The organism is Micromonospora sp. DH13, from assembly GCF_020873825.1.
In the GTDB taxonomy this organism is placed as follows: domain Bacteria; phylum Actinomycetota; class Actinomycetes; order Mycobacteriales; family Micromonosporaceae; genus Micromonospora; species Micromonospora haikouensis.
This window is the reverse complement of record NZ_JAHWGR010000043.1, coordinates 1-57,671: the sequence shown is the minus strand read 5'-3', so window position 1 is coordinate 57,671 and position 57,671 is coordinate 1. Positions and strand designations below refer to the sequence as shown.

Sequence of the window (57,671 nt, the reverse complement as noted above, 5' to 3'; positions counted from 1 at the left end):
GCCGAAGATCAGCCAGCCGGCCATGCCGTACACGTAGAGCGTCACGCCGGCGAGCGCGAGGAAGCCGGCGACGCCCGGCAGGCTGCGCCACAACGCCGCCACGATCGTGCGCAGGCCCGGCGAGAAGCGCACCAGCCGCAGCATCCGGGCGACCCGGACGACGCGCAGCAACGCGGAGTCACCGTGCAGGCCGGGCACGAAGATCGCAGCGGTCACCAGGAAGTCGAAGACGTTCCAGCCGTGGCGGAAGAAGTCCTGCGGCCGACGGCCGTAGGCCAGCACCCGCACGCCGATCTCGGCGACGAAGGCGAGCCGGAAGGCCCACTCCAGGCCGCGCAGCACCGGCCGCGCCGACCCCAGGTGCGGGTACGTCTCGACGCCGAGCACCGCCCCGTTGGCCAGGATGAGCACGACGATGGCGATCTCGAAGGGCCGGGACCGGGTGACCCGTGCGCACCGCCCGGCCAACCCCGCCGCGCCCCGTCCCGCCGCCGGACGCCCGCCGGACGCGCCGCCCCCACCGGACGACGACCCGCCGCCGGACGCGCCGCCCCCTCTGGACGACGACCCCCCGCCGGCCACCGGCGGAGGCGCATCGAGCATCCCCCCACCCTACCGGGCCGACCCCGACGCGATCTTGGCCGGTCGTGGTCGCCCGGTGACACGACGTGTCCACGTTCGACGACAGGCGTTGTGGTGGCGGCGCGCACCGAGGGCTTTACCGCGCAAAGCGGACACGTCCTTGCCATACCCATTCACCGATCCCTATTCTCGGTGTCGGAAAGCGCTTTCCAGGCGACGCGGGTCCGGTCGGTCGGCGGCGATCATCGCCGCGGTCCGGTGCGATCTCCTGCGCATGTTGCCACCTCCACCGGTCCGTCGCGGGCGGGTCCCGTACCGGACGCCGACGCACCGGAACGAGGGTGGACGCCATGACGAAGACGCAGCACGCCGCCCGTCGACATGTCGACGGCGACGGGCTCCCGTAGACCACGTCCCAGGGCGGGGGCCTCCTCGTCGCCTCCGGCAGTCGCCGGGCGTACCACCTCCAGGAACACATCGAAGGCGAGGCAAGGATGAGACGACCAGTCCCACTGCGACTCCACGCGGCGGTGGCCGCGACGGTCATCGGGGCCGCGATCTGCGTGGCACTGCCGACGCCCCAGGCGTCGGCGGCGACCGGCGGCGTGACCGGCTACGCGACCCAGAACGGCGGGACCACCGGCGGCGCGGGCGGGCAGACGGTGCGCGCCACCACCGGGACCGCGATCCACACGGCGCTGTGCACCCGGGCCAGCAGCAGCACCCCGATCATCATCCAGGTCGAGGGGACCATCAACCACGGCAACACCGCCAAGGTGTCGGGCAACAGCTGCAACACCAACGCCGGCCTGATCGAGCTCAAGCAGATCAGCAACGTCACGATCGTCGGCGTCGGCAGCGGGGCGGTCTTCGACCAGCTCGGCATCCACATCCGCGACTCCAGCAACATCATCATCCAGAACGTGACCGTCCGGAACGTCAAGAAGTCGGGCTCGCCCACCTCCAACGGTGGCGACGCCATCGGCATGGAGAGCACCGTCCGCAACGTCTGGGTCGACCACGTCACCCTGGAGGCCTCCGGCGGTGAGGCGGAGGGCTTCGACGGCCTGTTCGACATGAAGGACAACGTGCAGTACGTGACGCTGTCCTACAGCATCCTGCGCAACTCGGGCCGGGGCGGCCTGGTCGGCTCCAGCGAGAGCGACCTGGGGAACAACTACATCACGTTCCACCACAACCTGTACGAGAACCTCGACTCACGCGCGCCGCTGCTGCGCGGCGCCACGGCACACATGTACAACAACTCCTACGTGAACCTGCGCGAGTCCGGCATCAACTCGCGGGCCGGCGCCAAGGCCAAGGTGGAGAACAACTACTTCAAGGACTCCAAGGACGTCCTGGGCACCTTCTACACCAACGAACGCGGCACCTGGCAGGTCGCCGGCAACATCTTCGACAACGTGACCTGGTCCAGCCCCGGCAACGAGAACTACCCGGCGGGGCCGAACCCGACCTCCACCACCACCGTCAGCATCCCCTACTCCTACCGCCTCGACGGGGCCAGCTGCGTGCCCAACCTGGTGCGCCAGACGGCCGGCGCCAACAAGGGCCTGCAGGTGTCCGACGGCAGCTGCACGCCGCAGACCCCGGCACCGACCACGCCCGCGCCGACCAACCCGACCCCCGGGCCGACCACCCCGACGCCGGGCCCGACCAACCCGGGCGGCACGAACCTCAGCCTCGGGGCCGGCGCCGACGGCTCCAGCAAGGCCGACGGCAGCAGCTACGGCAACGTGCTGGACGGCAACCTGAGCACCTTCTGGTCGCCCTCCGGCTCCACCGGCCGGATCTCGGTCAAGTGGGACGCCGCCGTCCGGGTCGGCTCGGTGAACATCCGCGAGGCCTCCGGCGCCACCGGCGTCATCCGCTCCTGGCGACTGGTCAACAACGACACCGGCGCCGTGCTCGCCTCGGGGAGCAACGGGGTGGGCGTCGCGTCCTTCAGCCCGACCTCGCTCAAGAAGATCAACCTGGAGATCACCGGCGCGAACGGCACGCCGCGGGTCGCCGAGTTCGAGACGTACGCCGGCTAGCGCTGCGCCGCTGATCGGCGGGGATCGGGGCCGGGGGCCGTCGGCACGTGCGACGGCCCCCGGTTCTCGCCCGCGAGGGGAACGACCCGCGCGGCGCGGATGCGCTGGGTGAGGGCGACGCAGAGCAGGACCAGCAGCGCGGCGGCGACGGCGGCGGGCGTGACGCCCTCGCCGAGCAGGAGGGCCGACCAGCCCAGGGTGAGCAGGGGCTGGGCGAGCTGGAGCTGGCCGACCCGGGCGACGCCGCCCCGGGCCAGGCCCGCGTACCAGGCGAAGAAGCCGAGGAACATCGACACGGCGGTGAGGTAGGCGAACCCGAGCCACGCGACGGGCCCCGCGTGCGGCGGGGTACGCACGGCGGCGACGGCGGTGATGGCGACCGTGGCGGGCGCCGACAGCACGAGCGCCCAGCAGATGGTGTTCGCCCCGCCGAGCTCCCGCGCCAGCGCGCCGCCCTCCGCGTAGCCGAGCGCGCAGAGGACGACGGCCGCGAGCAGGAACAGGTCCGCGATCGCCGGGGCGGCGGACGCGCCCGAGCCGACCGTCGTGAAGATCAGCACCGCGACGACGCCCGCACCGCTGGCGACCCAGAACAACGTCGGGGGGCGTTCCCGGGCGCGCAGCACGGCGAAGACCGCCGTGAGGCCCGGCAGGACCGCGATCACCACCGCGCCGTGGGCGGCCGTGCTGGCGGTCAGCGCCAGCGAGGTGAACAGGGGGAAGCCCACCACGACCCCGGCGGCGACGACCAGCAGCCTTCGGCACTGCCCGGCGGACGGCCAGGGCACCCGCCGGGCCCACAGGTAGAGCGCGGCCAGGCCGGCGGCGCCGACGGCGCGCCCGAAGGCCACCACCCACGGGTCGAGGTCGCCGACGGCGACGCGGGTGGCGGGCAGGGACATGCTGAAGGCCAGCACGCCCACCGCGCCCAGCGCGCTACCCGTTATCGCACCACGGCGGGAAGTGTTACTCTCATCTCTCATGAATGACGATAACGCTGTCGATCGCGTGATCCAAGATCTGCGTCGGGTGATCGCCGCCGGCGCGGGCACCCGGCTGCCGTCCGTGCGGGAGCTGACCGCCCGGCACCGCGCGTCACCGGCGACCGTCGCGCGGGCGACCCGCCGACTGGTGGCCGAGGGGCTGGTGGAGGCCGTCCCCGGCCGCGGCGTCTTCGTCGTCGACCCGCCCGGCGGCCCGCCGGTCGCACCGGACCTGTCCTGGCAGGCCGTCGCGCTCGGGGCCCGGCCGGCGGGCGAGGAGGCGATGCAGGCGTTGCTCGCCGTCCCGCCGCCCGGGGCGGTCCCGCTGTCGGGCGGATATCTCGACCCCGCGCTGCAACCCATCGCGGCGCTGGGCGCGGCCCTCAACCGGGCCGCGCGCCGCCCCGAGGCGTGGCACCGGGGGCCCGTGGCCGGCAGCGCGGAGCTGCGGGCCTGGTTCGCGCGGGAGTGCGGCGGGGTGTGGCACGCCGACGACATGACCGTCTGCCCGGGCGGGCAGGCCGCGCTCTCCACCGCGATCCGGGCGCTCACCGCCCCGGGTGAGGCCGTGCTGGTGGAGTCCCCGACCTATCTCGGCGTGCTCGCGGCGGCCCGGGCGGCCGGGCGGCAGGTGGTGCCCGTCCCGGCCGACGCCGACGGCGTACGGCCGGACCTGCTGGCCACGGCCCTGCGGCGCACCGGCGCGCGGCTGTTCTACTGCCAGCCGCTGTACGCCAACCCGCACGGCGGCGTCCTGCGCTCCGACCGGCGCGCCGCCGTGCTGGCCGCCGTGCGGGACGCGGGCGCGTTCCTGCTCGAGGACGACTACGCCCGGGACCTGGGCATCGACGGCGATCCGCCGCCGCCGCTGGCGACGGACGACGTCGACGGCCACGTCGTGTACCTGCGCTCGCTGACCAAGTCGGTCGCGCCGGGGCTGCGGGTGGCCGCGCTCGGCGCCCGTGGACCGGCCGGGGCGCGGCTGCGCTCCGCCCGCCTCCTCGACGACTTCTTCGTCGCCGGCCCCCTGCAACACGCCGCCCTGGAGTTCGTCACCTCGCCGGCCTGGGCCCGGCACCGCCGCGCCGTGCGGTCCGCCCTGCGGGAGCGCCGCGACGCGCTGCTGTCGGCGCTGCGCCGGCACGCGCCCGACCTGCGGCCCGATGCCGTGCCGCGCGGCGGCCTGCACCTGTGGGTCCGGCTGCCCGACCACGTCGGCGAGGCCGACCTGGTCGCCGCCGCGGCCGCCGAACAGGTCGTCGTCTTCCCCGGGCAGCCCTGGCACGCCGCCGAGCCGCCGGCCGCGTTCCTGCGCCTGACCTACGCCGCCGCCGGCGCGGCGCAGCTCGACGAGGGCGTACGCCGGCTGGCCCGGGCCCTGGCGGGCCTCGGTCGCCACCGGTAGCACGCGCGCCGAAGGCCACCTCCCGTCCCGGAGGGCGGTGGCCGTCGGCGGCGGATCACCCGCCGGCCTCGGCCTGACGGATCTGGCACCGCAGCGCCGCGAAACGCGCCTATTTACTCGCCAGCCCACTTCTCCGATGCCGCGGCGGAGGCTTCCTCACCTTGGCCGGCAAACCATGATCAGGAAGCTTCGTGAGAATACGATGAGAACGCCGTGCGCCCAATCTCTTTCGACCCTCTCCACGCGACCGTCAACAACCCTTACAACTCCCTGTAGCCACGAATGCTCGACCGGTATCCAATAGGTCCGCCGCCGGCGACAGTGGCTTTCCCATTGATGGAAATCCATGCTCTGCGGGTCAGGTGACGTAGGGTGTCGATAGCGTGGTCGGGTCGAGGAACGCGCCGTCCGACATCCTTTCGCGTCCCCGCCCGGTCCAGAGTCGGTTGACCGCGTCGTGCCAGGCGTTCACGCGCTCGACATCATCGTCGAACCGCCTGGACGGGCGGACTGACACCTCACCGCCGACCCTTCAACTGCCGCCCAATGGCTACCGTCCGCAGTCGAATGGCAGCGTCCGCACATATAACGCACAACAACTTCTCGGCGCCAAGCCAGTTGGGAACCTGCGGCCAGCGACGACCCCAGCAGATACGACGAGCCGAACCACGCCGCCCGGGCGGCAGCGGCCGGCTACATATTGTCGCCACCCACTGGGCAGACTCGCCCGCCGACCCCCGCAACCCACCGCGGAACAGTCACGGCTCCACGATTGCCCACGCCCGCCTACGGACCCTCTAGAGGTCACCAGAAGGCCGCAAAAAACCCGAATTTGCTTCGCCTGGACGAACAAAAGCCCCGAGCTACCCCGGCGCCCCACCTCAACCGGCCCGCCGACGCCACCAACACACAGGCTGATCGACGCCGTCCGCCCCACCAGAGGATGTCACGTTGCGTAGCACGATCCGACAGGGAGGACCCTCCACCACCGAGCTCCACGCCACCGGTCCGCGCCACCTCCGGCCATTTTGACGATCATTGACGTCTATGTCGCACTTGCCTCTCGACCAGCCGCACCTGACCCATTAGCGCGACCTATCGCGGATCGCCTTTCCGAGTCGCAACCACCGACGAACAGGCATATCGACCCCTTTGGACTTATCTGCGCGCCATCGCCACGATACCGACCCGGATGACAATAGCGGCGAACCCAACGCCGGAGCCGAAAGCCCTCGAACAGCTTCCACTGTCCACTCACGACAGTCGTTGACCGGCAGAATGATCGCCACTATCATTCTATTGCTTTGGCGATCACTTGTGATGATCAGTTACGACGGGTATAGAGAGGGGTGTCGTGACACGGGGAACAGTGCGCGTTCTGGTCGTCGAAGGGCGGGCGGTCCAAGCCGAGGCGCGGCGACAGGATCTGCGCCGGCAGGGATATGTGGTCAGCAGTGTCGACTCCGGCGCCAAAGCCATGCAGGCGCATCGAATATCGGATTTCGTCCTGCTGGACCTCGACCTGCCGGATATCGACGGGATCGAGGTCTGCCGGTCGATCAGGGCCACCGGCAGCAAACCCATCATCACGGTGTCGTCGGGTGACACCGAGACCGACCGGATTCTGGCCCTCAACGCCGGCGCCGACGACTGCCTGGACGCCGACTGCGGCCCGCGGGAGATGCTGGCCCGGATCGAGGCAGTCCTGCGTCGCTCGCTGCCGTGTCGCCAGTGCGACCGCGTCATCAGCCTGGGCTCGCTCAGTCTCGACGGACAGAGCCACGAGGCCCGGTTGCGGGGCCAGCCGGTGAAGCTCACCGGCAGAGAGTTCGAACTGCTGCACAAGCTGGCCTCCCATCCGGACGAGGTGTTGTCCCGCAAGCAACTGATGGCGAGTGTCTGGGGAACGAGTTGGGCCGATGCCAGCCGCACGATCGACACCCATGTCCGGAGCCTGCGCGCCAAGCTCGGGGCCCGGTCCTGGATCATCACGGTGCGGGGCGTCGGCTACCGCATCGGTCGTGGCTGAGCACGGCTGTTCGCCCAGCTGACCGGGCACGGTCCTGCCGCGCGGGGACTCCAGCGCGTCCACAGCCCGTGCCCGGCCATGGCTGCCGATCGCCTCAGTGCAGGTTCGGGCGTTGAGCCGGGAAGGCATGCCGCCGGGCCACGACGACGACCAGCAACACCGGAATCATCAGAGCCAGCACGCCGAAGGGGAACGAGGTCGGCCCCAGGACGGCAAGCAGGATGCCACCGACAGCGCCGCCACCGGCCATGAACGAGTTCCAGGTGGTCACCAGCAGTGCCTGACCCCGATCACCGCCGGCATCCGTGACGGCGGTCTGCAACAGGGTGGTCACGCCACCCCAGCCCAGGCCCCACAGGATCATCGACGCGAAGACCACGAGGTCGCTGCGGGCGGCGACCGCCAACAGCACCGCGGCGATGACGAACAGCGCCGCGGAGCCGATGGTGAGCGTGCGCAGCTTGCGGTCGACCAGGGCGCCGGTGACCAGGATGCTCACCACGGACGCGATGCCGAACACCAGCAGGACGACGTCACGCCGCCCGCCCATGTCGTACTCGTCGAGGAAGGTGGAGATGTAGGTGTAGAGGACGTTGTGGGCCAGCACGTAGGCGGCGACGGTGAACAGCACCGCCACCACGCCGGGCAGCCTCAGCGCCTGCAGGATCGGTTCCCGCTGCCCGGCCTTCTGACCGGGCGCGGCGGGGACCGAGAGCCCGATCCAGAACAACAGCAGGCCGGAGATCGCGGCCACCAGCCCGAAGGTGAGGCGCCAGCCGAAGAGCCCGCCGAGGAACGTGCCTACTGGAATGCCCAGCGCCAGGGCCAGCGGCACGCCGGCCATGGTGACGGAGATGGCCCTGCCCTGCAGGTGCGCCGGCGCCAGCCGGCGCGCGTATCCCACCAGCTCGGCCCAGACCGCCGCTGCGGCGATGCCGGCCAGCAGGCGGAACGCCATGATCAGGGTGTAGCTGGAGGACGTTGCGGTGACGACGTTGGCGATCGCGAAGGTGGCGACGGCCACCAGCAGCAGCTGCTTGCGTCCCCACGCCGAGGTCGCCGCGATCAGCGGGATCGCCGAGACCCCGGTCGCGATGGCGTAGATGGTCAGCATCTGACCGGCCGCCGACTCGCTGACGGACAGGTCGCGGGCCATCTCCGGCAGCACGCCCGCAGGCAGCGCCTCGGTGAGGATGCCCATGAAGGCTGCGGTGCTCAGGGCCAGAAGAGGCGACCAGGGCAGTTTGTTCCCGGCCGCTGGGGCGGCTATAGGTTTCGAGGTGACAGTCCGGGAAGTCGTCATGCCGATATGCTCAAACCTTCTCATAGATGTGATGGTCAAGGGCGATTGAAGTGAGGTGCGCCATATGCGGATCGGGTCTCTGGCAGACCGCACCGGGACCTCCCGGCGGCTGCTGCGGTACTACGAGGAGCAGGGCCTGATTGGCTCCACCCGCTGCGCCAACGGCTACCGGGACTATGCGGAGTCCTGCGTGGACAAGGTGATCCAGATCCGGGGGCTGCTGGACGCCGGGCTGCCGGTCCGGGTGATCCGGGAGGTCCTGCCGTGCACGGACACTCCCCGGACCATCCGGATCTCGGCGGCCACCAGCGACACCATCGCGCTGTTGGAGAGAGAGCGGGACCGGATGACCGAGCGCATCCGTTGCCTGGAGCGCAACCGGGACGCCATCTCCAACTATCTCGAAGCGATCCGTCTCGAGACGGTCCAGGTGACTCAGCAGGCCGGCTGCTCCCAGCCGGCGAAGCCGGCCGAGGCCGTCGTGTCGGGCACGGGAGCGTAACGGACCTCGTTCGACAGCACCACGCCGTGGCTGGTCAGGTCGAAGGTGATCCGGTCGCCGTCGGCGATGCGGAAGCCCGCGTGGTAGCTGGCCTTGTCCGAGCCCAGCAGCAGGTAGTTCACCAGCCCCGGACGGCGGAGTCCGGGGAAGGCGAACAGGTGGTCCACCATGTCCGTGACGCGCTGGAAGATGGCATCCGCACCGCAGGTGAAGTCACCCTTCCAGGCCGCGACGCCGTCGCGTTCGATGATGATCTGCCCGGCGACCGCCTGCGGCGGTGCGCCGAGGAACAGCCACGGTGTCATCGAGGTGTCGCACAGCTTGGCGTACGGCGTCCAACCCCAGGGATTCTGCAGGTGCAGCCCGATGTCGTTGAGGTCGTTGGCGAAGGTGTAACCGGCATAGTGCGGAGTGCCGTCCTGGCCGTTGACGAAGACGAGGGCGACCTCGGGTTCCTCCAGCAGCGCCACCGCCGAGGCCGGCACCGTCAGCGGACGGCCGTTGGTCTCCAGCCACGATCCGTTGCCCTTGATCAGCCAGTTCGGTGCCCGGAACTCCTCGTCCGGCGCCGGCGGTTCGGGGAACTTGGACCGGTGGGTTCCCATGAACCCGGTGATCAGCGAGTCGCCGGAGGTGCCCGGCAGCAGCGGCGGCAGGTAGTGCAGCTCCGGATCGTCGGCGGGGACGGTGATCGTGGCGGCGCTGGAGGTCACCGACCGCAGCAGCGCCTGCGGGCCACCGTCGGCCAGGACGGCCTCACGCAACTGCGCGTCGGATACCGGGTGCAGCGGGATCGGCACGCCGGGCGCCGGCAGGCCGACTCCCGCGTAGCGCTGCCCCCGGTACTCACACTCGAACAGAATGGACATGCAGAGCCTCCTTGAGCTCAACGGGCGGAACGGATCGGTGCGGTCAGATCGGTGAGGACCTCCGTGGCGCGATCGACGGCCGCTTTGATCCAGGGCAGTGCGAGGGGATCCCGGGCGGCCAGCGCGGCCGAGCGTTCGGCATCGGATTCGCCATACAGCCGGCTGGTCGCCGCCCGGATCCGCAACGACCGGCCGCCCTCGCCGAAGGCGGTCCCGGGTAACAGCGCCACGCCGTACCGCGTGCTGAGCAACCTGGCCAGGTCGTCAGCACCGTTGACGCCGTGGACGCGCGACAGCCCGTGCCGCAACGGCTCGAAGTCGGGGTAGAGATAGCAGGTGGCCTGCACCGGGGCCAGTTCGGCACCGGCTGCGACGAACACTTCGGCCACCTTGCGGGCCACCCGTTCGTGCAGCCGGCGCGAGGCGGCCACCCGGTCGAGCACCTCCGGCGGCTCGGCCAACGCGTAGGCGGCTGCGGCCTGCACCGGCGCCGCCGCGCTCGACCAGATCTGGCTGGCGATGCTCACCAGCCGGGCACGCAGGGCGCTGCCCGCGGCGCCGGCCGGCAGCCGGGCAACGCCCAGCCGCCAGCCGCCCACCGCCAGGTTCTTGGTGAGCCCGGTGGTCACCACCGTGCGCTCCGGCGCGAACCACGCCGGGGAGACCGCCCGGTGGCCCGCGGTGAACACGAGATCGCCGTAGATCTCGTCGGAGATCACCACCAGGTCGAGCTCCCTGGCCACCTGTGCCAGCTCGCGGACGGTTTCCGGACCGGCGATCGTCCCCGTCGGATTGTCCGGCAGGGTAACGATCACGGCCCGGGGGTTGCGGCCGTGGGCCCGGGCCTCGAGCACCTGTGCGCGTAGTCCTGCCGGATCGGGCACGCCGCCCTGCCCGGGCCGGATCGGCACCGGGATGGGCCGCAACCCCGCCAGCCGCGCGTGCGCGGCGTAGCTCACCCAGCTCGGCACGGGCACGACCACGTCCCCGCCGACTGCCATGAGCAGCGCGAACAGCAGCGGCTTGCTGCCCGGCCCGCAGACCACGTCCGCCGCGTCGGTGGCCAGACCCCGCCGGCCCCAGTACCCCGCGGCCGCCTCCCGCAGCTGCGCGGTGCCGGCCACCGGACCGTACGCGTTGCGGTGCGCCGCCCGGGCCAGTTGTTCGCCCAGCTCCGGCAGCACCGGCAGGCCGATCTCCCCGGTCGCCAGGAACAGCACGCGCTCACCGGCCAGCCGACGGCGGGCGAACTCCTCGTCGGCGGCCAGGGTCGCCGACATGGCCACCGGCACGGGCGCGGTCATGACGTTCCCGCGTACAGTTTTCGCAGCTCGGCCTTGCGCACCTTCCCGGTCAGCGTCTTGGGCAGGGCGTCCACCACTTCCAGCCGTTCCGGCTGAAACCGGGGATCCTGGCCCGCCGCGCGCAGGTGCGCCTGGATGTCCCGCAGCGCCGGCCGGGCACCGCCGCGCGGCACGACGACCGCGAGAATCGGATCGTCCGACTGGCCGGTCGGACCGACAAGAGCCGCCTCGGTGACCCTGGGATGCAACGAGATGACCGCCTCGAGCTCGGCCATCGGCACCACGTCCCCGTCGCGCAGGATCACGTCCGCGGCCCGCCCGAGGATCCGGATGCCGCCGCGCCCGTCCTCCCGGGCCACGTCTCCGGTGTCGAACCAGCCGTCCGAGGTCAGCTGCGAGTCGAACGCGTCCTGCTGCCCCAGGTAACCGAGCGCCCGGGAGGCGCCGCGTACGCGCAGCCGGCCCACCGCAGCCCGCTCGGCCGGGTCGTGGCACTGGTCGATGCGGATCTGCATGGCGTCGATCGGCCGGCCGTGGCTGTGTGCCGCCCAGTTCTCGTCGTAGTCGAGGCGGCTGATCGTGATCGGACCGAACTCCGACATGCCCCACACCGAGTAGGTGCGCGAGCCGAACGTGTCCCGCATCTCGTCCACCAACTCCTGCAGCACCGGTGCCGCGCCGGTGACCGTGTGCTGCAGGCTCGAGACGTCGTGGGGATCGGTCCGCTGGGCCCGCGCCACCCCGGTCAGGGTGGGCGGGGGGCCGTACAGCAGGGTGGCCCGGTACCGCTCCACCAGGTCCAGCAGGCCGTCGCGGTCCGGGCCGTCCTGGAACACCGCGGTCGCGCCCAGCATCACCGAGGCGAGCACCCCCTGGCCGAGGCCCGAGTAGTGCACCAGCGGCGTGGTGACCACAGCCACCAGGTCGTCGCGCAGGTGGAAGGCGTCCACATACCCGCGGACACCCGAGTGGACCGTGTTTTGGCTGTGCACCACGCCCTTGGAGAAGCCGGTCGTCCCGCTGGTGAACAGCACGACGAAGGGCTCGTCCGGCCGCAGCTGGCGGCCCGGCAGTTCGGCGGCCCGGCGCTCCTCCCAGTGCGTCCGCACGAAGTGGTCGTGGAAGTCGAGGCAGCCCTGCGGAGCTGGGCCGCCGACCACCACGAGGTGTTCCAGCGGCAGCCCGTCCCGCATGGAGTGGATCGCCGCGGCCAGGGGTCGGCCCGCCCACTCCGGGACGGTCACGCAGACCCTGGCTCCGGTCAGCGACAGCCGGTGGTGCAGTTCCTCCCCCTGGCACTCCGGGGCGATGGGACAGATCACCGCGCCGACCGCCATGCAGGCGTACATCAGCGGCACGATCTCCCACCGGTTGGGCAGTTGCACGGCGATCGTCTCGCCGCGTCGTACGCCCAGCTCCAGCAGCGCGCCAGCGAACCGGTCGGTCAGCCTGGCGAGTTCCGCGTAGTCCAGGGTGTCGGTGCGGGCGTCACCGAGGCGGCGTCCGGCGACCGCGAGCTTGCGGGGCCGTTCCCGGGCCTGCCGGCGCAGATCGTCGAGGAAGGTGCCGTCCCGCCACCACCCGCGCCGCCGGTACTCCGCGCGGTCGACGGTCGGGCCGGTCACCGCCGGCGCTCCGCGCTACGGACGGCGAGCAGCTCGGGCAGCGGATCGCCGGCACCGGCCGCGGCGATCTCCAGCAGCGCGCGGGTGTTGAGCTGGACCCGGTCGCCGACCCAGTCGAAGACCCAGGCCTTGCGCGCCTCGGCGGGCAGGTCGAAGGGCACGACCCGGGTGACGGCCAGGGCAGCCGAGGCCGCCCCGCCGATGTTGGCGATCACGCCCGGCACCAGGGTGGCGCCCGCCGCCCGCGCCTTCTCCTTGGCCTCGGCGGTGGAGCTCAGGTTGCCGCCCTCGACCACCAGCGCCGCCCGCAGTCGATGCACGTTGTCGGCGTTGAGCGCGTGCTTCTGCGCGGCCAGGATCAGCAGGTCGGCGTCGACGTCCAGCCAGGCGTCCGGGCCGTTGGACACCGTGATCCCGGCCGGCAACCGACTCCGGTCGATGCGCCCGAACTCGTCGGTGATGGCGATCAGGGCGTCCACCGGCAACTGGTCCGCGCTGACCGTGCCGTCGATGTCGGCGACCCCGACGACGAGGTGTCCGCGGGCTTCGAGGAACTGGGCCACCGCACGGCCCACCGCACCGAAGCCCTGTACGACGACCCGGGCCGCCTGCACGCGTCCGCTGGCCTGCAGTGCGGTCACCGCGGCCACCCCGACGCCGTGCCCGGTGCAGTCGATCAGCGGTTCGTAGTACGTACGCCAGTCGATCGGCATGTCCGGGGCACCGAGCCGGAACCTCGGGTCGTAGCCGGCCTCGTCGAAGAAGACGGCCCGGTCGGCCGGGGTCACGCCCATGTCGATGCCCAGGTGGATGCCGCCGTGCAGCAGCGGCTTGACCGTGCGGCCGAAGGTGCGGAAGGTCGTGTCGCGGTCGCTGCCGTCGGCGACGATGCCGGCCTTCGCGCCACCGATCGGCAGACCGGCGAGGGTGAACTTCTGGGTCATGTCGCGGGCCAGCCCCGCGACCTCGGCCTCGGTGACGCCCGGCGTCATCCGCGTGCCGCCCATCGCCAGGCCGTCGTAGAGGGAGTCGACGACCACCCAGCCCTTGATCCTGCCGCCGCAGCCGTTGAGGTGAACGGTGAAGGCGGGGTCGGTCGGGTTCTCACGATCGCTCATCGGCGTTGTCCTTTCGCAGTCGTGCCGATTCGGGGCGGTTCACTGGTAGAGCTGGACGAAGCCACGCAGGATCTCCCGTCCGTCGTCGCGGAACTCCAGGTGCGCCTGGGACCCGAAGATCCGGCCGTCGTCGGAGCGCAGGAACTCCACCGGCGCGTGCTCGGAGCGGCCGATCGACCGGAAACGCGGCGGAGCCTGCTGCAGGTAGAGGGTGTGCCGGTGGAAGACCGTGACGGTCGGCTTCACGAACGTGAAGAGGGGCTCGTCCTTGTCGACCTCGGCCTGGTGGCCGCCGACGCGCTGCGGTCCCTCGGCCAGCTCGCCGCCCTGCGAGACGGCGATGATCTGCATCCCGCCGCAGATCCCGAAGACCGGGACATCGGCGGTCATCACCAGCTCGATCAGCGGACGGTAGTAGTTCGTGTCGTAGGCGCGGACCTTGGTCCCGCTCAGCACGATCGCCTGGTGGCGGCCGTCCAGCTTCGCCGGCACCGAGGCGGCGGTGACCACGTCGGTCGCTGATCCGAGTTCCTCGAACCGGCGGCGGAGTTGGTGCAGTGACAGTGTGCCGTTGTTGACGACAAGTACACGGGGTTGCGCCACGTCGCTTGCTCCTCAGCCTCGGGTGATGGTGGTGCCGGTACGGCCGGACAGCAGCTCGGAGACCGGGCCGCTGCCGAGAACGACCTCGCGTACGCCCTGTTCCAGGGCCTCGCAGGCGGCGCGGAGCTTCTTGCGCATGCCGCCCGTGGCGCCTCGGTCCCGGAAGGCCGCAGCCGCCTCGGCGTCGATCCGGGTCACCGGCCGGCCCTCGATGAGCAGGTGCGCCACATCGGTGACCAGCACCAGGCCGGTGGCCGCGAGCGCGCCGGCGATGGCCGCGGCGGCACGGTCGGCATCGGTGTTGACCTCGCGGTCCGCGCCGTCGCGGGCGAGCGGAGTCACCAGGTGGGCGTAGCCGGGCCGGAGGGTGCCCAGCCGGGCCGGGTCCACCTTGGTGATCGGCCCGACCAGGTTCTCCAACTCCACCAGTTGTTTGCCCTGCCACCACCAGGTCTCGCCCGGTCCCGCCTGCACCAGGCCGTCGCTGCCCAGCAGCCGCTCGACCGGGATGCCGCGCGCCGCCAGCCGGGCGGTCACGTCGTCCGCCAGCTCCGCGCTGACGGTCTTGATGTCGTCGATCACCTCGGGTGTGGTCCACCGGCTCCGGTTGCCGTAGCGGTCCCGTAGGAACGCCGAGGGATCCCGGTAGCGCTCGCTGAACCTCGACAGCGGCTTGGACCATCCGTGCACCAGCACCAGGGGGTGCTGCGCCGCGTGCCCGGCCAGGTCGTCCCACCACGCTCCGGCCAGGTCGTCCAGACAGCTGCCGCCCAGCTTGACCACGATGGGCACCGGCACGTCGCGGCTCATGCGGGCATCACCGGCTGCATCGTCAGGCCGGTCTCCTCCGGCAGCGAGAACCTCAGGTTCGCGGCCTGGACGGCCTGCCCGGCGGCGCCCTTGACCAGGTTGTCGAGGGCGGCGAGGACGACGATCCGGCTGTTCTCCTCGTCGTACAGGACGGTCACGTCGCAGTAGTTGGAGCCCAGCACGGCCTGCGGGTCCGGCACCGGGATCAGGGTCTCGTCGTGCCGGCGGACCCGGACGAAGTGCTTGCCCCGGTAGAAGCGGACGTAGGCCCGGTGCAGATCGCGCTGGCTGGTCTTCTCGTCGGTGAACACGTAGCTGCTGGTCATCAGGCCGCGTACGTGCGAGACGCCGTACGCCGACATCGACAGCGAGCCGACCGCTCCGGGCTTGCTGCGCTCGAAGAAGTCCCGGACCTCGCCGGCGTGCCGGTGCCCGGTCGGCGAGTAGGGCGCGATGGCCCCGTTGCGCAGCGGGTGCAGGTCCGTGGTGCGAAGCGACAGGCCTCCGCCGCTGGAGCCACTCTTGCCGTCCACTACCACGGTCTTCAGGTCGAGTCCCAGCCCCATCGTCAGCGGCGCCAGCGCCAGGGTCATGGACGTGGCGTAGCAGCCCGGGAGCGAGATCAGGGCGGCGTCGGCCAGTTGGTCGGCGACCAGCTCCGGCACCCCGTACACGAACCGGTCGGCCAGCTCGGTCCGCCGGCGGACCTTCGGGTACCAGCGCGCGTGCAGGTCCGGGGTGCGGATCCGGAACGCGCCACTGAGGTCGATCACGGCCGGCACCCGGTCGGCCATCAGCTCGGCCAGCTCCGCCGAGACCGGCGCGGGCGTGGCCAGGAACAGGACGTCGACCTGCTCGGCGACCTCCGCGGTCACCGGTTGCACGGTCAGCCCCAGGTCGCGGCGCAGCCCCGGGTGCAGCTCCGCCGGGCGTCGCCCGATGTTCGAGGAGCCACCCAGGAAGGTGAGCTCCAGTTCGGGGTGCTGGACGATCAGCCTGATCAGTTCGCCGCCGGCCAGTCCGGAGGCACCCACCACGCCGGCCCGGATCACGACAGCACCTCCCGCAGGTGGCGGCCGATCGCGGCCGCGACGTCCACGCCGGTGGCCTCGGCCACGGCCCGGAAGCCGGGAGCGTGGTTCACCTCGTTGACGATGAATCCGTCGGGGGTGTGGAACAGGTCGATCCCGTAGATCCCGGGGCCGAGCACGTCCAGCACACCATCGACGACCTTGGTCACCTCCTGGACGTCTGCGGCGGGACGGGTGGTGTTGCCCAGCGCCGCGTTGTTGCGCCAGTCGTCCCCACCGCTGGTGAACTCGGCCGCGCCCACCAGTTCGTCGCCGACCACCAGGCAGCGCGTCGAGGCGCCGCCGGCCAGGAACGGCTCCACCAGGCACGCCTGCTCGAAGGCGTGTCCGAGATCCTCGACGTAGTCGTAGACCGAGTGCGCGGCGTCGGCGTCGCGGATCAGCGCGACCCGCTTGCCCATCCCGCCGTAGACCGGCTTGAGCACCACGGGCACCGTGAAGTCCGCGAGCGCCCTGGCGAAGTCGGCACGGGACAGCACCAGCCGGAACTCCGGAACCGGGACCCCGGCGGCGCGCAGCGCCGTCCGGAGCACCGCCTTGTTCTCACACAGGTTGATCGCCCGGGCCGTGTTGATCGTCCTGCAGCCGGACTCCTCGGCCAGGGTGGCGATCAGGCCGCCGCGGGTGTAGCTGCGGCTGCGCAGCAGCAGCGCGTCGTATCCGGCCAGCGCGGGTGCGCCCGGATGCCCCAGGCACAACGATTCGTCGTTGATCCATTCCATCGTCAGACCCAGGCCCGGCGCGGCTTCGACGAGTCGCCGTTCCTCCCAGGCGATGCGGTCCGCGATGATCGCGACGGTGGTGGCCATCTCACTGGCCCCAGTCGCGTAGCTGCACCTCGACCATCGACAGCTGCAGGCGGTCGGCCACGATGGCCTCGACACGCAGCGTCAACATGCACTCCGGGCAGGAGAAGGTCTCGCCCTGCACGACGGACGGCACGGTCAGCTCGGTCTCACACTCGGGGCAGGTGCCGGAAAGAGTGGCGGTGGACATCGGATCGCTCCCTTGATAGGTGACGTCGAAGTGTTGTTCCGACGTATTCACAGTGACTGGAAATCGACGGCGGCTTTACGGACTCCGTCCCGGTCGAGCAACGGACTGCCATTCTCTTCCTGCCGATGGATCAGCCAGGAGGTGAACGCGTCGACGTCCACGGTGATGCCGGAGTCCAGCAGCGCCCATCTGGTCAGTGCCGGCGTGAGCCGGGTCCGCACCAAGAGGCCACGGGCATTTCCGACGAGTTCGGCGGGCAGCGTTTCGTATGCCTCGGGATTGGTGAGCTGGCCGGGCAGCTCATAGGCGAAGGCCTGCGGCGAGGTCGGCCCGGACTGGAATGCCTTCCCCAATCTGGCGCCGCGCAGCGCCACCCGGGAGAGCTCGGTCAGGTGGGTCAGGTCGAAGCGGGTGTCGCCGTGCACCACCCGCAGGGCCATCAGAAGCTCGGCCAGCGGAGCGTTGCCGCCGCGCTCGCCGATGCCGCCGACCGTCGCGGAGATCCACCGGGCGCCGGCCCGGACCGCGGCGAGCGAGTTGGCCACCGCCATGCCCAGCATGTTGTGGGAATGGATCTCGATCTCCGAACCGTCGATCGCGGTCAGGTCGCCGATCACCGACTCCATCTGCCACGGCGACAGGTAGGCAACGGTCTCGGCGAGCCGGAACCGGTCGGCACCGGCGGCGAATCCCGAGGTCACGTAGGGAACCAGCCGCTTCTTCGGGGTGCGGGCGCCGTCCTCGCCGCTGAAGGTGACGTGGAAGCCGCGCTCCTTGGCCTGGCTGATCGCGGACCGCGCCAGCGCCTCGACGAACCGCGGGCTGGGCGAGCCGAGCTTGAGCTGAGCGTGCTCCTCGGAGGTGGGGATCGAGTACATGATGTGCCGGACGCCGAGCCGCTGCGCCTCGTCCAGTGCGGCCGTGACCTGCTGGCGGTCGCGGACCACCACCAGCGTCATGCTGCGGTCCGGGCCGATCGCCTCGTGCGTGGCCAGGATCAGGTCCGCGTCCTTGCTGTTCGGTCCGGAGACCATGCCGACCTCGACCAGTTCGATCCCGGTCCGCACCAGCAGCTCGGCGATGGTCGCCGCGTCCTGCGGGCCGAATTCGACGCCGGCCATGTGCGCGGAATCCCGCAACGTGGCATCGGACAGCCGGGGCGCGGGTCCCGGACTCTCGCCGGGATTCATCGCTCTTTCCATTGCAATTGGCTCCCTCGGTATCGGGCGGTCTTTCAGCGCCGGGATCAACCTTGGGGTGGGCACCGGGGATGCGGCAAGAGATCTCGTGTGAAGAACCGTAAAGCATTGTCGAGACCGGTGGATGCCCGTATCGAATCTTGCCGACCAGATGGCCTTGTGTCACGTATCCGAATTGCGGCCGGATCCGCGGGATACCGTTGCCGGATTCCGCACCGATCGGTGCGGAAGGCACGGAAAGGGGAGCAGTCGTGTTTCCGAAAGCCTCCGGGGAAGGCGACGACGGGGTCTCGGCGCTGACCGAGCGGGTCCGTTATCTCGCCGGTCACCTCGCCCGCCCCACCGCCACCGAGCGTGACCGTCGTCGCAGCTGGGACGACAACCTCTTCAAGGCCCTGACCGCGGTCTTCGGCGACGGGTTGACCGGCGTGCAGACCGCCGCCGCCCTCGCCGCGCTGGGCGAAGGCTCCCGAGATCCAGGTCTCGCCCTGGCCGTCACCACGCACGCCGTTCTGACCACCGTGCCGCTGCGGGCGTTCGGGACCAGCGCCCAGCACGAGCGTTACCTGCCCCGCATCGCCGCGGGCGAGTGGCTCGGTGCGTTGTCGCTGCGGCAGACCCGGGCCGGGGCCTTCGCGTCCACCGTGGCTGCCCGGCCCGCCCGTGACGGCGCGAGCGGCTGGGTGCTGTCCGGCAGCCTCGAACAGGTCGTCCTCGGCGCCCAGGCGCACCACTTCCTGGTCGTCGCCGAGCACCGCGACGGGTCACGCACCGCCTTCCTGCTCGACCGCGACACCCCCGGCCTGCGGGTCGAGCAGGCCGGCCCCGCGGCCATGTCCAGCTGCTGCTGGGGGAAGCTGGTCCTCGACGAGTGCCGCGCACCGGCGGATGCGGTCGTCGGCGCCGTCGGTGCGGCCGCCGCCCAGACCGAGCCGCTGCTCGCCGGTCTCGACTGGGTCTTCACCAGCGCCACCTGGCTCGGCATCATGCGGGCGCTGACCGACGAGTCGCTGGCCGCCGCCCGCGACCACGACCTGTTCGGCGCCCCGCTCGCGCACTCGCAGTCGGTCCGGTTCCTGCTGGCCGACATCGCCATCCAGAACGAACTCGCGGCCGGCCTGCTGCACCGTGCCGCCGAGCGGTTCGACGGCACCGCCACCCCCTCCCCGCAGGAGGCCGCCACCGTCCGGCTGTTCACCTCCTCGGCGGTCCGCACGGTGGCCGCCGGTGCCGCCCAGTTGTCCGGGGCCGGGTCAGCCGCCGACGGGTTCGTCGAGCGTGCGCACCGCGATGCCCTGTTCTTCGCCTCGACCGCCGGCGGCACGGAAGTGCTGCGTCCGGTGATCGCGGCTTCCCTGCTCGGGCTCGGCTGATCGTGAGGACCATCACCGACATGTACTTCGACGTCGACACCTTCGCTGCCATCGCCGCGCGCGCCACCCAGACCGATGCCAGCGGCACCATCCCGGCCGAGAGCTGGCAGGAACTCGTCGAGACCGGCTATCTGGGCCTGTTCCACCCCCGGCACCTGGGCGGCAGCGGCGCCGATGCCGCCACTCAGGTGCGGGCCATGGAGGCCCTCGCCCGCGCCTGCTCCGGGACCTACTGGGCCGCCACCGTCTCCTCGCTGCTGTGTGGCAATCTGCTCGCCACCTACGGCGACGAACGGCACCACGAGCTGATCCGGTCATTGGCCACCGGGAAGCGGCTTGCGGCCTTCGCCATCGTCGAGACGGCCGCCGGCAGCGACGCCGCAACGTACCGCACCCTGGTCCGGCGGGCCGGCAGCGACTACACCATCAACGGCGAGAAGTCCCGGATCACCAACGCTCCACGCGCCGACCTGGCCGTCACCCTGGCCCGCCGGGACCGGCCGGCCGGCGACGACGGCCCGGAGTGGTGCCTGGCCTTCGTCGATCTCGACCAGCCCGGGGTGCACCGCTACGACATCCCCCACATGGGCCTGCGCGGCATGCCGTGGGGCGGCATCGTCTACACCGACGCCCACGTCGACGAGGCGAACGTCGTCCCGGTCCCCTTCACCGAACTGGCCGAGGGCATGACCTGGGGCTGGCTGCTGGTCTCGGTCGCGGCCGTGGCGACGGCCGAAGCCGCGCTGAGCGCCTCGGTACGGCACGCGCGGCAACGGGTCTCCTTCGGCCGGCCGCTTGCGCACATGGAAGGGGTCCACGCGCAGGTCGCCGACGCTCACGCCAGGATCGACGCGGCCCGCCTGCTCGCCCGGCGCGGCGCCGCCCAGCGGGTCGCCGGGTACTCCGCCCGCCAGCTGATCGGGATGCTCAAGGTCTATGCCACCGAGATGGCGGTCGAGGTCACCCAGTGCGCCGTCCAGATCCACGGCGCCGCCGGCGTCACCGAGGGCCACGAGGTGGAGCGCCACTACCGCGACGCCCAGATGAACGTCGTCGGGGCCTTCGCGACCAACCGCCTGCGCGAGCAGATCGCCGAGGGGCTCGGTCTCGGACCGGCCGTCTACCGCCCCTTCGACTGGCTGACCCCCACGGGGCTCGCCGGCTGAGAGGCACCCGACCGCACGGGCCGTCGGCCGGCACCGGCCGACGGCCCGTACCTCGGCGGCGTCACCGTGAGCGACGCACCTCGTTGGTGTTCCGTGAGGATCGGCGAGCTGTCCCGGCGGACGGGCGCGAGCGTGCGCGCGCTGCGTCACTACGAGAACGAAGGTCTGCTGCGTCCCGGTCGCTGCAGCAACGGCTACCGGGTGTACGAGGACGACGCGGTGGACCTGGTCCGGCAGATCCGGACGATGATCGACAGCGGCCTGCCCATCCGGATCATCCGCGACGTGTTGCCCTACCTCGACGGGCCCACCCAACTGATGCCGCAGGTGCCGTGCGCCCACCTCATGGAGCAGGTCGCTGCACAGTTGGCCCACCTGGAGCAGAGCATCCACAGCCTGACCCGCAACCGGGACGCCATCGGCGCCTACTTGACAGCGGCACGCACGGCCGCCGCGGCCCAGCAGTTGACTCTGACGTAGGCGTCAGGGTCATAGCGTCCCCGCATGAGCATTCCCACGACCATGCGCGCCCTGCGCCAGGCGACCCTCGACGGCCCACACGACCTGCGCCTGACCGACGACGCGCCGGTGCCGGTCCCGGGCCCCGGCGAGGTGCTGATCCGGGTGGGTGCTGCCGGCGTCAACTTCGCCGACGTCATGCAGACCCACGGGACCTACCAGGGCGGGCCGCCGGCGCCCTACGTGGCCGGCTTCGAGGCCGCCGGTGCGATCGTCGCGCTCGGCACCGGCGTGACCGGCCTGGCGGTGGGCGATCGGGTGATCGGCACCGGGCCGGGTGCCTTCGCCGAATACATGGTGATGCCCGCGCACGTGGTGGCACCCGTACCGGCGGGCTGGGCCGACGAGGAGGCGCTCGGCCTGGTGCTGAACTGGGCGACCGCGCTGGCCGCGCTCAAGCCGCTGGGCCGCCTCGCCGCCGGGGAGACCGTGCTGGTGCATGCCGCCGCCGGCGGGGTCGGACAGGCCGCGGTGACGATGGCCAAGCACTTCGGGGCGTCGGTGGTCGCCACCGCCTCACCCGGCAAGCACGACACGGTACGGGCGCTGGGCGCCGACCACGTCCTCGACAACCGCACCACCGAGTTGCGACGGTTGACCGGCGGTGCCGACCTGGTCCTCGAGTCGGTCGGCGGTGCATGCTTCCACGCCAGCCTGGCCGCGGCCCGGCGGGTCACCGGGCGGGTGGTCGTCTACGGTCACGCCGGCGGCGAGGCGACCCTGACCAATCGGGACCTGGTGTTCGAACACCAGGTACAGGTGATCGGCCTGCACATCGGGGTGCTCGGTGCGACCGCGCCGCAGTTGTTCGCCGAGCTGATGGCGGACCTGGCCACACTCATCGCCGCCGGGGTGTACCGGCCCGGCCGGCCCACGGTGTGGGACCTTGCCGACGGACCGGGCGTGCTGGCGCAGATGCAGGCCGGCAGCACGGTCGGCAAGCTGGCGCTGCGCCCGTGACGACCGCCGAAGGCCACCTCCCGTCCCGGGGGAGGTGGCCTTCGGCCGTGCGCGATGGAACCCGGTTGCCTACTTGACGACCTTCGCGGTCTCCTTCGACGTGGCCGTGCCGGGCTGCAGGTCCGAACGGGTGGCCGTCACCCGCACGGAGAGCCGGTACCCGACGTCGGCGGCCTTGGGCACGTACGACTTGCCGGTGGCCCCGGCGATGACCTTGCCGCCACGCAGCCACTGGTAGGAGAAGGTGAGCTTCTTCTCGTCCCACTTGCCCGGGTCGGCGGTGAGGGTCTTGCCGACCTTGGCCGTCCCGCTGACCGACGGGAGCTTGGTGGCCTCGGCGGGGTCGCCCAGCGCGGGCACGTTGAGGGCCCGCTCACGGCTGACGTTGCCGGCCACGTCGTACGCCCGGTAGCGGATCACGTGGGCGCAGCTGTCGATCCGGGCCGGGGCCAGGTACGGCTGCCAGGCACCCTTGTCGATCCGGTACTCGATGCGGGCCACGCCGGAGTCGACGTCGCTGGCGTTGACCACGAACTTGCGCTCCACCAGGTACGCCTGCACGGTCGGGGCGGTCTCGTCCACCTTGACCTGCAGCGACCACACGTCGCTCCAGAAGAGGTTGACGCCCTGGGCCCGGTAGTCGACGCGGTGGCTGCCCGCCGGCAGGTCCACCGGCTCGCGGTACGGGAACCAGCCGCCGCCGTCGATCTGGTACTCGACCAGCTTCACCTTGTCACCGGCGGTGATGGTCAGGGCGGCGTCCGCGCCGTACCATCCGTCGGCCCCCGCGTCGGAGACCGTCGCCTTCGGCTGCCCGCCCTCGTAGCGCAGCGGGTCGACGCTGCCCAGCGTCGGGACGACCTTCCTGATGGCGCCGTCCGCGTCGAAGTACAGCCGGTCGATCGTGGTCTCCCGGTGCGTGCCGTCGCCGCCGGGGATCCCGAACCGGTGGTACGCGATGTACCAGTCGTCGGTGCCCGGCACCTGCAGGATCGAGTGGTGCCCGGTGCCGAGGATGCCCTGGCTCGGATCCTTGGTGAGGATCTCCCCCTTGGCGGTGAACGGCCCCAACGGGCTGGTGCCGGTGCCGTAGCCGACGCGGTAGTTCTCGCTGCCCGTGTCGTCGATCGACCAGGACAGGTAGTAGGTCCCGGCGCGCTTGTGCATGAACAGGCCCTCGCGGAAGTCCGTGAGGCCGGTCAGCCGCACCCGCTTGGCGACGTCGTAGGAGACCATGTCGTCGTTGAGCGGGACCACGTACGGGGTGCCGTTGCCCCAGTAGAGGTAGCTCTGCCCGTCGTCGTCGGTGAAGACCGCCGGGTCGATCTGCTGGGCGTTGCCGTAGTCGGCCTTGCTCACCAGCGGCTTGCCGATGGGGTCGACGAACGGCCCGAGCGGCGAGTCGGCGACGGCGACGCCGATGTTCTGCTGCGCCGAGAAGTAGAAGTAGTACTTGCCGTTCTTCTCGATCGCGGCGGGCGCCCACGCGTTGCTGTCGGCCCAGGTGATGTCCGGCCCGAGGTCGAGGATCGTGTCGTGCCCGGTCCAGTCGACCAGGTTGCGGCTCGACCAGACGGTGAACTTCGAGCTGCCCCAGCCGGGGAAGCCGTCGGTGGTGGCGTAGATGTAGTAGGTGTCGCCGAACCGGACGATGTTCGGGTCGGCGTTGAAGCCGGGCAGCACCGGCGAGCGCATCTGCACCGTCCGCACGGTCCACTCGCGGGTCGCCCCGGCCGCGCTGGTCACGGTCAGCGTCACCGGCTGCGAGTAGTCCCGCGCGCCGCCGGGCGTGACGGTCGAGGTCGGCGCGACCACGTACGTCGGGGCGAGGGCGGTCACGTCGGTGCCCGGCTTGACCGGCAGCGTGATGGTGCTGCTGGCGGCGTCGATGATCGCGGGGACCTTGAGGCTGTCGAGTTCGACCGCCACGACGCTGGTGCCGTTGGAGCCCAGCGCGGCGACCTCGCCGTCGGTGAGCGCCCGGTTGTAGAGGGAGAAGTCGCGCACCCGGCCCTTGAGGTACTTGTCGGCGGCGTACTGGGAGCGGCCGATGTAGTTGGCCGTGGTGCGGCCGCCGCCGATGTCGCCGGGGCGGTGGGTCAGCCCGGTCTTCTCGGCGACCCGCACCCCGTCGAGGTAGATCCGGGCGGTGCCGGCCGAGTTCAGGGTGTACGTGAGGGTCTTCCACACGCCCCGGGGGACGGCGCTGCCGCCGTTGACGGTCTGCTCGCCGGTCCAGTTGCCGAGGCTGATCGAGGTCCGGTAGTTGTTGCCGGTGGTGAACAGGTAGCCGTTGCCGACGCCGTCGGAGTCGGTGTTGCCCAGGCCCCAGATGAAGTACGGGGTGGCCTGGTCGGTGGCCATCTTCACGTCCATCGACACGGTGATCTCGTCGAGGCCAGCCATGATGTTGTCGGGCAGGGCCACGTGGCCGTTGGTCCCGCCGAGGGCGAGGCTGCCGTCGCCCCAGGTCGCGTCGCCGGCCAGCTTCGCGTCGTAGCCGTTGCCGGAGTCGTCGGTGACGGTGGTGCCGCTGGCCTGGTCGAGCGCGTAGTGGGCGACGACGCCGTCGGCGTTGGCGCGCACCGGCGGCGGCGCGTCGTTGAGCGCGTCGAGTTCGGCCTTGGTGACCGGGATGACGGTGCCGTGCCGGGGGCTGGCGGGCAGGTCGTAGGAGGCCGGCACCTTCCAGTCCGGGTTCTCCAGGTCGTCGGTGCCCAGCGGGATGTAGCCCCGGCCGCCGTACTCGTCGACGAACAGGTAGTACTTCGAGCCGGAGGTGTCGCCCGGGTTGGCCTTGAAGACCGTGGGACCCTCGACGGCGGAGGTGCCGGCGTCGCGGCCGATGCAGGAGTCGAGCACCGTCCAGGAGGGCTTGCCGGGCAGGTCGACGGCGGTCAACGAGGGCGACTTCTCCTGGATGATGTCGGAGCAGCCGGTGCCGCCGCCGCCCTCGTCCTTGGTGAACCGGTAGTAGGTGTCGCCCTCCCGGATCACGGTGGAGTCGATGCGCGAGTCGCCCGGATCCTGCCAGATCGTCGGCTGGCTGAACGTGACGAAGTCACGGGTCGTCGCGGCGAGCATCCGGTTGTACGTGTTGCCGGTGTGGTTCGGGTCGTTCTCCGCGTAGAGCTTCGAGGCCCAGAAGACGAGGTACTCGCCCCGGGCGGCGTCCCAGTACGCCTCCGGCGCCCAGGTGTTGCCGGCGGTGGGCGGGGAGATCAGGATGTGCCGCTGCTCCGACCAGTTCACCAGGTCGGTGGACTCCCAGACCTCCAGGTACCGGCTGCCCTGGCGCTGCGCGACGTCCCAGTTGCCGTTGCGGCCGATGGACAGGTCGGTGGCGATGAGGAAGAACCGGTCCCCCTCGGGGCTGCGGATCAGGAACGGGTCCCGCAGGCCCATGGTGCCGAACGTCGACTCCAGCTTCGGCTGGCCCCCGTTGAGCTCCGTCCACCGCAAGGCGTTGTTGCCCTGGCTGGCCGCGAAGTAGATCTTCTCCCCGGCGATGGAGTTGCCGGTGAAGTAGCTGAAGGCGTAGCCGGCGTAGGGGGCGGCCTCGGGCAGCTCGCGGACGGTCAGTTCGATGGCCCGCTCGGCGGTGGCCGTGCCGACGGTGACGGTCGCGGTCACGGTGACCTTGACGTCGCCCGCCCCGTGCGCGGGGCGCTTGACGATGCCGTCGGGGCTGACGACGTCCGGGCTGGCGGAGCGCCAGGCGACGGTCGCGCCGTTGCTCCCGGTGCTCGGCATGGTGAGGTTGCCGCGCACGTCGCCGGCGTTCACGAGCGAGAGGGCGGCGGCGGCCGCGTCGGCCCGCGTCTGGTCGGTCTCGTTGGGCACGACGGTGGCGGTGAACGCCTTGGTGTCGCTGCTGCCGCCCCGGCTGACGGTCGCGGTGAGGGTGACCGTGGCGGGCCCGTCGGCGGGGGCGGGACGGGTCACCTCGCCGGTCGCGCTGATGGTGCCGGGGGCGCTGGAGGACCAGGCGATCGCCGACCCGTACGTGCCGGTGGTGGGCAGGGTGAGCTTCCCGGTCACGGCCGAGAGGTCGCCCAGGTCGAGGGCGGCGGTGTCGCCGGCGACGCGGGTGGCGTCGGGCAGCGCGATGGCGGCCACCTCGTCGGCGGGCAGCGCGCGGTCGTAGATGCGGAAGTTGGCCACCCGGCCCTTGAGGTAGCGGTCCGCGGCGTAGTTGGACCGGCCGAGGTTGTTGTTGGTCGTCGTGCCGTTGCCGACGGCGCTGGGCAGCACGGTGACGCCGGTGTTCTGCGCGACCTGCACGCCGTCCTCGTAGAGGGTGCCGGTGGTGCCGGTCTGCGTGTAGGTGACGGACTTCCACACGCCCCGGGTGAGGTTCGCGCCCTTGCCGGTCACCTTCTCGCCGGACCAGTTGGTGGTGGTGATGGCGGTGCGGAAGGCGTCGCCGCTGGTGAACAGGTAGCCGGTGCCGGAGTTCGAGGTCGCCGGGTTGCCGAGGCCCCAGATGAAGTACGGGGTCTGCTGCGTGGGGTCGACGAGCACGTCGACGGCGACGGTGATCGACGACAGCCCGGCCATGATGTTGTCGGGCAGCTTGACGTGGTCGTCGACGCCGTCGAGGACGAGACCGCCCTGGCCGGTCCAGGTGCCGCCGCCGGTGAGCGTGCCGTCGTTGCCCCGGCCGGAGCTGTCGGTGACGGTCGTGCCGGTGGTCTGCGTCAGGTCGTAGCGCACCAGCAGGCCGTCGGTCACGTCGGCGGCGGCGGCCGGCGCGGCGGTGGCGGGCAGCAGACCGGCGACCAGGGCGAGGAGCGCCCCGGCGACGAGGGGCCGGGCCCGGCGCCGGGTGCGGGACGGGAAGGAGGATCGCGGTTCCGGGGGAGCTTCGCGCATGGGGTTCCCTCGTGGTGGCGGGGGTGTGAGCGTTAACAAGCCCGAATTCTCGGCGCTACAAAACCCCGGAGTCAAGGGTCCTACCAGGCACAACGCTGGGTATGTGCGCGCTAACAGGGATCGCTACGACCCGGGCCGGGGCAGCAACGGCCGCAGCGGGCGGACCCTCACGGTCGGCCGGCACGGCGAAGACCGGCGCGGCCCTCGCGGCGCACCGGATCCCGACGTGCGGTCAGCCCTTCCGGCCGCCGCTGCTCGCGCGCACGACGAGCTGCGGCTCGACCTGCGGATGCGGGAAGCGCCCCGCCGGGCCGTCGGCGTCGAACAGCTCCAGCAGGGCCGCCACGCACCGGCGGCCCACCTCGTCGAAGTCCTGCCGCACCGTGGTCAGCGGCGGCGAGAGGTATTCGGCCTCGGGGATGTCGTCGAACCCGACCACGCTGACGTCCTCCGGAACCCGCACGCCGCGCTGGTGCAGCGCCCGCAGCAGGCCGAGCGCCTGGTGGTCGTTGGCGCAGAACACGGCCGTCACGTCGGGGCGGTCGACCAGCGACTGCCCGATCTCGTAGCCCGCGCGGGGGCTCCAGTCGCCGACGAGGACCGGCGGGACGGACCGCCCGGCCTGCTCCAGTGCCAACCGCCACCCGTCGACGCGGTCGCGGGCCTCCAGCCAGTCCCGGGGGCCGGCGATGTGCCACACCGTCTCGTGCCCGAGGGACAGCAGGTGCTCCACGGCCAGCCGGGCCCCGGCGACCTGGTCGACGGAGATGCTCGGCAGCTCCCGGGCGCCGCCGCTCGACTCGACCACCACGGCAGGCACGCCGGTGGGCAGGCCGTGCACGGCCACCGCCGCCGTCATCATCGGGGCGATGACGACCACCCCCGCCACCGACTGCTCGGTGAGGGCGTCGATCGCCGACCGCATCCCGGCCCGGTCGAGCTGTTCCAGGGTGACGATGCTGATGCCGTACCCCGCCGCGCGGGCGGCGCGCTCGATGCCGAGCAGGGTCGCCGCCGGGCCGTAGAGGATGGTGTCGAAGCTGACCACGCCGATGACCCGGGAGCGCCGCCCGGCCAGCCCCCGGGCCAGGGCGTTGGGCCGGTAGTTGAGCTGGTGCACCGCGCGCATCACCCGCTCGCGGGTCTCCTGCCGGACGCTCGGGTGGTTGTTGAGCACCCGCGACACCGTCTGGTGCGAGACACCGGCGAGCCGGGCGACGTCGTTCATCACCGCCGCGCGTGCGGCCGGCTGCTGACCCATGGCAACTCCCCTCGTGGCCATCGTAGCCCGTCGTGATCAACAAGACGGACGGTCAGGCTCGCTGCGCGGACGGTGTGTCCGGCGTGCTCCCTCCTCGGGACCACGCCGGACACCCCGGTCGTACGGTCGACCGGTCGAGCCTCAGAAGCCCCTGGCCAACCGGTAGTAGGCCTGGTTCCACCGCAACTCGTTCGTCAGCCCACGGGTGGTCGTCTCCGCGTCGATGACGACCAGCTCGGTGGCGACCATCTCGGCCAGGTCGTGCAGTTCCTCGACCCCGACGGCCTGCGACAGCACCGTGTGGTGCGGCGCGCCGGCCGTGAGCCACGCCTCCGCCGAGCCGGCCAGGTCCGGCCGGGGCCGCCACACCGCGCGGGCCACCGGCAGCTTCGGCAGCGGCTGCGGCGGGACGATCACGTCGATCTCGTTGGCGACCAGCCGGAACCGCTCCCCCATGTCGGCCAGCCCCAGCACCACGGCGGGCCCCGCCTGGGCGTCGAACACCAGGCGCACCGGGTCCTCGCGGCCGCCGATACCCAGCGGGTGGATCTCCACCGCGGGCGTGTCGGCGGCGATGGTCGGGCAGACCTCCAGCATGTGCGCGCCGAGGACCACCTCCTGCCCCGGCGTGAGGTCGTAGGTGTAGTCCTCCATGAAGGACGTGCCGCCCGTGGTGCCCACCGACATCGCCTTGAGCGTGCGCACCAGCACCGAGGTCTTCCAGTCGCCCTCGCCGCCGAAGCCGTAGCCGTCGGCCATCAGCCGCTGCACCGCGATCCCCGGCAGCTGCCGCAGCCCGCCGAGGTCCTCGAAGTTCGTGGTGAACGCGCGGAACCCGCCCGCGTCGAGGAAGTCGCGCAGGCCCGCCTCGATCCTGGCGGCGTAGCGCAGCGAGTCGTGCCGCTCGCCGCCGGCCCGCAGCTCGGCGACGAGCCGGTAGCTGTCGTCGTACTCCTTGACCAGCTCGTCGATGCGCGAGTCCGCCACCGCGTCCACGGCCGCCACCAGGTCGTTCACGCCGTACGTGTTGACCGAGACGCCGAAGCGCAGCTCCGCCTCGACCTTGTCGCCCTCGGTCACCGCCACGTTGCGCATGTTGTCGCCGAAGCGCGCCAGCCGCAGCGACCGCATCTCCGCGTGCCCGATCGCCGCCCGGGTCCACGCCCCGATGCGGGCGGTGACGCTCGGGTTGCTCACGTGCCCAGCGACGGTCTTGCGGGCCACCCCCAGCCGGGTCTGGACGAACCCGAACTCCCGGTCGCCGTGGGCGGCCTGGTTGAGGTTCATGAAGTCCATGTCGATGTCGGACCAGGGCAGCGCCACGTTGGCCTGCGTGTGCAGGTGCAGCAGCGGGGTGCGCAGCGCGTCCAGGCCGGAGATCCACATCTTGGCCGGGGAGAAGGTGTGCATCCAGGCGATCACCCCGACCGCGCCCTGGACGGCGGCGTCACGGCAGACGGCCAGGATGTCGGCGCTGGAGGTGAGCACCGGCTTCCAGACCACCCGGGCGGGGATGGCCGGGTCGGCGTCGAGCTGCGCCGCGATCTGCCGGGACTGGTCGGCCACCTGACGCAGGGTCTCCGGGCCGTACAGGCCCTGGCTGCCGGTGAGGAACCAGACCTCGGCGGCCGGGGATGGGTTGGTCATGGGGTTGCCTTCCGGTGTACTGGGGTGGTCACTTCTTGCGGATGCCGACGAGGCGCTGGAGGAGGATGAACGCGAACAGCAGGCCACCGATCACGATCTTGGTCCACCAGGAGCTGAGGCTGCCGTCGAAGGTGATCAGCGTCTGGATCACCCCCAGCACGAGGACGCCCAGCAGGGTGCCGAACACGTAGCCGGAGCCGCCCGTGAGCAGGGTCCCGCCGATGACGACGGCGGCGATCGTGTCCAGCTCCATGCCGACGGCGATCAGCGGGGCGCCGGACAGCGTGTAGAACGACAGCAGGATGCCGCCGATGGCCGAGCAGAGCCCGCTGATCGTGTAGACGGCGATCTTCGTACGCCCCACGGGCAGGCCCATGAGGAGCGCCGACTGCTGGTTGCCGCCGATGGCGTACACGTTGCGGCCCAGCCGGGTGTACGCCAGCGTGTACGCCGCGACCGCCACCACGGCGAGGGCGACCAGGACGCTCACGGTCACGAAGTTCTCGCCGATGCGGATGCGCTCCTGCGCCGCCGAGGTCCAGAACCCGTCGGTGATCGGGATGGACGTCGAGCTGATCCAGGTGCACATGCCCCGGGCGAAGAACATGCCGGCGAGGGTGACGATGAACGGCTGGATGTCGAAGAAGTGGATGACGCAGCCCATCGCGAACCCGAGGGTGGGGCCGATGAGCAGCGCGATCAGGAGCACCAGCGCGGGGTGCACGCCGTCGCCGAGCAGCGACGCCGACACCATCGCGGTCATCGCCACCACCGAGCCGACCGACAGGTCGATGCCGCCGGTCAGGATGACGAAGGTCATGCCGACCGCGACGACGAGCAGGAAGCCGTTGTCGATGAAGATGTTGAAGACGACCTGGATGTTGGAGAAGGCGCGGTACTGCGAGACGCCGATGCCGTACATCACCAGCAGCAGGGCCAGGGTGGCCAGCACCGGCACCTGCCGCTGCGGCACCCGCCACCAGGCCCGTGGGCCTCGCGCGGCCAGGGGGGTCGTGGTCATGCCGGAACCTGCTCCTTCTGCTTCTCGACGGGCGCAGCCGGGGGCACCCCCGGTGCCTGCCGGCGCCGGAACCGGGCGCGGAACGCCGGCGCCTGGATGAGGCAGACCGCGATCACCACGACCGCCTTGAACAGCAGGGCCGTCTGCGGGTCGATGTTCATGGCGTACACCGAGGTGGTCAGGGTCTGGATGATCAGCGCGCCGACGATGGTGCCGCTGAGGTAGAACCGGCCACCGACCAGCGACGTGCCGCCGATGACCACGGCGAGGATCGCGTCGAGTTCGACCCAGAGGCCGACGGCGTTGCCGTCGGCGCTGGAGACGTTCGCCGTCATCATGAACCCGGCGACGGCGGCGCAGGCGGCGCTCACCACGTACACCAGGAAGGTGATCCGCCGCGAGCGCACGCCCGCCAGCCGGCTGGCCTCGGCGTTGCCGCCGACCGCCTCGATGATCATGCCGAGGGCGGTGCGGCGGGTCAGCAGCGCCACGACCAGGGTCACCGCGAGGGCGATGATGATCGCGAACGGCAGCGTGAGCAGGTGCCCGACCCCGATCGTCTTGTACGGCTCGCTGTTGATCGTGATGATCTGCCCGGAGGTGACCAACTGGGCCAGGCCCCGGCCGGCGACCATCAGGATCAGCGTGGCGATGATCGGTTGGATGCCTATCCCGGCGACCAGGATCCCGTTCCACGCGCCGAGCAGCAGGGCGATGCCGAACGCGATCGCCACCGCGGTGAGCACCCCGCCGAGGCTGTTCTGGTCGGGCTGCTCGCTGATGTAGAGGCAGGCTATCGCGCCGCACACGGCGGCCACGGAGCCCACGGACAGGTCGATGCCGCCGGTGGCGATCACCAGGGACATGCCCAGCGCGACCAGGATGAGCGGGGCGCTGAGCCGGAGGATGTCGATGAGGCTGCCGTAGAGGTGGCCGTTCTTCAGCTCGACCGACAGGAAGCTCGGCCGGTAGACGGTGTTCGCCGCCAGCAGCACCACCAGCACGACCAGGGGCCAGAACAGCCGGTGGCCGGTGACGCCCGCGAGGCGGGTACGCGCAGTGCTCATACCTTCTCCAGCCCTTCCTGCTCCGCGCCGCTGGCGATGGCCCGCATCACGCGGTCGGCGTCGAGGGTGTCGTCGTTGTCGAGCTGGGCGACCAGCCGCCGGTCGCGCATCACGACGACCTTGTGGCTGAGCCGCAGCACCTCCTCCAGCTCGGCGGAGATGAACAACACCGCCATTCCGCCGTCGGAGAGCTGCGCCACGAGGCGCTGGATCTCGGTCTTCGCGCCGATGTCGATGCCCCGGGTCGGCTCGTCCAGGATCAGCAGCCGCGGCTCGGTGATCAGCCACCGGGCGAGCAGCACCTTCTGCTGGTTGCCGCCGGAGAGGTTGCGCACCGGCATGTCGGGGTTGGCCGGGCGGATGCTCAGCGCCTTGATGTAGCGCTCGACCAGCTCGTCCTGCTTGCGCCGGGGCACGGGCCGCAGCCAGCCGCGGGCGGCCTGCATGGCCAGGATGATGTTCTCCCGCACCGACAGCTCGCCCACCAGGCCCTCGGTGCGGCGGTTCTCGGAGCAGAAGGCGACGCCCCGGTCGATCGCGGCCACCGGGTTGCGGATCGTGGCGGGCGCGCCGTCGACCGCGAGCCGGCCCTGGTCGGCGCGGTCCGCGCCGAAGAACAGGCGGGCGACCTCGGTACGCCCCGACCCGAGCAGTCCGGCCAGCCCGACGACCTCGCCGGCGTGGATGGTGAGGCTGAACGGCGCGACCGAGCCGGTGCGGCCCAGCCCGTCCGCCGCCACGAAGGGCTCCCCCGCGGCGATCGCCGCGCGGTCCCGGTCGGTCTCGGAATCGAGGCGCTCCAGCGCGTCGAGCTCCTTGCCGATCATCTTCTCCACGAGGGCGATCTGCGGCAGCTCGGCCGTCGGGTACTCGCCGACGAGGCGGCCGTTGCGCAGCACGGTGATCCGGTCGGCGATGCCGTACACCTGGTCGAGGAAGTGGGTGACGAAGACGATCGCGATGCCGTCGTCGCGCAGCTGGCGCATGATCCGCATCAGCTGGGCCACCTCGTCGGCATCGAGGCTGGAGGTGGGCTCGTCGAGGATCAGCACTCGGGCGTTCACGTCGACGGCGCGGGCGATGGCCACCATCTGCTGGACCGCGAGGGAGTAGCTGCCGAGCAGCTCGGTGACGTCGATGTGCAGGTCGATGCGGGCCAGCAGCTCCTTGGCCCGACGGCGCATCTCGCGCCAGTTGACGGACCCGAGCCGGCGCGGCTCGCGGCCGATGAAGATGTTCTCCGCCACCGACAGGTTCGGCAGGAGGTTGACCTCCTGGTAGACGGTGCTCACCCCGGCCGCGGTGGCCTGCATCGGCCCGGCGAAGGAGACCTGCTGACCGTCGAGGGTGATCGTGCCGGCGTCCGTGCTGTAGACACCCGTCAGCACCTTGATGAGGGTGGACTTGCCGGCGCCGTTCTCGCCCATCAGGGCATGGACCTCACCGGGGAAGAGGCGGAAGTCGACACCGTTGAGGGCGCGTACTCCCGGGAAGATCTTGCTGATCGCGGTCATCGTCAGGACCGGATGCCTCTGCGACATCTGACCAGGCCTTTCGTGTGTCGCGGAAGCGAGCGGCGGGGCCGCCGCGCGTGGCGCGGCGGCCCCCTCCGGTCAGTACTTCCGGGTCGGCAGAGCGGCCTTGGCCTGCTCCTGGGTGAAGGTGGTCTCCTGGGTCTCGACCCGGGCCGGGACCTCCTCGCCGGCCTTGACCTTCTTGACCAGGTCCATCAGCTGGTCGCCGAGCAGCGGGCTGCACTCGGCGATGAAGTTGAACTTGCCGTCGGCCAGGGCCTGCATGCCGTCCTTGACCGCGTCGATGGTGATGATGGTGATGTCCTTGCCCGGCACCTTGCCGGCCGCGGTGATCGCCTCCAGCGCACCGAGGCCCATGTCGTCGTTGTGGGCGAACAGCACGTCGATCTTCGGGTTGGCCTTGAGGAACTGCTCCATGACCTGCTTGCCGCCGGCCCGGGTGAAGTCACCGCTCTGCGACGCGACGACCTTCAGGTTGGGGTTGGCGGCGATCGCCTCCGCGAAGCCCTTCTTGCGGTCGTTGGCCGGCGCCGAACCGGTGGTCCCCTGCAGCTCGACGATGTTCACCGGGCCGGTGGCCGCCTTCTTCTGCTCGACCAGCCACTCGCCGGCGAGCCGGCCCTCCTTGACGAAGTCCGAGCCGATGAAGGTCTTGTAGAGGCTCTTGTCGGCCGAGTCGACGGCGCGGTCGGTCAGGATGACCGGGATCTTGGCGTCCTTGGCCTCCTTGAGCACGGTGTCCCAGCCCGACTCCACCACCGGCGAGAAGGCGATCACGTCGACCTTCTGCTGGATGAAGTTGCGGATCGCCTTGATCTGGTTCTCCTGCTTCTGCTGCGCGTCGTCGAACTGCAGCTTGATCCCGGCCTTCTCGGCGGACTCCTTGATGGAGTTGGTGTTCGCCGTCCGCCAGCCGCTCTCCGCGCCGACCTGCGAGAAGCCGAGGACGATCTGGCCGTCGCCCTTGCTGTCGCCGGCCTCCGAGCCGGTGTCGCTGTTGCCGCACGCGGCCAGGCTGGTGGCCATCAGGCCGGCGGCCAGGATCGCGCCGAACCCACGGCGGGTGATGGTCGTGCCGGTCTTGCGCATGTGATGACTCCTTGCGGGGGTGGGTGGGGTACCTACATGGGCCGGGGCCGCCTCGGCGTGCCGGGACGGCACGGCCAACCGGTGGTGCTGTGGTGAGGTGCGGTGGAACGGGCCGGGCCTCGGGGTGCGGACCGGCCGGGACGGGGCGGGCGGCGGTCAGGGGGTCGCGGACGGGACCCCGGGCTGCCCGTAGACGTTCTGGTAGCGGTCGTAGAGGGAGTCGATGTCCTCGCGGGCCATCGGCACCGGCCGGCCGAGCGTGCGGGCCAGGTGGGCGGTGCGGGCGACGTCCTCGCACATCACCGCCGCCTTGACCGCCGCGCGGGCGTCCTTGCCGATGGTGAAGACGCCGTGGTTGCGCATGAGCACCGCCGGCGAGCGGTGCCCGGACAGGGTGGCCACGATGCCCTTGCCGATGTCGTCGCCGCCGATGAGCGCGAACGGGCCGACCGGGATTTCGCCGCCGAACTCGTCGGCCTGGGCGGTGAGGTGGCACGGGATCGACTCGCCGCAGGCCGCCCAGGCGGTGGCGTAGGAGCTGTGCGTGTGCACCACTCCCCCGACCTCCGGCATCGCCCGGTAGACGTAGGCGTGCGCGGCGGTGTCGCTCGACGGCGACAGGTCGCCCTCCACGACGGCCCCGTCGAGGTCGCAGACGATCATGTTGTCGGGTCGCAGGTCGTCGTAGGAGACGCCGCTGGGCTTGATGACCATCAGGTCCGCGCCCGGCACCCGGGCGGAGACGTTGCCGGCCGTCCAGGCCACCAGGTTGTAGCGGACCAGCTCGCCGTGCAGGGTCGCGACCTGCTCACGCAGGCGCGTCACCTCGGCGCCCAGGTCGGGGCTCATGCCAACACCTCCAGGGGGACTGCGGCCTCGCCGGCCGGGGAGTGGTCGGCCGCCCGGCGGGCGGCGTTGCGGATGGTGCGCAGCCGCAGCAGGACGTCGTCGCCGCCCCGGCCGAAGTGGTCGTGCAGGCGCCGGTACTCCGCGTAGAGCGCGTCGTAGGCGAGCGCCCGCTGCGGGTCGGGCCGGTAGACGTCGCGGTCGACCCGGCCCATCACCGCCGAGGCGGCCGGCACGTCGGGGTACGCGCCCGCGGCGACCGCCGCGTGGATCGCCGAGCCGAGCGCCGGGCCCTGCGTCGAGCCGATGATGCCCAGCGGGCGCTGCGTGACGTCGGCGTAGATCTGCATGAGCAGCGCGTTGTTGGTCAGCCCGCCCGCGACGATGATCTCGTCGACCGGCACCCCGGCGTCGGCGAACGCCTCGATGATCATGCGGGTGCCGAACGCGGTGGACTCCAGCAGCGCGCGGTATACGTCCGGCGGCCGGGTGGCCAGGGTCAGCCCGACGATCACCCCGCTGAGGTCGTGGTTGACCAGCAGGGAGCGGTTGCCGTTCCACCAGTCCAGCGCCACCAGGCCGTGCGCGCCGACGGGCTGGGCGGCGGCGGCAGCCGTGAGGGCCTCGTGCGAGGCGTAGCCGGCGGGGGCGGCGTGCTGGACGTACCAGCCGAAGATATCGCCGACGCCGCTCTGGCCCGCCTCGTAGCCCCAGTGCCCGGAGCTGATCCCGCCGTCCACGACGCCGCACATGCCGGCCACCTCGGCCAGCTCGGTGCCGTTGACGACGTGGCAGGTGGAGGTGCCCATGATGGCGACCAGCCGGCCCGGCTCGAGGGCCTGGGCGGCGGCGGAGGTGACGTGGGCGTCGACGTTGCCGACCGCCACCGCGATCCCCTCCGGCAGGCCGGTCCAGGCTGCGGCCTCGGCGGTCAGCCCGCCGGCCCGGGCGCCCAGCGGCGCGAGCGGTCCGTCGATCTTGGCGACGAAGTCAGCGAAGCCCGGGTTAAGCGCGGCCAGGTACTCCCGCGACGGGTACCGCCCGTCCTGGCGGATGCCCTTGTAGCCGGCGGTGCACACGTTGCGGGTCTCGACGCCGCAGAGCTGCCAGACGATCCAGTCGGCGGCCTCGATCCACCGCTCGGCCCGGTCGTAGACCTCCGGGTCCTCCTCCAGCAACTGCAGGCCCTTGGCGTACTGCCACTCGGCGGAGATCTTGCCGCCGTAGCGGCCGATCCACGGCTCGTTGCGGGCGTGGGCCAGCTCGTTGATCCGGTCCGCCTGGGGCTGGGCCGCGTGGTGCTTCCACAGCTTCACCCAGGCGTGCGGCCGGGTACGCAGGTCGGGCAGCTCGCACAGGGGGGTGCCGTCGGCGAGGGTGGGCAGCACGGTGCAGGCGGTGAAGTCGATGCCGATGCCGACGACCTGCTGCGGGTCGACGCCGCTGGCGGCCAGGGCCGCCGGCACCGCCTGCCGTAGCACCTCGCGGTAGTCGTCCGGGTCCTGCAGGGCCCAGTCGGCGGGTAGCGCCTGGCCGTCGACGGCGAGTACCGTGTCCATCACGGCGTGTCGGTACTCGTGCACCGCCGTGCCCAGTTCGGCACCGTCACCGACCCGTACCACCAGCGCTCGACCCGACAACGTGCCGTAGTCGACGCCGACAACGTACCGGTCGCCCGGCCCTGCCGAAACGCTCATGACATCCTCCGCTCACTTGCTGGCAACAGTGTTAGCGCTCACATGTAGTGGCGTCAAGATGCTTCCCGCCAAGATCTTTCAGTCCGGTCCCCGACACGGCCCGCTGCCTGGAATCTCTCCAGATGACGACGTCGGCAACGATCCGGTCACGGGGCGCGACCCACGACGGAGACGGCCCCGGATCGGGGATGTGTGCGTTCACAAGGAGGCGGGCGCTTCGGCCGCGTGACGCAGGGCGCGCGCCGCCGCCGCGCGCCGGCCGCGGCCGGCGCACCCGCCCGCCGCCCGGCCGTGACGGGGAGTGATTCTTCCCGACCCCCCGGCGCACCATCCCGCTCACCCGCTTTGCTCTGCACCCACGGACGCAACGCTCACGCTCCGCTGCCGCACACGAACCTTCGCGAGTCCCGGCGATGCCACGTATCCGCAGCTCCACCGGGATGCTGCGCCCGTGGGTGCAGAGCAAAGCGCGCGACAGGACCGAAGCGGACCCCGAAGGAGGGCGACGCGGAGTAAGAACGATCGGCCCGATGGGACAGCTCCCCTCCGTCACGGAGCGCGACGGCACCACCCAGGCCTGCGGCCCCGCCGAAACCGCACCCCCGGCCCGCGATCCCGGCTCGGCGCCCCGTGTCGGGCAACCGGGTCGACGCCGCCCCGTCCGGCGGCGCCGACCCGGCCGACAGCGGACGCGGAGGCAGGGCCGCGCCCGAAAGTTTCGAGCTTGTTTCGGACGCGAGCAGACTAAGCGCCCGCGCGACGACGCGTCAAGCGTCACCTGTCGATGCGTCGAGGTCGACCCCGGTTTTCGCCCGCCCCGCCCCCAAGCGTCGAAAGTTTCGGGATATGCTGCGGCGGGCCGGGAACGAGGGAGATGCCATGGAACAACAGCGGGCGACGCTGGCGGAGATCGCACAGGCGGCCGGGGTGTCCATCCCCACCGTCTCGAAGGTCCTCAACGGCCGGCCGGACGTCGCACCCGCGACCCGGCACCGGGTGCAGACACTGCTCGACGCACGGGGGTACACGGCCCGGGGCACGGCCCGCCCGGCGAACCGGGCGGGCCTGATCGACCTGGTGCTGCGGGACCTGGGCAGCCCGTGGGCCATGCAGATCATCGACGGCGTGGAGGAGCTGGCCTACCAGGCCGGCTTCGGCGTCGTCGTATCCGCCGTCCACGGCCGGCACCGCACCCGCCCCGACCGGCGCTGGACCGAGCAGCTGGCCGCCCGACGCTGCAACGGGGTGCTGCTCGTCCTCTCCGACCTCTCGCCCGCCCAGCGCGGCCACCTGGAGGAGCTGGGCATCCCGGCGGTGATCATCGATCCGGCCGGGCAGCCCCCCGCGGACATCCCCTCCGTCGGGGCGACCAACTGGGCCGGCGGGCGGGCGGCCACCGAGCATCTGCTCGGCCTCGGCCACCACCGCATCGCCGTCATCGGCGGTCCCCCCACCGTGCCGTGCAGCCGCGCCCGTGTCGACGGCTACCGGGCCGCCATGGACGCCGCTGGCCAGCGGGTCCCCACCGGCCACGTCCGCACCGGCGACTTCCTGGCCCCCTCGGGCTATCGGGAGACGCACGCCCTGCTCGACCTGGCCCGGCCGCCGACGGCGCTCTTCGCCTGCTCCGACGAGATGGCCCTGGGCGCCTACGAGGCGCTCTACGAGCGGGGACTGCGGGTGCCGGACGACATGAGCGTCGTCGGTTTCGACGATCTGGACGCCGCCCGGTGGGCCGTGCCGCCGCTGACCACCGTCCGGCAGCCGCTGACGGAGATGGCCGCGATGGCCACCCGCATGCTGCTCAGCCTGGTCAACGGCGAGGAGCTGGCCAGTGACCGCATCGAACTGGCCACCCCGCTGGTCGTACGGCACAGCACCCGGCCCTGCTGACCGCCCCGCCGGCCTGCGGTGCGGCATCGGGCGGCGCGGCACACTTCGACGCATCGACATGTTGCGGAGGTGTTACGCACGCCCCTAAGCTGCCGTGGGAGCGCTCCCGGGCCCCCGACCGCGCGCCACCCCACCACCCCCGACGGAATGAGACAGCCGATGAAGAGAGCTCCCCGCCCGTCCCGACGCCAGCTGGTCGTGGCCGGCGCCGTCGGCGCGCTGACCCTCGGTGCGACGGCGATCCTACCGGCCACCAACGCCATGGCCGCCACCGGTTGTGCCGTCACCTACACGACCAACAGCTGGTCCGGGGGGTTCACCGCGTCGATCAGCGTCAAGAACCTCGGTGACCCGATCAACGGTTGGACCCTCGGCTTCACCTTCCCGGACCAGGGGCAGAAGCTCACCCAGGGGTGGTCGGCGACGTACCAGCAGAGCGGCAGCGCCGTCACGGCGCAGAGCCTGAGCTACAACGGCTCGCTGGCCACTGGCGCGGCGACGAGCATCGGCTTCAACGGCACCTTCACCGGCGGCAACCCGACGCCGACGTCGTTCACGCTCAACGGCACGGTGTGCACCGGCGGCACGACGCCGACCACGTCGACCCCGACGACGACGCCCACCACGCCGCCGCCGACCACTCCCCCGCCCACCACGCCTCCGCCGACCGGCACGACGCCGGTGGCCATCAACGGTCAGCTGCGGGTGTGCGGGGTCAACCTGTGCAACCGGTACGGCAAGCCGATCCAGCTGCGCGGCATGAGCACCCACGGCCTGCAGTGGTTCGCCCAGTGCTACAACGACGCGTCCCTCGACGCGCTGTCCAAGGACTGGCTGGCCGACCTGCTCCGCGTCTCCATGTACGTGCAGGAGGACGGCTACGAGACCGACCCGGCCGGCTTCACCAACCGGGTCAACACCCTCGTGGACGAGGCCACCGAGCGCGGCATGTACGCGTTGATCGACTTCCACACCCTGACGCCGGGCGACCCGATGTTCAACCTGGAGCGGGCCAAGACGTTCTTCGCCGCCGTGTCCGCCCGGCACGCCAACAAGAACAACGTGATCTACGAGGTCACCAACGAGCCCAACGGGGTGAGCTGGTCGACGATCAAGAACTACGCCGAGCAGGTCATCCCGATCATCCGCGCCAACGACCCGGACGCGATCGTCATCGTCGGCACCCGCGGCTGGTCCTCGCTCGGCGTCTCCGAGGGCGGCAACTCCACCGAGGTCATCAACAACCCGGTGAACGCCAGCAACATCATGTACGCGTTCCACTTCTACGCCGCGTCCCACAAGGACAACTACCGGGCCGAGCTGGAGCGCGCCGCCGCCCGGATCCCCATGTTCGTCACCGAGTTCGGCACGGTCACCTACACCGGCGGCGGCGCCGTGGACGTGGCCAGCAGCAACACCTGGATGGACCTGCTCGACCGACTCAAGATCAGCTACGCCAACTGGACGTTCTCGGACGCCGACGAGGGCAGCGCCGCGTTCCGCCCCGGCACCTGCTACGGCGGCACGTACACCGGCACGTCGGTGCTGACCGACTCGGGCAACTACATGCGCAACCGCATCCGCACCCCGGACAACTTCCCCACGAGCTGACCGCTCGCACCGCCCGGTGTCGCCCCGTCCATCGTGGACGGGGCGACGCCGGTCAGGCCGGCCCGCCGCGCACGGCGCGTACCGCCTCGCCCGCGTACAGGCAGGCGGCCCGCTGGCCGGCGGCCACCTCCACCAGCACTGGGTCGACCTCGACGCAGTCCGGTCGGGCCTGCGGACAGCGGGTCCGGAACCGGCAGCCGCCGGGCGGGTCCACCGGGCTCGGCACGTCGCCGCGCAGGATGATCCGCCGCCGGTGCCGCTCCACCTTCGGATCGGCCACCGGGACGGCCGACAGCAGCGCGGCGGTGTACGGGTGCGCCGGCTGCCGGTAGAGCTGCGCCGGGGTGCCGGTTTCCACGATCCGGCCCAGGTACATCACGGCGATCCGGTCGCTCATGTGCTCGACGGCCGCCAGGTCGTGCGCGATGAACAGGTACGTCAGCCCGAGGTCCCGTTGCAGCGCCCGCAGCAGGTTCATGATCTGCGCCTGCACGCTCAGGTCGAGCGAGGCGATGGGCTCGTCGAGGACGATCAGGTCGGGCTCCCCGGCCAGCGCGCGGGCGATGCCGACCCGCTGGCGTTGCCCGCCGGAGAGCTCGTGCGGGTGCCGGCCGGCGAGGTCGGCGCGCAGGCCGACCAGCTCCAGCAGCTCGGCGACCCGGCGGCCACGGGCCTGGGCCGAGTCGACGAGGCGGTGCACCACCAGCGGCTCGGCGACGCTGGCCCCGATCGTGCGCCGGGGGTCCAGCGACGCCTGCGGGTCCTGGAACACCATGGCCACCCGTCGGCGCAGGCCCCGCAGCCGACGGCGGGACCATCGGGTCACGTCCCGGCCGCCGACCCGCACGTGGCCGGAGGTCGGATCGACCAGGCGCAGCAGCGCCAGGCCGGTGGTGGACTTCCCGCTGCCCGACTCGCCGACCAGCCCGAGGGTCTCGCCCCGCCGGACGGTCAGCGACACTCCGTCGACGGCCCGCACCTGCGCGCCGCCCCCGGCCGGGAACCACACCCGCAGGTCGTCGAGCTCGGCGAGGGGCTCCGGCGGCCCGGCGTCCGGCGTCGGTGCGGTCGGGGCGGTGTCGGTGCTCATGCGTCCTCCCCGCCGGGATAGAAGGTGCGTACCTCGTGGCCGGGGGCCACCGGGACCAGCGGCGGCAGCTCGTGTTCGCACCGGGCGTCGCCGCGCACCGGGCAGCGGGGCCAGAACGCGCAGCCGGGCGGCAGGTCCAGGGGGCTCGGCGGCGCGCCGGCGATCGCCGGGAGATCGCCGCCTGCGCGCTGCGGGTCCGGGCGGGCCGCCAGCAGGGCCCGGGTGTACGGGTGCGCGGGCGCGTCGAACACGGCGTCAACGTCGCCCCGCTCGACGATCCGGCCGCCGTACATGACGGCCACCGTGTCGGCGACCCCGGCGACCACGCCGAGGTCGTGGGTGATCCAGACGACGGCGGTGCCGAGCCGGCGGCGCAGGTCGGCGACCAGCTCGACGATCTGCGCCTGGGTGGTGACGTCGAGAGCGGTGGTCGGCTCGTCGGCGATGAGCAGGGCCGGCTCGCAGGCCAGGGCCATCGCGATGACGACCCGTTGGCGCATCCCGCCGGAGAACTGGTGCGGGTACTCCTCGACGCGCCGGCCCGGCGACGGGATGCCGACCAGGTCGAGCAGTTCGACGGCCCGGTCCCGGGCCTGTCGGCGGGTCATGCCCAGGTGCTCCTCGCAGGCCTCGGACACCTGCCGGCCCACGGTGAGCACCGGGTTGAGCGAGGTCATCGGGTCCTGGAAGACGAAGCCGACGTGCCGGCCGCGCAACTGCCGGCGGCGCGGCTCGGGCAGCGCGGTCAGCTCCTCGCCGAGCAGCCGGACCCGTCCGGTGACCCGGGCCGCCCGGGGGGCCAGGCCGGTGGCAGCGAGCACGGTCATGCTCTTGCCGCTGCCGGACTCGCCGACCAGGGCGAGGGTCTGCCCGGCCCGCACCGACCAGTCGACGCCGGCGACGGCGCGGGCCGGACCACGACGGGTGCCGATCGTCACGGTCAGGTCCTCGATGGCCAGCACCGGTGCGTCGGCGTCGCCCGCAGCGGGGCCCGTCCCGGCCGCGCCGGCGGCGGGTGGTGGTGGTGTGCTGCTCATGCCCTGCTCCTGTTCGCCTCGCTGACGGTGAGCTGACGCGGATCCAGCACGTCGCGCAGCGCGTCGCCGACGAGGTTGAAGGCGAGCACGGTGAGGAAGATCGCGGCGCCGGGGAAGACGCCGAGCCACCACGCCTCGGTGACGAAGCCACGCCCGTCGTAGAGCATCCGGCCCCAGGCGGGATCCGGCGGCTGCACGCCGAGGCCCAGGAAGGACAGGGCCGCCTCGGAGAGGATGGCGAACGCCAGCGACAGCGACGTCTGCACGATCAGCGGGGCCGCGATGTTGGGCAGCACGTGGCGGCGGATGATCCGCGCGTCCGACGCGCCGATGGACACGGCCGCGCGCACGAAGACCTGCTCGCGTACGGAGAGCACACCCGCGCGGGTGACCCGGGCGAAGATCGGCGTGTAGACGACCCCGATCGCGACCATCGCGGTGACCAGGCCCGGCCCGAGCACCGCCACGATCGCGACGGCCAGCAGCAGCACCGGGAACGCGAACAGCACGTCCATGCCGCGCATGAGGACGTTGTCCACCCAGCCCCGGTACCAGCCGGCGAGCAGGCCGACGGTGACCCCGACCAGCAGCGCGATGCCGACGCTGACCAGGCCCACCTCCAGGGAGACCCGGGCGGCGACGAGGACGCGGCTGAGCACGTCGCGGCCCAGTTCGTCGGTGCCGAACGGGTGGTCGAGGCTGGGCGGGCGCAGCATCTGATCGACGTCGACGTCGTTGACCCCGGCCGGCGCCAGCCACCGGCCGGCCACCCCGACGACGAGCAGCAGGAGCAGCACGACGGTGCCGGCGACGGCCGGCGGGTCGTGGCGCAGCGCGGACAGGGTGCGGCGCAGCGTGCCGTCGGATCCGCCGCTCACCGCAGCCCGGTCCTCTCCGCCGCTCACCGCAGCCCGATCCGCGGGTCGAGGCGGGCGTAGAGGACGTCCACCAGCAGGTTCATCAGCAGGAACAGGGCGGCGACGAAGAGCACCGCGCCCTGCAGCACCGGGTAGTCGCGGGCCTGGACGGCGTCGTAGGTGAGCCGGCCGACCCCCGGCCAGGCGAACAGCACCTCGATCACGATCACCCCGCCGACGAGGCTGGCCAACTGCACCGCCACGACGGTGACCACGGGGATCAGCGCGTTGCGCAGCACGTGCCGGACGACCACGACCCGGGCGCGCAGGCCCTTGGCCTCGGCGGTGCGCACGTAGTCCTCGGAGAGCACCTCCAGCACGGAGGAGCGGATGAACCGGGTGAGGATCGAGGCGGTGACCAGCCCCACGGCCGTCGCCGGCAGGATCACGTGCGACGCCCACCGCGCCGGGTCCTCGGTGAGGGCCACGTAGCCCGACGGCGGCAGCCAGCCGAGCACCCCGGCGAAGAGCAGGATGCCCATGATGCCCATCCAGAAGTCGGGCACCGACACGCCGAACTGGCTGAACACCCGGGCGGCGTGGTCGAGGGCCGAGCCGCTGCGCACGGCGGAGAGCACGCCCAGCGGGAACGCCACGAGCAGGGCGAGCAGCACGGCGGTCACCGCCAGCGACAGCGTCGCCGGCAACCGCTCCAGCACGATCGTGGTGACCGGCTGGCCGCTGCGGAAGCTCACCCCGAGGTCGCCGGTGAGCGCGTGGCCGACGTAGCTGACGTACTGCGCGACCAGCGGCCGGTCGAGGCCGGAGCGTTCCCGCAGCGCGTCGTAGGTCTGCTGGTCGAAGCGGGTGCCGAGGGCGACCCGGACGGGGTCGCCGGGGACGAGCTGGAGCAGCAGGAAGACGACGAGCGTCACCCCGAGCAGGACGACGGCCGACTGGAGCAGCCGGCGCAGGACGAAGCGTGTCATGGCGGGCCCCCGTCAGCTCACCTGTCGAGGCCGACGTCGCGGAACCGGATGGCCCGGTCGGAGCGGACCTGGTATCCGGTCACCTGCTTCGACCAGCCCTGCACCACGTCGGGGTTGTAGAGGTAGACATAGCTGGCGTCGTCGACGATCTGCTTCGCCGCCTGGTCGTACGTCCGCTTGCGGGCCGCCGGGTCGGTCTCGGTGCGGCCGGCGTCGAGGAGCCTGTCGACGGTGGGGTTGCTGTACTTGTGGAAGTTGAACGTCGCGCCGGTGCGGTGCTGGGCGTAGTAGAACTCGTCCGGGTCGATGTTGCCGAGCCAGCCGAGCAGGAACGCGTCGAAGGCGCCCCGGCCCTGCTCGTCGAGCCATTGGGCGAAGTCGAGGGTGCGGATCTTCACGGTGATCCCGACGTCGGAGAGCTGGGCGGCGATGACCTGGGCCGCGCTGACCGTCTCGGGGTACTCGGTGGTCACCATCAGGTCGAGGGTCAGCCCGCTGACGCCGGCCTGGCCGAGCAGTTGCCGGGCCTGCGCGGGGTCGTGCCGGTACGGCGCGTACTCGAAGTGCCAGGAGCTGCCCTTCGGGATCGCGGTCTGGTTGACCGTGGCCTGGCCGAACTTGGCCGCCTTCGCGATCGCGTCCCGGTCCAGGGCGAACGCGATCGCGCGGCGCACGTTCACGTCGTCGTACGGCTTGCGGCCCTCGTTGAGGGCGAGGTACCAGTAGTCGGTCGACGACCGCGACTCGACGGTCACGTCGCCGCCGTTCTCCTTCAGCGCCGCGATCTGCTGGGGCGGCAGGTTGTCGGTCCACTGGACCTCGCCGCCGCGCAGGTTCTGCAGGGCGACCGTGGGGTCCTTGACGAAGGTGAACCGGACCCCGTCGAGCTTCGGCTTCGCGCCCCAGTAGTTGTCGTTGCGGGTGAGCTGGATGCTGTCGCCGGAGGTGTAGCCGGCGACGGCGAACGGCCCGCTGCCCACCGGCTTGGTCTTGATCGCCCCGGACTCCACGTTGGCCTTGTCGACGATCGCGACGCCCTTGAAACCGCCGAGGCTGGCCAGCAGGTTCGGGGTGGGCTTGGTGAGCGCGACGACCACGGTGGTCGGGTCGGGGGCGGTCACGGACTTCACGGTCTCGAACCGGTACGACTGGTTCAGCTTCTCGGAGATGATCCGCTCGTAGGAGTAGACGACGTCCTCGGAGGTCAGCGGCGACCCGTCGGAGAAGCGCACGCCCTCGCGGAGGATGAAGGTCCAGGTGAGCTGGTCGGCGCTGGTGGTCCACTTCGTCGCCAGCGAGGGGCCCATCCGCAGGTCGGGGCCCGGCTCGACGAGGGTGTCGTAGACGTTCTCCAGCACCTGGAAGCTGTAGTAGGCGGAGGTCCGGTGGGGGTCGAGCTGGTCCGGTTCCCCGCCGATGGCGGCGTTCAGCGTGCCGCCGGAGCCCTTGCCGCCGGTGTCGCCGGCCCCGTCCACGTCGACGCTGTCGCCGGCGCCGCAGCCGGCGGCGCCGGCGAGCGCGATCGCGAGCACGGCACCGACCATCCTGGATCTGGTCATGGACCCGGTCCCCCTCCGTCACCGAAGCGCGGGAGTGATCCCGCCTCCTGCCCTCCTTGCCCGCAGCGTCCCGAAGGCGAAACCTCCGCCGCCGTCCCGGCCCGCCGCCGGGCGCGGCCACGACGGCACCGGTCCAGGTGAGAGCGGTTTCGTCACACAACCGTCATGGAACCGGGAGGTGCCCTCCAAACCCGCGTACCAGGGTGGGGGCTGCCGCCGCCGAGGAGAGGAGGCCGGATGACGGTCGTACCGGACGATCGCCTGATGACGCTGATCTGCGACGACTGCGGCGACACGACCACCGGCAACGCGTGCGTGCTGCCCGACGCCGAGGTCGTCTGGACGCTGGTGTCCGAGCACGGCTGGAGCGGCTCACCGTTCGCCGTCGGCCCCCACCGGTGCCCGCCGTGCAGCATCGCCGGACCGGCGCCGGGTCAACTCCTCGGGCTCGACCAGGTCGACGGCTGCGACGAGGCGCCCGGCCACGGCGAGGACCGGCTGCGCGCCGCCCTGCGCGACGCGGTCGAGTTCGACGGGCGGGCCGTGGTGGACCTGCACGGCGTGGACCAGATCGACCCGGCCGGGCTGGGGCTGCTGGTGCGGGCCCACCAGGAGGCCCGGCAGCGGGGCGTCGTCCTGTGTCTCGCCGCCCCGTCCCGCTTCGTCCGCACCGTCCTGCACACCATGCGGCTCGACGGGCTCTTCCCGACCTTCGCCGACCAGCAGGAGGCTCTGGCGGCGGCCGGCGCCGCCCTGACGGCGGCCGAACCCGCGCCGGCCCGGTGACGGGGCGCGGAGCGGGGTCGGCTCAGGCCGACCGGTCGGGCTGCGCCTGGTAGACGTCGGGCACCCCGTCGCGGTCGCGGTCGACGGTCTCGGCCGCGTGCACCCGTCGGTAGGCCCGGCTGCGGGCGCGCAGGATGACGCTGGCCAGGCCGGCGGCGAGCACGGACCCGGTGAGCACGGCGACCTTGACGTGGTCGTCGCGCTCGCTGCCCAGGCCGAAGGCGAGTTCGCCGATGAGCAGGGAGACGGTGAACCCGATGCCGCCCAGCAGCGCCAGGCCGAACACGTCGAGCCAGTTCAGCCCCTCGTCGAGGTCGGCGCGGGTGAACCGGGACACCAGCCAGGTCGCCGCCATGATGCCGATCGGCTTGCCGAGCACCAGGCCGACGACGATCCCGACGGCGACCCGGTCGGTCAGGGCGGTGGCGAGGCCGGTGAGGCCGCCGACGGTGACACCGGCGGAGAGGAACGCGAAGACCGGCACCGCGACCCCGGCGGAGACGGGCCGGAACCGGTGCTCGAAGTGCTCGGCCAGGCCGGGCCCGGCGTCCGGGCCGCCCGCGGCCCGGCTGCGGACCACCGGGACGGTGAACGCCAGCAGCACGCCGGCGACGGTGGCGTGCACCCCGGAGGCATGCATCAGCACCCAGGTCACGACGGCCAGCGGCAGCAGCAGCCACCAGGACCGGACCCGGCGCTGCACCAGCAGCCCGAAGACCGCCAGCGGGACCAGCGCGCCCAGCAGCGGCCCGACGGCCAGGTCGGAGGTGTAGAAGACGGCGATGATCACGATGGCGAGCAGGTCGTCGACCACCGCGAGGGTGAGCAGGAAGGTGCGCAGCGCGGAGGGCAGGAAGCGGCCGACGACGGCGAGCACGGCCAGGGCGAAGGCGATGTCGGTCGCGGTGGGGATCGCCCAGCCCTGCGCGGCGTCACCGCCGGCGATGAGGACGTAGAGGAGGGCGGGCACGAGCACGCCGCCCACGGCGGCGGCCACCGGCACCGCCGCGCGGCGCGGGTCCCGCAGGTCCCCGGCGACGAACTCGCGCTTGAGCTCCAGCCCGGCGACGAAGAAGAAGATCGCCAGCAGGCCGTCGGCGGCCCAGGTGGCCAGGCTGAGATCCAGGTGCAGCGCCGCCGGGCCCACCCGGAGATCCCGCAGCGCCTGGTATCCGTCGGCCCAGGGGGAGTTGGACCAGATCAGGGCCAGCACCGCGCCGACCAGCAGGAGCGCCCCGCCCACGGTCTCCTTGCGCAGGATGCCGAAGATGCGGCTGGTCTCGCCCCAGGAGCGTCGGGCGAACAGGCTGGCGCGGCGCCGGGGGGCGTCGGTCACGGGGAACTCCTCGTCGGCAGGGCAGCATCGTCTCGTCGCCGACCAGACTTCCCGGCACACCGAAGCCCTACCCTAGCCGCTTGCGGCCCTCGAAACTTCCGCTGGTTGCCACCCTCACGACATCTATACATACTGATGGACGTTCCTGAGCCGGACATGATCGGGCGCCGGGCAGCCCCGATCGGAACCTCGCCCCATCGGCACTCTCCGGAGGAACCTGCCCCATGAGATCAAGGATGAAGCTGCTGGGCGCCGCCCTGGTGGCCGCCGCGGTGGCCGCGCTGGCGGCCGTCACGGTGCCCGCGCCCGCCTCGGCGGCGGCGCTGACCGAGGTCACCAACTTCGGCGCGAACCCCAGCAACCTGCGCATGTACCTGTACGTGCCGGACCGGGTCGCGCCCCGGCCGGGCCTGCTGGTCGCCGTCCACTACTGCACCGGCACCGGCCCGGCGTTCTTCAACGGCGCCCAGTTCGACGAGCTGGCCAACCAGTACGGCTACATCGTCATCTACCCGTCGGTGACCCGCAGCAGCCAGTGCTTCGACGTCTCCTCCCCGCAGGCGCTGCGCCGTGACGGCGGCAGCGACCCGGTGGGCATCAAGTCGATGATCGACTACGTCCGGGCGCGGTACCCCGTCGACGCCGACCGGATCTTCGCCACCGGCGTCTCCTCCGGCGCGATGATGACCAACGTCCTGCTCGGGCTCTACCCCGACGTGTTCGCCGCAGGTGCGGCCTTCGCCGGGGTCCCGTTCGGCTGCTTCGCCACCACGAACGGCTCGGAGTGGAACAGCGAGTGCGCCAACGGGCAGATCACCAAGACGGCCCAGCAGTGGGGCGACCTGGTCCGCAACGCCTACCCGGGCTACACGGGCAAGCGGCCCCGGATGCAGCTGTGGCACGGCACGAACGACGAGACCCTCCGCTACCCGAACTTCGGCGAAGAGGTCAAGCAGTGGACGAACGTGCACGGGCTGAGCCAGACCCCGACCTACACCGACACTCCGCAGTCCGGCTACACCCGCACCCGCTACGGCGGCAGCGGCACCATGGCGCCGGTCGAGGCGATCAGCATGGCCGGGGTCTCGCACAACCTGCCCGTCGACGCCGCCCAGGCCATCCGGTTCTTCGGCCTGGACAGCGCCACCCCGCCCACCACGCCGCCGCCCACCACGGCCCCGCCGACGACGCCGCCGCCCACCACCCCGCCGCCGACCACCCCGCCGCCCACGACTCCGCCGCCGACCACCCCGCCGGCCGGCGGGGGCTGCGCCGTCGGGTACGCCGTCAACGCCTGGAACACCGGCCTGACCGCCGCCGTCACGATCACCAACACCAGCGGCGCGACGGTCAACGGCTGGAGCCTGGCGTTCACGCTGCCGGGCGGGCAGACCATCACCAGCGGCTGGAACGCCACCTACTCCCCCACCAGCGGCGCGGTGACCGCCCGTAACGTCTCGTACAACGGCGCGATCGCGCCGAACACGTCGGTCAGCATCGGCTTCCAGGCCAACCACACCGGCAACACCGCCAAGCCGGCCTCGTTCACCCTCAACGGGGTGGCCTGCTCGGTCTCCTGATCTCACCCGGTGGCGGGCACTGCGCCACCACCGCCTGCGAGGGCGCGCGCCGCTGCCGGTGCGCGCCCTCGTCACGATCCCGCAACGCCGGTCGCCGGCACGGGGGTCCGGGTACGACTCCCCGTGCCGGCGACCCACACCGGCCCGCCCCGCCGGCTGCGGCAGGCCCGGTGGGTGGTCAGCTCGTCGCGGTGGCGGGCTCCCCGGGGCCGTCCCCGGCCACGACCGGCTCGACGGTCCGGTCCGCCAGGTGCTGGCGCACCGACCAGGCCACCGCCGCCGCCCAGGCGGCCACGATGACGAGATAGCTGGCGTACCGGACGCCGGTGGGGGCGTCGATCCAGTCGCTGAGCAGCAGGGTCCGCACGTTGGTGAGGATGATGACACCGCCGACGGCGGAGCCGAGAACCCGCGGCGGCACCATCCGCACCAGCCAGGCGGCGATCGGCGCGGCGATCATGCCACCGAGCAGCAGCGCGCCCACCCAGCCGAAGTTGATGTTCTCCGAGCCGATCCCGACCAGGAACCCGGCGCTGGCGGCGATCGCCACCAGGAACTCGCTGGTGTCGATGGAACCGATCACGCGGCGCGGCTCCATCCGTCCGCTGGCCAGGATGGCGGGGGTGCCGACCGGGCCCCAACCGCCGCCGCCGGTGGCGTCGACGAAGCCGGCCACGAGGCCCAGCGGGCCGAGGAAGCGCTTGCGCAGGGGCAGCCCGACCCGGTCGCGGGGCAGCCCGGAGACGGTGAACCGGACCAGCACGTACACCCCGAGGGTGAGCAGGATCAGCGACATGATCGGGGCCGCGGTCGCGGTGGAGAGGCTGGACAGGAACGTGGCGCCGGCGAAGGCGCCGAGGGCCCCCGGCACGCCGACCCTGCGGACCACCGTCCAGTCGACGTTGCCGAAGCGCCAGTGTGCGGCGCCGGAGACGAGGGTGGTGCCGATCTCGGCCAGGTGAACAGTTGCGGAAGCGCTCGCGGCGCTGGTGTTGATGGCGAGGAGCAGTGTTGTCGACGTCACGCCGTAGGCCATGCCGAGGCTGCCGTCTACCAGTTGCGCACCGAGTCCCACAAGGGCGAGGAGAAGGAGTTTACGCACAATAACCGCCGATCCGAAAGACAAAAGGGGGTCTGGCAGTGCCGGGCGGTGACGACGGTCGAGGCGGACCGCACCGTCCCGGCGAGCCGAGTCTGTGCAGGTACAGGGATTGTCGTAGGCGACGGCGACTGCCCCATTGACGGGCAACTCCGCGCTAATCATTCCGACAGATTGGGTAAAACGCTCGTTAAGCAGAGCTGTGGTGCCGCCGCCCGGTCGCGGTATCGGCTCGTCCAGCGCGACCGCCGGCAAGGCCGTCGCTGAACTCGCCTCCTGTGGCCGACCACACTCGATGCGGCCCGCGTCGGTTACCGCAGTCAGGGTGACGCGGGTCACAACAGGTCACCCACCAGGGCGTTCGCTGATCGCCCGGCGAAGCTCACCTCACTTTCGGTGAATGTCGAACTTAATCGATGGGTAATAGCGATGACGACATTGACAGGGATCGTTGAGGCAGCGCGCAACCCCTGGCAAGACCCGTTCCACATCGTGAGACAGAACGACTAAAATCACCCACAGCCAGGGAATGCTCGGAGCACGTAAAACAATTTCGTAATGAACTCGACAATCGCCGCACGGCGGCGGGAGGCACCGTTCGCGCCCCCCGCCGCCCCGCCTCGCGGCCATTTTGCCTGGCCACCTCGGCGGCAAATCCCGCCGCCTTAGTAGGAAATCTTCACCTCCCCGATCAGGTTGGTCAGATTTAACCGGGCCGTAACTGGGCGACGCTACGTTATGACCGAGCGCGACATTGACTGCCGCAAATTAGGGCCCGAGCGCCGGTGGTACGGCCGGCCGGTCCAGCCCGTCGCCCCGCGATCTTCTCGCGACCGAAGTGGGAGCCTGATGAGTACTGCACCGCACACGCGCGACCTGATCATGGTTGTCAACCCTGCCGGCGCACTGGAGCCCGGCCCACGGATCACCGCCGCCGCCTGCGCCGGCGGCGGGCTGGGCGTGCTCGACCTGGCCGGCGGCGACGACTGGTCGCTGCGCGCGCTGACCCAGGCCGCCTCCTGGTCCCCCGGGCCGATCGGCGTCCGGGTGCCGGCCGGCTGCCTGGCCACACCGGACGAGGTCGACCACGCCGCACGCGGGCGGGTCGACCTAGTGGTGGTCACCTCCGACAGCCCCTGGTCCCTGGCCGAGATCACCCCGAGGTACCGGGTGATCGTGGAGGTCACGAGCCGGGAGGAGGCCCGCGCCGCCGCGGCGGGCGGAGCGCACGGGCTGATCGCCCGGGGCCTGGAGGGCGGGGGCCGGGTCAGCGACCTCAGCTCCTTCGTCCTGCTCCAGCGGCTCGTCGCCGACGACACCGTCGACCTGCCGGTCTGGGTGGCCGGCGGCATCGGCCCGCGCACCGCCGGGGCCTGCCTCGTCGGCGGGGCCGCCGGCATCGTCCTGGACACCCAGCTCGCCCTGATGCCCGAGTCCGAACTGCCGGCCGACGTCAAGGCCGCGATCCGGCGCATGGACGGCTCGGAGACGGTGCTCGCCGACGGGGCCCGGGGGATGCGCCGGGGCGGCCAGCACGACGTGCGGTCGGAGCTGCTGCCCATCGGTCAGGACGGCTGGCTCGCCGCCGTCTTCGCCGACCGCTGGGCCGACACCGCCAGCGCGGTGCGGGCCATGCGGGCCATCATGCTCGACGCCGCCGACGACCCCGAGGCGGGCACGCTGCTGCTGCCCGGCGCCCCGCTGGCCGAGGCGCTCGGGGTGCGGGTGCCCGTCGCCCAGGGCCCGATGACCCGGGTCAGCGACGAGGCGGGCTTCGCCGCCGCGGTCGCCGACGGCGGCGCCCTGCCCTTCATCGCGCTCGCCCTGAACTCCGCGGAGCAGTGCCGCCGGATGCTCACCGAGACCGCCGCGCGGCTCGGCGACCGGCCCTGGGGGGTCGGCGTGCTCGGCTTCGCCCCCGAGGAGCTGCGCGCCGCGCAGCTGGCGGTCATCCAGGAGATCCGCCCCGGCTTCGCGATCATCGCGGGCGGCCGGCCGCCGCAGGCCAAGGCGCTGGAGGAGCAGGGGATCAGCACCTTCCTGCACGTGCCCTCCCCCGGCCTGCTGCGGCAGTTCCTGCGCTCCGGGGCGAGGAAGTTCATCTTCGAGGGCGCCGAGTGCGGCGGGCACATCGGCCCCCGGTTCAGCTTCCCGCTGTGGGAGGCGCAGCTGCTGGTGCTCGAGGAGTACCTCGACGGCGAACCGGGTGCCGCCGCGCAGCTCCAGGTCCTCTTCGCCGGTGGCGTCCACGACGCCCGCTCGGCGGCGATGGTCGCCGCGATGGCCGCGCCGCTGGCGCGCCGGGGGGCCCGCATCGGCGTGCTCATGGGCACCGCGTACCTGTTCACCGCCGAGGCGGTGGAGCACGGTGCGGTCCAGCCGCTGTTCCAGCGGGAGGCGCTCACCGCCGAGCGGACCGCCCTGCTGGAGACCGCGCCGGGCCACGTCACGCGCTGCCTGCACACCCCGTTCGTCGACGACTTCCACGCGCTGCGCGCCCAGCTGGAGCAGGCCGGCGCGGAGAATCGCGAGGTGTGGGAGCAGCTCGAACTGCTCAACGTCGGCCGGCTGCGGATCGCCAGCAAGGGCCTCAAGCGCAACGGCGAGACCATCGAGACGGTGGACGAGGGCGTCCAGGCCGCCGAGGGGCTGTTCATGGCCGGGCAGGTCGCCGTGCTGCGCGACGCCGCCACCACCGTGGCGGGCCTGCACGACGCCGTCAGCTCCGAGGCCCGCGACCTGCACGCCGCCCGGCTCGACGCGCTGCGCGCCCGGTTCGCCCCGCCCGCCGAGATCGAGGAGCGCCCCGCGCCGCTGGACATCGCCATCGTCGGGATGGCCTGCATGCTGCCCGGCTCCCCCGACCTGGACAGCTTCTGGCGCACCGTGCTCACCGGCGCCGACGCGGTCACCGAGGTCCCCGCCGAGCGCTGGGACACCGACCTCTACTACGCCCCGGAGGTCGGGCCGGGCCAGACCGGCCGGATCAGCGTCTCCAAGTGGGGCGGTTTCATCGAGCCGGTGCCCTTCGACGCCATCGGCTACGGCATCCCGCCGACGGCGCTGGGCAGCATCGACCCGACTCAGCTGCTCGCCCTGGAGGTCTCGCACCGGGCACTGCTCGACGCCGGCTACCCGCACGACGCCGCCGGGGTCGACCACTCCCGCACCGGCGTCGTCTTCGGCGCGGAGGCCGGCAGCGACATGGGCCACGCGCAGACCCTGCGCACCATGCTGCCGGCGTACCTCGGCGAGGTGCCCGACGAGATGCAGGACCTGCTGCCCACGGTCACCGAGGACAGCTTCCCCGGCGTGCTGGCCAACGTCATCGCCGGTCGGGTCGCCAACCGCCTCGACCTGGGCGGGCCGAACTACACCATCGACGCCGCCTGCGCCTCCTCGCTGGCCGCCATGGACGCCGCCTGCAAGGAACTGGTCAGCGGCGACAGCGACATGATGATCTGCGGCGGCGCCGACCTGCACAACGGCGTCAACGACTACCTGATGTTCACCTCGGCGCACGCGCTGTCCCCGACCGGCCGGTCGCGGCCCTTCGACAGCACCGGCGACGGCATCGCCCTCGGCGAGGGCGTAGCCTGCGTCGTCCTCAAGCGGCTGGCCGACGCCGAGCGCGACGGCGACCGGATCTACGGCGTGATCAAGGGACTCGGCGGGGCCAGCGACGGCCGCGCCCTCGGCCTGACCGCCCCCCGCCCCGACGGCCAGCGCCGGGCGCTGGACCGCGCGTACCGCCGCAGTGGCGTCTCCCCGCGCGACGTCGGCCTGGTGGAGGCGCACGGCACCGGCACCGTCGTCGGCGACCGCACCGAGCTGGAGACCCTGACCCGGATGTTCGTCGATGCCGGCGCGGAGCCGGGCGGCTGCGCGCTCGGGTCGGTGAAGTCGCAGATCGGGCACACCAAGTGCGCCGCCGGGCTGGCCGGCGTGATCAAGGCGGCCCTGTCGCTGTACCACGGCGTCCGGCCGCCGACGATCCACCTGAAGCGTCCCAACCCGGCCTGGCACCCGCAGCAGAGCCCGTTCGCCTTCTACACCGAGGCCCGCCCCTGGCCGGCCCCCGCCGAGGAGCGGATCGCCGGGGTGAGCGCCTTCGGCTTCGGCGGCACCAACTTCCACGTCGTGCTCAGCGCCCACGCCGGCGCCCCGGAGCCCCGGCACGGCCGACGGATCTGGCCGGCGGAGCTGTTCTGCTTCCGGGGCCTCGACCGGGCCGCGGCCCACCAGTCGGTCCGGCAGCTGCTCGACGGCCTCGCCGGCGACGCCGGGCGGGACCGCCCGGGACGCCTCGCCGAGCTGGCCGCCTCGGTGGCCGCGAAGTCCGCCGGCCGCTCCGGCCCCACCCGGGTGGCGATCGTCGCCCGGGACCTGACCGAGCTGGAGACGCTGCTGCACCGGGCGCTGGCCGGCGAGCACGACCCGGCGCGGGGCCTGGTGCAGCCGGACGAGGTCGAGCCGGTCGGGCCGGGCCAAGTCGCGTTCCTCTTCCCCGGGCAGGGCAGCCAGCGCCCCGGCGCCCTCGCGGAGATCTTCGTCGCCTTCCCGGAGCTGCGGCACTACCTCGAACTCGACCGCGACGCGGCCGAGCTGCTCTTCCCCGCCGCCGCCTTCGACCAGTCGTCGCGGCGCGAGCAGGAGGAGCGGGTCCGCGACACCCGGGTCGCCCAGCCCGTGCTGGGCATCGGCGGGCTCGCCGTCGACCACCTGCTGCGCCGCCTCGGCGTACGCCCGGACATGACCGCCGGCCACAGCTACGGCGAGCTGGTCGGGCTCTGCGTGGCCGGCGCCTTCGACGCGCCCACGCTCATGGCGCTGAGCCGGGAACGGGCAGCGTCGATCCTGGGCGCCGCCGGGGAGGACCCAGGCACCATGGCGGCCGTCAACGCCTCCGCCGACGACGTCGCCGGTGTCCTCGCCAGCGCCGGGCTGACCAGCGAGGTCGTGCTGGCCAACCGCAACTCCCCGACGCAGGTGGTGGTCTCCGGGCCGACCGCGAAGGTGCAGTCGGCGGTGGTCGCGCTCAAGGAGGCCGGGCTGTCGGCCAAGGCCCTCTCGGTCGCCTGCGCCTTCCACAGCCCGGTGGTGGCCGGCGCGGTGGAGACCTTCGCCGACGTACTCGCCGCCCACCGGATCGCCGAGCCGCGCATCCCGGTCTGGTCCAACCTGACCGCCGCGCGCTACTCCGGCGACGCCGACCAGGTGCGCCACCATCTCGCCGAGCAGATCGGCGCCCCGGTCCGCTTCGTCGAGCAGGTCGAGGCGATGTACGCCGCCGGCGCCCGCGTGTTCGTCGAGGTGGGCCCCGGCCAGGTGCTCACCCGCCTGGTCAAGGCCGTGCTCGGCGACCGGCCGCACCGGGCGGTCGCCTGCGAGCGCGGGCCCGAGGAGGGGCTGCGCGGCTTCCTGATCTCGGTCGGGGAGCTCGCCTGCGCCGGCGTGCCGGTGCGCCCCGACTGGCTCTTCCACGGCCGGGTCGCCGCCGACGCGCCCGCCACCGCACCGACCCGTCGTCCGATCTGGACGGTCGACGGGCTGCTCGTCCGGGACCAGCACGGCAACTGTCTTCCCGGTGGCATGACCCCTCCCCGACGGATCAAGGAGTTGTCGATGACCCCAGCGAACGGTGCCGTCACCGGTACCCCCACCGGCACCGGCCCCGACGCCGGCGGCCAGGACATCCGTGGCGAGCTGCTCAACGAGTACCTGCGCGCCACCCGGGACATGATCGCCTCCCAGCGCGACGTGATGCTCGCCTTCCTCGGCGACCCCGGCAGCGGCGGCTCGGGCAGCGGCGGCCGGCTCGTCTGGCAGCCCGCCGAGGCGTACCGGGTCGAGGGCCACACGCCGGCCGCGCTGCCGCAGGCGTCGGCGGCGCCCGCCGTCGCCCCGCCGGCCGCGACCCCCGTGCCCGCCGCCCCGCGGCCCCCGGCGACCGCGCCCACGGCGGCCCCCGTGCCGACCGTGGCGCTGGCGACCAACGGCGGGTCGGCCCTGGCCACGACCATCGCGCCGGCGCGGCCGGTGGCCCCGGCCGTCGTCCCGGTCTCGCCCGCCGTCGGGCCCATCATCCCCGCGCCGGCCCCCGCTCCCGCTCCGGTTCCGGCCGCGGTGCCGGTGGCCACCGGGCCGAGCGTCGCCGAGTTCCAGAACGCCATCCTCGCGGTGATCAGCGAGCGCACCGGCTACCCCGTCGACCTCATCGAACTCGACCTCGACCTCGAAGCCGACCTCTCCATCGACTCCATCAAGCGCGCCGAGGTCGCCGGCGAAGTCGCCCAACGCCTCGA

At 72.1% G+C, this 57,671-nt stretch carries 42 protein-coding genes (1 of these 42 running past the window's edge); 13 read left to right on the top strand and 29 right to left on the bottom strand.

Annotated features, from left to right (window positions below; genetic code table 11):
- Positions 1–603, bottom strand: partial view of an ion transporter gene (locus tag LPA42_RS29450; RefSeq protein WP_228987012.1) — the 5' portion only. Its footprint begins 378 nt before the window's first position; the window shows 603 of its 981 coding nt (coding positions 1–603); its start codon is at positions 601–603; its stop codon lies beyond the left edge, outside the window.
- Between the two features lie 473 nt (positions 604–1,076).
- On the opposite strand from LPA42_RS29450, the gene LPA42_RS29445 reads away from it, so the two are divergent.
- Positions 1,077–2,636: a polysaccharide lyase family 1 protein gene (locus LPA42_RS29445; RefSeq protein ID WP_077937672.1), complete on the top strand. Its 1,560-nt coding sequence runs from the start codon at positions 1,077–1,079 to the stop codon at positions 2,634–2,636.
- Here the strand turns inward: LPA42_RS29445 and LPA42_RS29440 are convergent.
- The gene (locus LPA42_RS29440) at positions 2,633–3,619 is read right to left on the bottom strand and encodes a DMT family transporter (protein ID WP_096761643.1); all 987 of its coding nucleotides are present in this window, start codon (positions 3,617–3,619) and stop codon (positions 2,633–2,635) included. The genes LPA42_RS29445 and LPA42_RS29440 overlap by 4 nt on opposite strands.
- A gap of 25 nt (positions 3,620–3,644) precedes the next feature.
- Between LPA42_RS29440 and LPA42_RS29435 the strand changes: the two genes are divergently transcribed.
- Complete coding sequence (locus tag LPA42_RS29435) at positions 3,645–5,024, top strand: PLP-dependent aminotransferase family protein (protein WP_228987011.1); 1,380 nt, start codon at positions 3,645–3,647, stop codon at positions 5,022–5,024.
- Between the two features lie 1,369 nt (positions 5,025–6,393).
- On the top strand, positions 6,394–7,053 hold the full coding sequence (locus LPA42_RS29430; RefSeq protein WP_228987010.1) for a response regulator transcription factor: 660 nt from the start codon (positions 6,394–6,396) through the stop codon (positions 7,051–7,053).
- A 94-nt stretch (positions 7,054–7,147) separates the two neighbouring features.
- Here LPA42_RS29430 and LPA42_RS29425 read toward each other — a convergent pair whose 3' ends face one another.
- The gene (locus LPA42_RS29425; RefSeq protein WP_077937669.1) at positions 7,148–8,356 is read right to left on the bottom strand and encodes an MFS transporter; all 1,209 of its coding nucleotides are present in this window, start codon (positions 8,354–8,356) and stop codon (positions 7,148–7,150) included.
- A 64-nt stretch (positions 8,357–8,420) separates the two neighbouring features.
- Between LPA42_RS29425 and LPA42_RS29420 the strand changes: the two genes are divergently transcribed.
- Positions 8,421–8,858, top strand: a complete 438-nt coding sequence (locus LPA42_RS29420; protein ID WP_077937668.1) for a MerR family transcriptional regulator — start codon at positions 8,421–8,423, stop codon at positions 8,856–8,858.
- On the opposite strand, the gene LPA42_RS29415 is transcribed toward LPA42_RS29420, so the two are convergent.
- The 10 genes from LPA42_RS29415 to LPA42_RS29370 are packed head-to-tail and all read right to left on the bottom strand — an operon-like array spanning position 8,792 to position 18,464.
- A complete protein-coding gene (locus LPA42_RS29415) occupies positions 8,792–9,727 on the bottom strand; it encodes a fumarylacetoacetate (FAA) hydrolase (RefSeq protein ID WP_077937667.1) in 936 nt (311 codons plus the stop codon). The two genes, LPA42_RS29420 and LPA42_RS29415, sit on opposite strands and share 67 nt — an antisense overlap.
- 17 nt (positions 9,728–9,744) lie before the next feature.
- Entirely contained in the window at positions 9,745–11,031 is a 1,287-nt protein-coding gene (locus LPA42_RS29410; protein ID WP_077937666.1) for a pyridoxal phosphate-dependent aminotransferase, read from the bottom strand.
- The gene (locus LPA42_RS29405) at positions 11,028–12,656 is read right to left on the bottom strand and encodes an AMP-binding protein (RefSeq protein ID WP_077937665.1); all 1,629 of its coding nucleotides are present in this window, start codon (positions 12,654–12,656) and stop codon (positions 11,028–11,030) included. The genes LPA42_RS29410 and LPA42_RS29405 overlap by 4 nt, the downstream gene beginning before the upstream one ends.
- A complete protein-coding gene (locus LPA42_RS29400; protein WP_077937664.1) occupies positions 12,653–13,774 on the bottom strand; it encodes a Glu/Leu/Phe/Val dehydrogenase dimerization domain-containing protein in 1,122 nt (373 codons plus the stop codon). Before LPA42_RS29400 ends, LPA42_RS29405 begins: the two co-directional genes overlap by 4 nt.
- Positions 13,775–13,813: 39 nt before the next feature.
- A complete protein-coding gene (locus LPA42_RS29395) occupies positions 13,814–14,377 on the bottom strand; it encodes a type 1 glutamine amidotransferase (protein WP_077937663.1) in 564 nt (187 codons plus the stop codon).
- Positions 14,378–14,389: 12 nt separating this feature from the next.
- Entirely contained in the window at positions 14,390–15,187 is a 798-nt protein-coding gene (locus tag LPA42_RS29390; RefSeq protein WP_077937662.1) for an acetylglutamate kinase, read from the bottom strand.
- Positions 15,184–16,239, bottom strand: coding sequence for an N-acetyl-gamma-glutamyl-phosphate reductase (gene argC / locus LPA42_RS29385; RefSeq protein ID WP_077937661.1), 1,056 nt, complete (start codon positions 16,237–16,239; stop codon positions 15,184–15,186). Before argC ends, LPA42_RS29390 begins: the two co-directional genes overlap by 4 nt.
- On the bottom strand, positions 16,236–17,087 hold the full coding sequence (locus LPA42_RS29380) for a RimK family alpha-L-glutamate ligase (RefSeq protein WP_077937660.1): 852 nt from the start codon (positions 17,085–17,087) through the stop codon (positions 16,236–16,238). The genes argC and LPA42_RS29380 overlap by 4 nt, the downstream gene beginning before the upstream one ends.
- A 1-nt stretch (position 17,088) precedes the next feature.
- Positions 17,089–17,274, bottom strand: coding sequence for a lysine biosynthesis protein LysW (locus LPA42_RS29375; protein ID WP_077937674.1), 186 nt, complete (start codon positions 17,272–17,274; stop codon positions 17,089–17,091).
- Between the two features lie 47 nt (positions 17,275–17,321).
- The gene (locus tag LPA42_RS29370) at positions 17,322–18,464 is read right to left on the bottom strand and encodes an isopropylmalate synthase (protein WP_077937659.1); all 1,143 of its coding nucleotides are present in this window, start codon (positions 18,462–18,464) and stop codon (positions 17,322–17,324) included.
- 260 nt (positions 18,465–18,724) lie between these two features.
- Here LPA42_RS29370 and LPA42_RS29365 point away from each other — a divergent pair, with 260 nt between their 5' ends.
- From LPA42_RS29365 to LPA42_RS29350, 4 genes are all read left to right on the top strand, one after another.
- Positions 18,725–19,846, top strand: a complete 1,122-nt coding sequence (locus tag LPA42_RS29365) for an acyl-CoA dehydrogenase family protein (RefSeq protein WP_144082645.1) — start codon at positions 18,725–18,727, stop codon at positions 19,844–19,846.
- A 2-nt stretch (positions 19,847–19,848) separates the two neighbouring features.
- Positions 19,849–21,012 carry an acyl-CoA dehydrogenase family protein gene (locus tag LPA42_RS29360; RefSeq protein WP_144082644.1) on the top strand — a complete coding sequence of 388 codons (1,164 nt, stop codon included), beginning with the start codon at positions 19,849–19,851 and terminating at the stop codon, positions 21,010–21,012.
- 93 nt (positions 21,013–21,105) lie between these two features.
- Complete coding sequence (locus tag LPA42_RS29355; RefSeq protein ID WP_077937656.1) at positions 21,106–21,492, top strand: MerR family transcriptional regulator; 387 nt, start codon at positions 21,106–21,108, stop codon at positions 21,490–21,492.
- A gap of 24 nt (positions 21,493–21,516) precedes the next feature.
- Positions 21,517–22,491 (top strand): NADPH:quinone oxidoreductase family protein, encoded by a 975-nt coding sequence (locus LPA42_RS29350; RefSeq protein ID WP_077937655.1) that lies wholly within the window; start codon positions 21,517–21,519, stop codon positions 22,489–22,491.
- A 69-nt stretch (positions 22,492–22,560) separates the two neighbouring features.
- Here the strand turns inward: LPA42_RS29350 and LPA42_RS29345 are convergent, their stop codons facing one another.
- The 9 genes from LPA42_RS29345 to araB form a co-directional block, all read right to left on the bottom strand.
- Positions 22,561–27,366 (bottom strand): family 43 glycosylhydrolase, encoded by a 4,806-nt coding sequence (locus LPA42_RS29345; RefSeq protein WP_077937654.1) that lies wholly within the window; start codon positions 27,364–27,366, stop codon positions 22,561–22,563.
- Positions 27,367–27,598: 232 nt separating this feature from the next.
- Positions 27,599–28,627 (bottom strand): LacI family DNA-binding transcriptional regulator, encoded by a 1,029-nt coding sequence (locus LPA42_RS29340; protein ID WP_043963296.1) that lies wholly within the window; start codon positions 28,625–28,627, stop codon positions 27,599–27,601.
- A 141-nt stretch (positions 28,628–28,768) separates the two neighbouring features.
- Positions 28,769–30,274, bottom strand: a complete 1,506-nt coding sequence (gene araA / locus LPA42_RS29335; protein ID WP_077937653.1) for an L-arabinose isomerase — start codon at positions 30,272–30,274, stop codon at positions 28,769–28,771.
- 28 nt (positions 30,275–30,302) lie between these two features.
- Positions 30,303–31,295, bottom strand: coding sequence for a galactofuranose ABC transporter, permease protein YjfF (yjfF, locus tag LPA42_RS29330; protein ID WP_077937652.1), 993 nt, complete (start codon positions 31,293–31,295; stop codon positions 30,303–30,305).
- On the bottom strand, positions 31,292–32,362 hold the full coding sequence (locus tag LPA42_RS29325) for an ABC transporter permease (protein ID WP_077937651.1): 1,071 nt from the start codon (positions 32,360–32,362) through the stop codon (positions 31,292–31,294). The genes yjfF and LPA42_RS29325 overlap by 4 nt, the downstream gene beginning before the upstream one ends.
- Complete coding sequence (locus LPA42_RS29320) at positions 32,359–33,903, bottom strand: sugar ABC transporter ATP-binding protein (protein ID WP_077937650.1); 1,545 nt, start codon at positions 33,901–33,903, stop codon at positions 32,359–32,361. The genes LPA42_RS29325 and LPA42_RS29320 overlap by 4 nt, the downstream gene beginning before the upstream one ends.
- A 72-nt stretch (positions 33,904–33,975) precedes the next feature.
- Positions 33,976–34,986 carry an ABC transporter substrate-binding protein gene (locus LPA42_RS29315; protein WP_077937649.1) on the bottom strand — a complete coding sequence of 337 codons (1,011 nt, stop codon included), beginning with the start codon at positions 34,984–34,986 and terminating at the stop codon, positions 33,976–33,978.
- Between the two features lie 156 nt (positions 34,987–35,142).
- Positions 35,143–35,835: an L-ribulose-5-phosphate 4-epimerase gene (locus tag LPA42_RS29310; RefSeq protein WP_198956557.1), complete on the bottom strand. Its 693-nt coding sequence runs from the start codon at positions 35,833–35,835 to the stop codon at positions 35,143–35,145.
- Positions 35,832–37,529 carry a ribulokinase gene (araB, locus tag LPA42_RS29305; RefSeq protein WP_077937648.1) on the bottom strand — a complete coding sequence of 566 codons (1,698 nt, stop codon included), beginning with the start codon at positions 37,527–37,529 and terminating at the stop codon, positions 35,832–35,834. The genes LPA42_RS29310 and araB overlap by 4 nt, the downstream gene beginning before the upstream one ends.
- A gap of 879 nt (positions 37,530–38,408) precedes the next feature.
- On the opposite strand from araB, the gene LPA42_RS29300 reads away from it, so the two are divergent.
- Together LPA42_RS29300 and LPA42_RS29295 are read left to right on the top strand one after the other, a co-directional pair.
- Entirely contained in the window at positions 38,409–39,422 is a 1,014-nt protein-coding gene (locus tag LPA42_RS29300) for a LacI family DNA-binding transcriptional regulator (RefSeq protein ID WP_077937647.1), read from the top strand.
- Positions 39,423–39,581: 159 nt separating this feature from the next.
- The gene (locus LPA42_RS29295) at positions 39,582–41,033 is read left to right on the top strand and encodes a cellulase family glycosylhydrolase (RefSeq protein ID WP_077937646.1); all 1,452 of its coding nucleotides are present in this window, start codon (positions 39,582–39,584) and stop codon (positions 41,031–41,033) included.
- Positions 41,034–41,085: 52 nt separating this feature from the next.
- On the opposite strand, the gene LPA42_RS29290 is transcribed toward LPA42_RS29295, so the two are convergent.
- From LPA42_RS29290 to LPA42_RS29270, 5 genes are read right to left on the bottom strand one after another with little or no spacing between them, the layout of a single operon-like run.
- Positions 41,086–42,123, bottom strand: a complete 1,038-nt coding sequence (locus LPA42_RS29290; protein ID WP_077937645.1) for an ABC transporter ATP-binding protein — start codon at positions 42,121–42,123, stop codon at positions 41,086–41,088.
- Positions 42,120–43,160, bottom strand: coding sequence for an ABC transporter ATP-binding protein (locus LPA42_RS29285; protein WP_228987009.1), 1,041 nt, complete (start codon positions 43,158–43,160; stop codon positions 42,120–42,122). Before LPA42_RS29285 ends, LPA42_RS29290 begins: the two co-directional genes overlap by 4 nt.
- Positions 43,157–44,038 carry an ABC transporter permease gene (locus LPA42_RS29280; protein ID WP_043963285.1) on the bottom strand — a complete coding sequence of 294 codons (882 nt, stop codon included), beginning with the start codon at positions 44,036–44,038 and terminating at the stop codon, positions 43,157–43,159. Before LPA42_RS29280 ends, LPA42_RS29285 begins: the two co-directional genes overlap by 4 nt.
- A 23-nt stretch (positions 44,039–44,061) precedes the next feature.
- The gene (locus LPA42_RS29275; RefSeq protein ID WP_077937643.1) at positions 44,062–45,006 is read right to left on the bottom strand and encodes an ABC transporter permease; all 945 of its coding nucleotides are present in this window, start codon (positions 45,004–45,006) and stop codon (positions 44,062–44,064) included.
- Between the two features lie 17 nt (positions 45,007–45,023).
- Positions 45,024–46,565 (bottom strand): ABC transporter substrate-binding protein, encoded by a 1,542-nt coding sequence (locus LPA42_RS29270; RefSeq protein ID WP_077937642.1) that lies wholly within the window; start codon positions 46,563–46,565, stop codon positions 45,024–45,026.
- Positions 46,566–46,802: 237 nt separating this feature from the next.
- Between LPA42_RS29270 and LPA42_RS29265 the strand changes: the two genes are divergently transcribed.
- Entirely contained in the window at positions 46,803–47,351 is a 549-nt protein-coding gene (locus tag LPA42_RS29265; RefSeq protein WP_077937641.1) for an STAS domain-containing protein, read from the top strand.
- Between the two features lie 22 nt (positions 47,352–47,373).
- Here LPA42_RS29265 and nhaA read toward each other — a convergent pair whose 3' ends face one another.
- Positions 47,374–48,687, bottom strand: a complete 1,314-nt coding sequence (gene nhaA / locus LPA42_RS29260; protein ID WP_077937640.1) for a Na+/H+ antiporter NhaA — start codon at positions 48,685–48,687, stop codon at positions 47,374–47,376.
- Between the two features lie 224 nt (positions 48,688–48,911).
- Here nhaA and LPA42_RS29255 point away from each other — a divergent pair, with 224 nt between their 5' ends.
- Positions 48,912–50,267 (top strand): PHB depolymerase family esterase, encoded by a 1,356-nt coding sequence (locus LPA42_RS29255; RefSeq protein ID WP_043963279.1) that lies wholly within the window; start codon positions 48,912–48,914, stop codon positions 50,265–50,267.
- 178 nt (positions 50,268–50,445) lie between these two features.
- Here the strand turns inward: LPA42_RS29255 and LPA42_RS29250 are convergent, their stop codons facing one another.
- On the bottom strand, positions 50,446–51,369 hold the full coding sequence (locus LPA42_RS29250; RefSeq protein ID WP_077937639.1) for a sulfite exporter TauE/SafE family protein: 924 nt from the start codon (positions 51,367–51,369) through the stop codon (positions 50,446–50,448).
- Positions 51,370–52,215: 846 nt separating this feature from the next.
- On the opposite strand from LPA42_RS29250, the gene LPA42_RS29245 reads away from it, so the two are divergent.
- Positions 52,216–57,671 (top strand): type I polyketide synthase (locus tag LPA42_RS29245; protein ID WP_228987008.1); only part of this gene is annotated, 5,456 nt, incomplete at its 3' end.

Excerpts from the sequence above, each read along its gene's own strand:
- LPA42_RS29445 (WP_077937672.1), top strand. The coding sequence starts at position 1,077 with ATGAGACGACCAGTCCCACTGCGACTCCACGCGGCGGTGGCCGCGACG.
- LPA42_RS29440 (WP_096761643.1), bottom strand. The coding sequence starts at position 3,619 with ATGAGAGATGAGAGTAACACTTCCCGCCGTGGTGCGATAACGGGTAGC.
- LPA42_RS29425 (WP_077937669.1), bottom strand. The coding sequence starts at position 8,356 with ATGACGACTTCCCGGACTGTCACCTCGAAACCTATAGCCGCCCCAGCG.
- LPA42_RS29420 (WP_077937668.1), top strand. The coding sequence starts at position 8,421 with ATGCGGATCGGGTCTCTGGCAGACCGCACCGGGACCTCCCGGCGGCTG.
- LPA42_RS29415 (WP_077937667.1), bottom strand. The coding sequence starts at position 9,727 with ATGTCCATTCTGTTCGAGTGTGAGTACCGGGGGCAGCGCTACGCGGGA.
- LPA42_RS29410 (WP_077937666.1), bottom strand. The coding sequence starts at position 11,031 with ATGACCGCGCCCGTGCCGGTGGCCATGTCGGCGACCCTGGCCGCCGAC.
- LPA42_RS29400 (WP_077937664.1), bottom strand. The coding sequence starts at position 13,774 with ATGAGCGATCGTGAGAACCCGACCGACCCCGCCTTCACCGTTCACCTC.
- LPA42_RS29390 (WP_077937662.1), bottom strand. The coding sequence starts at position 15,187 with ATGAGCCGCGACGTGCCGGTGCCCATCGTGGTCAAGCTGGGCGGCAGC.
- LPA42_RS29380 (WP_077937660.1), bottom strand. The coding sequence starts at position 17,087 with ATGGCCACCACCGTCGCGATCATCGCGGACCGCATCGCCTGGGAGGAA.
- LPA42_RS29375 (WP_077937674.1), bottom strand. The coding sequence starts at position 17,274 with ATGTCCACCGCCACTCTTTCCGGCACCTGCCCCGAGTGTGAGACCGAG.
- LPA42_RS29370 (WP_077937659.1), bottom strand. The coding sequence starts at position 18,464 with ATGAATCCCGGCGAGAGTCCGGGACCCGCGCCCCGGCTGTCCGATGCC.
- LPA42_RS29350 (WP_077937655.1), top strand. The coding sequence starts at position 21,517 with ATGAGCATTCCCACGACCATGCGCGCCCTGCGCCAGGCGACCCTCGAC.
- LPA42_RS29345 (WP_077937654.1), bottom strand. The coding sequence starts at position 27,366 with ATGCGCGAAGCTCCCCCGGAACCGCGATCCTCCTTCCCGTCCCGCACC.
- LPA42_RS29340 (WP_043963296.1), bottom strand. The coding sequence starts at position 28,627 with ATGGGTCAGCAGCCGGCCGCACGCGCGGCGGTGATGAACGACGTCGCC.
- araA (WP_077937653.1), bottom strand. The coding sequence starts at position 30,274 with ATGACCAACCCATCCCCGGCCGCCGAGGTCTGGTTCCTCACCGGCAGC.
- yjfF (WP_077937652.1), bottom strand. The coding sequence starts at position 31,295 with ATGACCACGACCCCCCTGGCCGCGCGAGGCCCACGGGCCTGGTGGCGG.
- LPA42_RS29325 (WP_077937651.1), bottom strand. The coding sequence starts at position 32,362 with ATGAGCACTGCGCGTACCCGCCTCGCGGGCGTCACCGGCCACCGGCTG.
- LPA42_RS29320 (WP_077937650.1), bottom strand. The coding sequence starts at position 33,903 with ATGTCGCAGAGGCATCCGGTCCTGACGATGACCGCGATCAGCAAGATC.
- LPA42_RS29315 (WP_077937649.1), bottom strand. The coding sequence starts at position 34,986 with ATGCGCAAGACCGGCACGACCATCACCCGCCGTGGGTTCGGCGCGATC.
- LPA42_RS29310 (WP_198956557.1), bottom strand. The coding sequence starts at position 35,835 with ATGAGCCCCGACCTGGGCGCCGAGGTGACGCGCCTGCGTGAGCAGGTC.
- araB (WP_077937648.1), bottom strand. The coding sequence starts at position 37,529 with ATGAGCGTTTCGGCAGGGCCGGGCGACCGGTACGTTGTCGGCGTCGAC.
- LPA42_RS29300 (WP_077937647.1), top strand. The coding sequence starts at position 38,409 with ATGGAACAACAGCGGGCGACGCTGGCGGAGATCGCACAGGCGGCCGGG.
- LPA42_RS29295 (WP_077937646.1), top strand. The coding sequence starts at position 39,582 with ATGAAGAGAGCTCCCCGCCCGTCCCGACGCCAGCTGGTCGTGGCCGGC.
- LPA42_RS29290 (WP_077937645.1), bottom strand. The coding sequence starts at position 42,123 with ATGAGCACCGACACCGCCCCGACCGCACCGACGCCGGACGCCGGGCCG.
- LPA42_RS29285 (WP_228987009.1), bottom strand. The coding sequence starts at position 43,160 with ATGAGCAGCACACCACCACCACCCGCCGCCGGCGCGGCCGGGACGGGC.
- LPA42_RS29275 (WP_077937643.1), bottom strand. The coding sequence starts at position 45,006 with ATGACACGCTTCGTCCTGCGCCGGCTGCTCCAGTCGGCCGTCGTCCTG.
- LPA42_RS29270 (WP_077937642.1), bottom strand. The coding sequence starts at position 46,565 with ATGACCAGATCCAGGATGGTCGGTGCCGTGCTCGCGATCGCGCTCGCC.
- LPA42_RS29265 (WP_077937641.1), top strand. The coding sequence starts at position 46,803 with ATGACGGTCGTACCGGACGATCGCCTGATGACGCTGATCTGCGACGAC.
- LPA42_RS29255 (WP_043963279.1), top strand. The coding sequence starts at position 48,912 with ATGAGATCAAGGATGAAGCTGCTGGGCGCCGCCCTGGTGGCCGCCGCG.